Origin of the sequence: Micromonospora sp. C31 (assembly GCF_018070575.1) — a bacterium.
In the GTDB taxonomy this organism is placed as follows: Bacteria; Actinomycetota; Actinomycetes; order Mycobacteriales; family Micromonosporaceae; genus Micromonospora.
Genome location: NZ_JAGPXN010000011.1, coordinates 115,343 through 171,654 on the forward strand (window position 1 = coordinate 115,343; position 56,312 = coordinate 171,654).

General features: G+C 72.8%; 54 protein-coding genes and 3 tRNA genes (2 of these 57 running past the window's edge). 22 read left to right on the forward strand and 35 right to left on the reverse strand.

Annotated features, from left to right (window positions below; all coding sequences use genetic code 11):
* The 5 genes from KBX06_RS16605 to KBX06_RS16625 all read right to left on the reverse strand — a co-directional run.
* Positions 1–711 carry the 5' portion of a TauD/TfdA family dioxygenase gene (locus KBX06_RS16605; RefSeq protein ID WP_210835772.1) on the reverse strand. Its footprint begins 165 nt before the window's first position, so the window shows 711 of its 876 coding nt (coding positions 1–711); the start codon lies at positions 709–711; the stop codon falls past the left edge of the window.
* A gap of 105 nt (positions 712–816) precedes the next feature.
* On the reverse strand, positions 817–1,665 hold the full coding sequence (locus KBX06_RS16610) for an alpha/beta fold hydrolase (protein WP_210835773.1): 849 nt from the start codon (positions 1,663–1,665) through the stop codon (positions 817–819).
* Between the two features lie 54 nt (positions 1,666–1,719).
* On the reverse strand, positions 1,720–4,269 hold the full coding sequence (locus tag KBX06_RS16615; RefSeq protein ID WP_210835774.1) for a heavy metal translocating P-type ATPase: 2,550 nt from the start codon (positions 4,267–4,269) through the stop codon (positions 1,720–1,722).
* A complete protein-coding gene (locus KBX06_RS16620; RefSeq protein WP_374225649.1) occupies positions 4,256–5,269 on the reverse strand; it encodes a hypothetical protein in 1,014 nt (337 codons plus the stop codon). The genes KBX06_RS16615 and KBX06_RS16620 overlap by 14 nt, the downstream gene beginning before the upstream one ends.
* 2 nt (positions 5,270–5,271) lie before the next feature.
* Positions 5,272–6,312 carry a beta-ketoacyl-ACP synthase 3 gene (locus KBX06_RS16625; RefSeq protein WP_307854656.1) on the reverse strand — a complete coding sequence of 347 codons (1,041 nt, stop codon included), beginning with the start codon at positions 6,310–6,312 and terminating at the stop codon, positions 5,272–5,274.
* A gap of 682 nt (positions 6,313–6,994) precedes the next feature.
* Here KBX06_RS16625 and KBX06_RS16630 point away from each other — a divergent pair.
* Positions 6,995–8,104: a histidine kinase gene (locus tag KBX06_RS16630; protein ID WP_210835779.1), complete on the forward strand. Its 1,110-nt coding sequence runs from the start codon at positions 6,995–6,997 to the stop codon at positions 8,102–8,104.
* A gap of 16 nt (positions 8,105–8,120) precedes the next feature.
* On the opposite strand, the gene idi is transcribed toward KBX06_RS16630, so the two are convergent.
* The 4 genes from idi to KBX06_RS16650 all read right to left on the reverse strand — a co-directional run bounded on the left by idi (position 8,121) and on the right by KBX06_RS16650 (position 12,556).
* Complete coding sequence (gene idi / locus KBX06_RS16635) at positions 8,121–8,705, reverse strand: isopentenyl-diphosphate Delta-isomerase (RefSeq protein WP_210835780.1); 585 nt, start codon at positions 8,703–8,705, stop codon at positions 8,121–8,123.
* Between the two features lie 57 nt (positions 8,706–8,762).
* A complete protein-coding gene (locus tag KBX06_RS16640) occupies positions 8,763–11,489 on the reverse strand; it encodes a LuxR family transcriptional regulator (RefSeq protein WP_210835781.1) in 2,727 nt (908 codons plus the stop codon).
* Between the two features lie 85 nt (positions 11,490–11,574).
* The gene (locus tag KBX06_RS16645; RefSeq protein WP_210836015.1) at positions 11,575–12,324 is read right to left on the reverse strand and encodes a thioesterase II family protein; all 750 of its coding nucleotides are present in this window, start codon (positions 12,322–12,324) and stop codon (positions 11,575–11,577) included.
* 58 nt (positions 12,325–12,382) lie between these two features.
* The gene (locus KBX06_RS16650; protein WP_210835782.1) at positions 12,383–12,556 is read right to left on the reverse strand and encodes a hypothetical protein; all 174 of its coding nucleotides are present in this window, start codon (positions 12,554–12,556) and stop codon (positions 12,383–12,385) included.
* A gap of 571 nt (positions 12,557–13,127) precedes the next feature.
* On the opposite strand from KBX06_RS16650, the gene KBX06_RS16655 reads away from it, so the two are divergent.
* Entirely contained in the window at positions 13,128–13,907 is a 780-nt protein-coding gene (locus tag KBX06_RS16655) for an AfsR/SARP family transcriptional regulator (RefSeq protein WP_210835783.1), read from the forward strand.
* A gap of 145 nt (positions 13,908–14,052) precedes the next feature.
* On the opposite strand, the gene KBX06_RS16660 is transcribed toward KBX06_RS16655, so the two are convergent.
* The gene (locus KBX06_RS16660) at positions 14,053–15,285 is read right to left on the reverse strand and encodes a cytochrome P450 (protein WP_210835785.1); all 1,233 of its coding nucleotides are present in this window, start codon (positions 15,283–15,285) and stop codon (positions 14,053–14,055) included.
* A gap of 239 nt (positions 15,286–15,524) precedes the next feature.
* Between KBX06_RS16660 and KBX06_RS16665 the strand changes: the two genes are divergently transcribed.
* Both KBX06_RS16665 and KBX06_RS16670 read left to right on the forward strand, forming a co-directional pair.
* Positions 15,525–16,388, forward strand: a complete 864-nt coding sequence (locus tag KBX06_RS16665) for a 3-hydroxybutyryl-CoA dehydrogenase (RefSeq protein WP_210835787.1) — start codon at positions 15,525–15,527, stop codon at positions 16,386–16,388.
* A gap of 104 nt (positions 16,389–16,492) precedes the next feature.
* Positions 16,493–16,981 (forward strand): pyridoxamine 5'-phosphate oxidase family protein, encoded by a 489-nt coding sequence (locus KBX06_RS16670; protein WP_210835789.1) that lies wholly within the window; start codon positions 16,493–16,495, stop codon positions 16,979–16,981.
* A gap of 28 nt (positions 16,982–17,009) precedes the next feature.
* On the opposite strand, the gene KBX06_RS16675 is transcribed toward KBX06_RS16670, so the two are convergent.
* From KBX06_RS16675 to KBX06_RS28485, 7 genes are all read right to left on the reverse strand, one after another.
* Positions 17,010–17,642: a hypothetical protein gene (locus KBX06_RS16675; protein ID WP_210835790.1), complete on the reverse strand. Its 633-nt coding sequence runs from the start codon at positions 17,640–17,642 to the stop codon at positions 17,010–17,012.
* A 3-nt stretch (positions 17,643–17,645) separates the two neighbouring features.
* On the reverse strand, positions 17,646–19,367 hold the full coding sequence (locus tag KBX06_RS16680) for an acyl-CoA dehydrogenase family protein (RefSeq protein ID WP_210835792.1): 1,722 nt from the start codon (positions 19,365–19,367) through the stop codon (positions 17,646–17,648).
* A gap of 96 nt (positions 19,368–19,463) precedes the next feature.
* A complete protein-coding gene (locus KBX06_RS16685) occupies positions 19,464–20,513 on the reverse strand; it encodes a methyltransferase (protein ID WP_210835794.1) in 1,050 nt (349 codons plus the stop codon).
* Positions 20,510–21,253, reverse strand: a complete 744-nt coding sequence (locus KBX06_RS16690; protein ID WP_210835796.1) for an N-acetyltransferase — start codon at positions 21,251–21,253, stop codon at positions 20,510–20,512. Before KBX06_RS16690 ends, KBX06_RS16685 begins: the two co-directional genes overlap by 4 nt.
* A gap of 18 nt (positions 21,254–21,271) precedes the next feature.
* Positions 21,272–22,030 (reverse strand): leucyl/phenylalanyl-tRNA--protein transferase, encoded by a 759-nt coding sequence (locus KBX06_RS16695; protein ID WP_210835799.1) that lies wholly within the window; start codon positions 22,028–22,030, stop codon positions 21,272–21,274.
* Entirely contained in the window at positions 22,030–25,044 is a 3,015-nt protein-coding gene (locus KBX06_RS16700; protein WP_247686071.1) for an amino acid adenylation domain-containing protein, read from the reverse strand. The genes KBX06_RS16695 and KBX06_RS16700 overlap by 1 nt, the downstream gene beginning before the upstream one ends.
* A gap of 243 nt (positions 25,045–25,287) precedes the next feature.
* Positions 25,288–26,154, reverse strand: coding sequence for a helix-turn-helix transcriptional regulator (locus tag KBX06_RS28485; RefSeq protein WP_307854657.1), 867 nt, complete (start codon positions 26,152–26,154; stop codon positions 25,288–25,290).
* Positions 26,155–26,319: 165 nt separating this feature from the next.
* On the opposite strand from KBX06_RS28485, the gene KBX06_RS16710 reads away from it, so the two are divergent.
* Complete coding sequence (locus KBX06_RS16710) at positions 26,320–27,261, forward strand: isopenicillin N synthase family oxygenase (RefSeq protein WP_210835802.1); 942 nt, start codon at positions 26,320–26,322, stop codon at positions 27,259–27,261.
* A gap of 127 nt (positions 27,262–27,388) precedes the next feature.
* Here the strand turns inward: KBX06_RS16710 and KBX06_RS16715 are convergent, their stop codons facing one another.
* A complete protein-coding gene (locus tag KBX06_RS16715) occupies positions 27,389–27,970 on the reverse strand; it encodes a TetR/AcrR family transcriptional regulator (protein WP_210835805.1) in 582 nt (193 codons plus the stop codon).
* Between the two features lie 105 nt (positions 27,971–28,075).
* On the opposite strand from KBX06_RS16715, the gene KBX06_RS16720 reads away from it, so the two are divergent.
* A complete protein-coding gene (locus tag KBX06_RS16720; RefSeq protein ID WP_210835807.1) occupies positions 28,076–29,455 on the forward strand; it encodes an MFS transporter in 1,380 nt (459 codons plus the stop codon).
* 145 nt (positions 29,456–29,600) lie between these two features.
* Positions 29,601–29,705: a hypothetical protein gene (locus tag KBX06_RS28720; RefSeq protein ID WP_210836018.1), complete on the forward strand. Its 105-nt coding sequence runs from the start codon at positions 29,601–29,603 to the stop codon at positions 29,703–29,705.
* A 231-nt stretch (positions 29,706–29,936) separates the two neighbouring features.
* Here the strand turns inward: KBX06_RS28720 and KBX06_RS16730 are convergent, their stop codons facing one another.
* Positions 29,937–30,167, reverse strand: coding sequence for a hypothetical protein (locus KBX06_RS16730; RefSeq protein ID WP_210835809.1), 231 nt, complete (start codon positions 30,165–30,167; stop codon positions 29,937–29,939).
* 12 nt (positions 30,168–30,179) lie between these two features.
* Positions 30,180–30,956, reverse strand: coding sequence for a hypothetical protein (locus KBX06_RS16735; RefSeq protein ID WP_210835811.1), 777 nt, complete (start codon positions 30,954–30,956; stop codon positions 30,180–30,182).
* Positions 30,957–31,159: 203 nt separating this feature from the next.
* Between KBX06_RS16735 and KBX06_RS16740 the strand changes: the two genes are divergently transcribed.
* Entirely contained in the window at positions 31,160–31,657 is a 498-nt protein-coding gene (locus KBX06_RS16740; protein WP_307854658.1) for an NUDIX hydrolase, read from the forward strand.
* A 122-nt stretch (positions 31,658–31,779) separates the two neighbouring features.
* Here the strand turns inward: KBX06_RS16740 and KBX06_RS16745 are convergent, their stop codons facing one another.
* The 6 genes from KBX06_RS16745 to KBX06_RS16770 all read right to left on the reverse strand — a co-directional run bounded on the left by KBX06_RS16745 (position 31,780) and on the right by KBX06_RS16770 (position 35,050).
* Positions 31,780–32,232, reverse strand: coding sequence for a SitI3 family protein (locus KBX06_RS16745; RefSeq protein ID WP_210835815.1), 453 nt, complete (start codon positions 32,230–32,232; stop codon positions 31,780–31,782).
* A gap of 10 nt (positions 32,233–32,242) precedes the next feature.
* Entirely contained in the window at positions 32,243–32,641 is a 399-nt protein-coding gene (locus tag KBX06_RS16750) for a hypothetical protein (RefSeq protein ID WP_307854662.1), read from the reverse strand.
* A gap of 158 nt (positions 32,642–32,799) precedes the next feature.
* Positions 32,800–33,327: a DUF6244 family protein gene (locus KBX06_RS16755; protein ID WP_210835816.1), complete on the reverse strand. Its 528-nt coding sequence runs from the start codon at positions 33,325–33,327 to the stop codon at positions 32,800–32,802.
* Positions 33,328–33,425: 98 nt separating this feature from the next.
* Positions 33,426–33,980 carry a class IV adenylate cyclase gene (gene cyaB / locus KBX06_RS16760; RefSeq protein ID WP_210835818.1) on the reverse strand — a complete coding sequence of 185 codons (555 nt, stop codon included), beginning with the start codon at positions 33,978–33,980 and terminating at the stop codon, positions 33,426–33,428.
* Positions 33,981–33,993: 13 nt separating this feature from the next.
* Positions 33,994–34,893 (reverse strand): aldo/keto reductase, encoded by a 900-nt coding sequence (locus KBX06_RS16765; protein ID WP_210835820.1) that lies wholly within the window; start codon positions 34,891–34,893, stop codon positions 33,994–33,996.
* 81 nt (positions 34,894–34,974) lie between these two features.
* Positions 34,975–35,050 (reverse strand) — tRNA-Lys (locus KBX06_RS16770).
* Between the two features lie 187 nt (positions 35,051–35,237).
* On the opposite strand from KBX06_RS16770, the gene KBX06_RS16775 reads away from it, so the two are divergent.
* Together KBX06_RS16775 and KBX06_RS16780 are read left to right on the forward strand one after the other, a co-directional pair.
* Entirely contained in the window at positions 35,238–36,521 is a 1,284-nt protein-coding gene (locus KBX06_RS16775) for an Ig-like domain-containing protein (RefSeq protein ID WP_210835823.1), read from the forward strand.
* 292 nt (positions 36,522–36,813) lie between these two features.
* Complete coding sequence (locus tag KBX06_RS16780; protein WP_210835825.1) at positions 36,814–38,109, forward strand: Ig-like domain-containing protein; 1,296 nt, start codon at positions 36,814–36,816, stop codon at positions 38,107–38,109.
* 50 nt (positions 38,110–38,159) lie between these two features.
* On the opposite strand, the gene KBX06_RS16785 is transcribed toward KBX06_RS16780, so the two are convergent.
* Together KBX06_RS16785 and orn are read right to left on the reverse strand one after the other, a co-directional pair.
* Positions 38,160–38,232, reverse strand: a tRNA-His gene (locus KBX06_RS16785).
* A gap of 112 nt (positions 38,233–38,344) precedes the next feature.
* Complete coding sequence (orn, locus tag KBX06_RS16790) at positions 38,345–38,935, reverse strand: oligoribonuclease (protein WP_210835827.1); 591 nt, start codon at positions 38,933–38,935, stop codon at positions 38,345–38,347.
* Positions 38,936–39,011: 76 nt separating this feature from the next.
* Between orn and KBX06_RS16795 the strand changes: the two genes are divergently transcribed.
* Positions 39,012–40,280, forward strand: a complete 1,269-nt coding sequence (locus KBX06_RS16795) for a glycosyltransferase family 87 protein (RefSeq protein WP_210835829.1) — start codon at positions 39,012–39,014, stop codon at positions 40,278–40,280.
* Positions 40,281–40,307: 27 nt separating this feature from the next.
* On the opposite strand, the gene KBX06_RS28725 is transcribed toward KBX06_RS16795, so the two are convergent.
* The 4 genes from KBX06_RS28725 to KBX06_RS16815 form a co-directional block, all read right to left on the reverse strand.
* Positions 40,308–41,369 carry a hypothetical protein gene (locus tag KBX06_RS28725; RefSeq protein ID WP_374225647.1) on the reverse strand — a complete coding sequence of 354 codons (1,062 nt, stop codon included), beginning with the start codon at positions 41,367–41,369 and terminating at the stop codon, positions 40,308–40,310.
* 172 nt (positions 41,370–41,541) lie between these two features.
* Entirely contained in the window at positions 41,542–42,273 is a 732-nt protein-coding gene (locus KBX06_RS16805; RefSeq protein WP_210835832.1) for a YcnI family protein, read from the reverse strand.
* Between the two features lie 16 nt (positions 42,274–42,289).
* Positions 42,290–43,954, reverse strand: coding sequence for a copper resistance protein CopC (locus KBX06_RS16810; protein WP_210836022.1), 1,665 nt, complete (start codon positions 43,952–43,954; stop codon positions 42,290–42,292).
* Between the two features lie 75 nt (positions 43,955–44,029).
* Entirely contained in the window at positions 44,030–44,674 is a 645-nt protein-coding gene (locus KBX06_RS16815; protein WP_210835834.1) for a zf-HC2 domain-containing protein, read from the reverse strand.
* Between the two features lie 107 nt (positions 44,675–44,781).
* Between KBX06_RS16815 and KBX06_RS16820 the strand changes: the two genes are divergently transcribed.
* The 7 genes from KBX06_RS16820 to KBX06_RS16850 all read left to right on the forward strand — a co-directional run bounded on the left by KBX06_RS16820 (position 44,782) and on the right by KBX06_RS16850 (position 49,055).
* The gene (locus KBX06_RS16820; RefSeq protein WP_210835836.1) at positions 44,782–45,372 is read left to right on the forward strand and encodes a sigma-70 family RNA polymerase sigma factor; all 591 of its coding nucleotides are present in this window, start codon (positions 44,782–44,784) and stop codon (positions 45,370–45,372) included.
* Between the two features lie 31 nt (positions 45,373–45,403).
* Complete coding sequence (locus KBX06_RS16825) at positions 45,404–45,928, forward strand: MauE/DoxX family redox-associated membrane protein (protein WP_210835838.1); 525 nt, start codon at positions 45,404–45,406, stop codon at positions 45,926–45,928.
* On the forward strand, positions 45,921–46,637 hold the full coding sequence (locus KBX06_RS16830) for a thioredoxin domain-containing protein (RefSeq protein WP_210835839.1): 717 nt from the start codon (positions 45,921–45,923) through the stop codon (positions 46,635–46,637). The genes KBX06_RS16825 and KBX06_RS16830 overlap by 8 nt, the downstream gene beginning before the upstream one ends.
* Positions 46,634–47,791, forward strand: a complete 1,158-nt coding sequence (locus tag KBX06_RS16835) for a hypothetical protein (protein WP_307854659.1) — start codon at positions 46,634–46,636, stop codon at positions 47,789–47,791. Before KBX06_RS16830 ends, KBX06_RS16835 begins: the two co-directional genes overlap by 4 nt.
* A complete protein-coding gene (gene bcp, locus KBX06_RS16840; protein ID WP_210835840.1) occupies positions 47,788–48,264 on the forward strand; it encodes a thioredoxin-dependent thiol peroxidase in 477 nt (158 codons plus the stop codon). The genes KBX06_RS16835 and bcp overlap by 4 nt, the downstream gene beginning before the upstream one ends.
* Positions 48,265–48,364: 100 nt before the next feature.
* Positions 48,365–48,447 (forward strand) — tRNA-Leu (locus KBX06_RS16845).
* A 68-nt stretch (positions 48,448–48,515) separates the two neighbouring features.
* Positions 48,516–49,055, forward strand: coding sequence for a GNAT family N-acetyltransferase (locus KBX06_RS16850; RefSeq protein WP_210835841.1), 540 nt, complete (start codon positions 48,516–48,518; stop codon positions 49,053–49,055).
* 12 nt (positions 49,056–49,067) lie between these two features.
* Here KBX06_RS16850 and KBX06_RS16855 read toward each other — a convergent pair whose 3' ends face one another.
* The 3 genes from KBX06_RS16855 to KBX06_RS28490 form a co-directional block, all read right to left on the reverse strand.
* A complete protein-coding gene (locus KBX06_RS16855; RefSeq protein ID WP_210835842.1) occupies positions 49,068–50,066 on the reverse strand; it encodes an expansin EXLX1 family cellulose-binding protein in 999 nt (332 codons plus the stop codon).
* Between the two features lie 62 nt (positions 50,067–50,128).
* Entirely contained in the window at positions 50,129–50,947 is an 819-nt protein-coding gene (locus tag KBX06_RS16860) for an MOSC domain-containing protein (protein ID WP_210835843.1), read from the reverse strand.
* Positions 50,948–51,040: 93 nt separating this feature from the next.
* Positions 51,041–51,874, reverse strand: coding sequence for a class I SAM-dependent methyltransferase (locus KBX06_RS28490; RefSeq protein ID WP_210835846.1), 834 nt, complete (start codon positions 51,872–51,874; stop codon positions 51,041–51,043).
* A 128-nt stretch (positions 51,875–52,002) separates the two neighbouring features.
* Here KBX06_RS28490 and KBX06_RS16870 point away from each other — a divergent pair, with 128 nt between their 5' ends.
* From KBX06_RS16870 to KBX06_RS16885, 4 genes are all read left to right on the forward strand, one after another.
* A complete protein-coding gene (locus KBX06_RS16870) occupies positions 52,003–52,854 on the forward strand; it encodes a MurR/RpiR family transcriptional regulator (RefSeq protein ID WP_210835848.1) in 852 nt (283 codons plus the stop codon).
* Between the two features lie 16 nt (positions 52,855–52,870).
* The gene (hutU, locus tag KBX06_RS16875) at positions 52,871–54,550 is read left to right on the forward strand and encodes a urocanate hydratase (protein ID WP_210835850.1); all 1,680 of its coding nucleotides are present in this window, start codon (positions 52,871–52,873) and stop codon (positions 54,548–54,550) included.
* An 11-nt stretch (positions 54,551–54,561) separates the two neighbouring features.
* Positions 54,562–55,782 carry an allantoate amidohydrolase gene (locus KBX06_RS16880; protein WP_210835852.1) on the forward strand — a complete coding sequence of 407 codons (1,221 nt, stop codon included), beginning with the start codon at positions 54,562–54,564 and terminating at the stop codon, positions 55,780–55,782.
* 352 nt (positions 55,783–56,134) lie between these two features.
* Positions 56,135–56,312, forward strand: partial view of a formimidoylglutamate deiminase gene (locus tag KBX06_RS16885; RefSeq protein ID WP_210835854.1) — the 5' portion only. It continues 1,181 nt past the right edge of the window; only the first 178 of its 1,359 coding nucleotides appear in the window; the start codon lies at positions 56,135–56,137; the stop codon falls past the right edge of the window.

Sequence of the window (56,312 nt, forward strand, 5' to 3'; positions counted from 1 at the left end):
GTCGAGCTGGCCGGTGGCCGTGAGCAGCTCGGTCAGCAGTTCCGGCCGGTCGTTGCCGTCCGCGTCCTGCACCGACAGCGTGAAGCCCTCGCTGAGGTACAGCAGGGTCTCGTCCGTGTGCGGGTGCGGGAACGCGAGCGGGCTCGTCACCGGCGGGGTCTTCGCGTTGACCTCGTCGATGATCTCCGAGATCGGCCGGTAGACGTCGGTGGGCCGGATCTTGAAGTACCGCAGCACGCTGTGCGTCGCCGTGGTGTCCTTCACCGCCAGCTTCAGCTCCTCGGAGAGCTGCTCGTAGGCCGTCGCCAGGTTGATGAAGTAGGTGCCACGGTTCTTCGACGGCACGACCTGCGGGTAGATCATGGTGATGTCGAACGGACGCGGCATGAACTGGTAGTCCGAGTGCCAGAACTTGCCGGTCTTCGGCACCCCGACCTGGCGGCCGTCCTCCTCCTTGACGTTGGAGGAGACGAACACCTCCTTGACCTCGGGGTGGTGGTAGACCGGCTCGTAGTACTCGGCGACCCGACCGAGCCGCTCGCCGAGCGCCAGGAACTGTCGCGGCGACAGGTCCTGGTTCTTCAGCACCACGATCTTGTTGGTGTAGATGGCCTTCTTGAGTTCGACGATGTCCTGCGCCGGGGCGGTCTCCGCGTCGAAACCCTCCACGGTCACGCCGAACTTCTTCCCAGCCTGCGGGGTGATTTTCATTCGCACTCCTCTGAGCGGTGGCGCCGCGAATCCGACACCTCAGTAGTCGCGTCCGATCGGACAACAGTTCCCGCCCCGACAGGTGCCCGGGGCCGAATTTCCAGGTCAGTTACCGGGCAGTGGGTTCACATTTCCGCGGGCTCCTCTGCGAATGTCGGCCTGCCGTTCCCACAGCAACTGGGCATGGCAGGCGTGGATGACGGCCGCCGCGCCCTCCGGGTCGTCGCGGACGACGAAGTGGCCGCTGCCGGGGATGACGAAGTGCTGTGCCCTCGGGAGCACCTGCCGGGCCCGGACCGCGTCGCGCATCGGCACGACGCGGTCCTGGTCGGCCCAGACGAGGTTCACCGGAGTCGTGTCGTCGATCTCGGTGGCCCGGAACGAGTAACGGCCCGCGTACCGGCACAGGGTGGACACGTCGTTGGTGATCATCGACGTCACGTCGGCGGCGACCACCTCCGCCCGCAGGGCGACGGGCCGCGCCGACACGTTGCCCATGACGAACCTGCGGACGCAGCCCCTGGCGAGCAGCCGCCCACGCGCCCGGGGCCCCACCGCGGCGGTGATCCGGAGGATCGCGTGGGTCCGCACCACGCACAGGTAGGCGTGGCAGGCCGCCCGGAACCCGATGCTGCACAGGGCGGTCACCGCCGCGACGGGCACCCGCCGCGCCAGTTCGAGCGCGATCACCCCGCCGAGCGAGTGCCCGACCACGTGCGGCCGCCGCAGCCCCAGCACGGCGATCCGCTCCGCCACGTACTCGGCGAGCCGCGGCACGACGTCATGGCCGTACGCGAGCCCCGGCACGCCGCCATGACCGGGCAGGTCGATCGCGAGGGTCCGGGCGAACCCCGGGATGCGTTCGACGACGGCGTCCCAGCTCGCCCGGCCGAGACCGGCCGCGTGCAGCAGAAGGAGCTGGGGGTCCTCCGCGAGCCGGCTCGGCTCGACCATGGTGCGGCTCCGTTTCTTTCCGTGCGGACGTGGCCGTCCCGGCACATGGACGCGTCAGGAGGCGGCGACCATCGCCCCGCGCGACGCCTCGGTCGTGTCGGCCCGCTCCGGCAGTTCGGCGCCCGCTAGTGCCTTGAACCGCCGCAGACGCAGGCTGTTCGACACCACGAACACCGAGCTGCCGGCCATGATCAGGCCCGCCAGCATCGGATTGAGCAGCCCGCTCGCCGCGAGCGGGATGGCCGCGACGTTGTAGGCGAAGGCCCAGAACAGGTTGCCCTTGATCGTGGCCAGGGTGCGGCGCGACAGCCGGATGGCGTCCGCGACCACCCGCAGGTCACCGCGGACGACCGTCAGGTCGCCCGACTCGATCGCCACGTCGCTGCCGGTGCCCATCGCGATGCCCAGGTCGGCCTGCGCGAGCGCGGCGGCGTCGTTGACACCGTCGCCGACCATCGCGACGACCTTGCCGTCGGCCTGCAGCCGCTTGACCAGGTCGACCTTCCCGGCGGGAAGCACGTCGGCCACCACGTCGTCGATCCCCACCTCCGCCGCGATCGCCGCCGCGACCGCGCCGTTGTCGCCGGTCAGCAGGATCGGATGCAGACCCAGCCGTTTGAACTGCGCCACCGCCGCCCTGCTGGTGGGCTTGACCCGGTCGGACACGACGAGGACGCCGCGCAGGGCGCCGTCCCACCCGACCATCACCGAGGTACGGCCCGCCGCGTCGGCCGTCGCCTTGGCGGCGGCGAGCTCCGGGGGCAGGTCGGCGGCCCACGAACCGAGCAGGGAGGCCCGGCCGACGATCACCTCGTGCCCGTCCACCGTGCCGCGCACGCCGACCCCGGTCTCGCTGTTGAAGTCCGCGACCGCGGGCAGTTCGCCGCAGCGGTCCCGCGCCCCCGCCACCACGGCACGGGCGATGGGGTGCTCCGACGCGCTCTCCAGCGCGCCCGCGAGCCGCAGCAGCTGCGCGTCGGTCACCCCGTCGACGGGTACGACGTCCACGACCGACATCTCGCCGGTGGTGACCGTGCCGGTCTTGTCGAGCACGACCGTGTCGACGGTCCTCGTCGATTCCAGCACCTGCGGACCCTTGATGAGGATGCCGAGCTGCGCACCCCGGCCGGTGCCGACCAGCAGCGCGGTCGGCGTCGCCAGCCCCAGGGCGCACGGGCAGGCGATGATCAGGACGGCCACCGCCGCGGTGAACGCGGCCGCCGCCGGTTGGCCCGAGCCGAGCCAGTAGCCCAGCGTGGCGAGCGACAGCGCGATCACCCCGGGCACGAACACCGCCGACACCTGGTCCGCGAGCCGCTGCACGTCGGCCTTGCCGGTCTGCGCGTCCTCGACGAGCTTGGCCATCTGCGCGAGCTGCGTCTCGCCGCCCACCTTCGTGGCGCGTACGACGAGTCTCCCGCCGGCGTTCACCGTGGCGCCGACGACCTCGTCGCCGGGCCCCACCTCGACGGGTACGGACTCGCCGGTGAGCATGCTCGCGTCGACCGCGGAGGAGCCCTCCTCCACGACGCCGTCGGTCGCCACCTTCTCCCCCGGCCGCACGAGGAACCGGTCGCCGACCGCGAGCGCCGAGATCGGCACCAGCACCTCGACGCCGTCGCGCAGCACCGTCACGTCCTTGGCGCCCAGCGACAGCAGTGCACGCAGCGCGGCGCCGGAGCGGCGCTTGGCGCGCGCCTCGAAGTACCGGCCGCAGAGGATGAACAGCGTCACGCCTGCGGCGACCTCCAGGTACATGTTGCCCTCGCCGGGCGTGCGTTCCAGCGTGACGCGGAACGGGTGGCGCATGCCGGGCTCGCCGGCGGTGCCGAGGAACAGCGTGTACAGCGACCACACGAACGCGGCGATGGTGCCCACCGAGACCAGCGTGTCCATCGAGGCGGCGGCGTGCCGGAGGTTGGCGAAGGCGGCCCGGTGGAAGGGCCACGCCCCCCACACCACGACCGGCGCGGCCAGCGTCAGGCAGGCCCACTGCCAGTACTCGAACTGGAGCTGGGAGAACATCGACATCGCGATGACCGGCACGGCCAGTACGGCGACGACCCAGAGTCGGTGCCGGGCGGCCCGCAGCTCCTGGTCGTGCTCGGCCGCCTCCGCGGCCGCCGGGTCCGGGGCGTCCGCCGCCGGGGCCGAGGGTGGCTGCACCGGCCGGGCCGTGAAGCCGATCTCCTCGACGGCGGCGATCACCCGTGCCTGCGTGATCCCGGAGGTGACCAGCACCTTCGCCTTCTCGGTGGCGTAGTTGACCGTCGCCTCCACCCCGTCGATCGCGTTGAGCTGCTTCTCGATGCGCGCCGCACAGGCCGCGCACGTCATGCCGCCGATCAGCAGTTCCAGGTGGTTCTCAGCCCTGGCCGTGCGCGGCTGCACCAGCCGGGCCGTGAAGCCGATCTCCTCGACGGCGGCGATCACCGCCGCCTGCGAGACCTGCGGCGCGGCCAGCACCTTCGCCTTCTCGGTGGCGTAGTTGACCGTCGCCTCCACCCCGTCGATCGCGTTGAGCCGCTTCTCGATGCGCGCCGCACACGCCGCGCACGTCATGCCGCCGATCAGCAGTTCCAGTCGGTTCTCAGCCGTGGCCATGCGGGGTGCCCCCCTCCGTGCTACCGCCGGACGTGTCGGCGGGGACAGCGGCGCCGCCGTTGCGTACGGCCTCCTCGTTGCGTGCCTTGGCCGCCGCGAAGGCCTCTTCGGTCAGGCCGTGCGGCGGCGGGTTCGGCCCGTTCACGCGCAGGGTGAACGCCGCCGTGCGTACGACGCCCTGGTGCTGGAAGTCCAGGAACAGCCGGTAGTCGCCGAAGCTGGGCGCGGTGGCGTGGAACAGGATGTCCGGCCCGGGGGCGGTCTGCCCGTCGCCCGGCGTGCCGTCCGGATGCACGTGCAGGTACGCCATGTCGCCGTCGCGCAGCGCGACCAGGTGGCCGAAGGCGCCGAGGTACGGCTCCAGGTCGGTGACCGGCTTGCCGCCCTTCGCGACGCTGAGGGTCAGCTTGCCACTCTTGCCGGGCGTCAGCTCGCCGCCGAGCGTCACGGTGTAACCGTCCACCGTCGCGGTGGTCGAGGGCGCGGGCAACGCCTCCGGCCGGAAGTCGCCCGACACGGACACGTCCGCCCCGAGCGTCTCGCCGTGGATGCCCCACAGCGGCATGTAGTCGGCGAAGATCCGGTACTCGCCCGCCGCCGCGAAGGTCAGCGGCACCCGCCACACCCCGTCGGAACCGAGGTTCGGGTGGACGTGCTGGAAGTTCGTCAGGTCGCGCCGCGCCACGATGAGGTGCATCAGCTTCTCGTGCTGCGGCTTGTACTTCATCAGCGGCGTACCGTCGTGTTGCAGGATCTGGAAGGCGAAGGTCTGCTTCGTGCCCGCCCGGACGTTGTCCGTGACCACCTTCAGGTTCATGCTCTCGTGTGTGATGGCCAGGCCGTACGAGGACTCCTCGGCAGCGGCGGCCGGCTTGGCGGCGGGTGCGGCCGCCGGTGCCGCCGTTGGCGGGGGCCCCACCACCCGGCCGACGGTGTAGGCGCTGCCCAGCACCAACACCAGGGCCAGTGCGAACGCACCGAGTTTCGTCACTATCTTCATGATCATCCGTCCTGAGTCGACGCGATTGGCGTGGAGGCCGCCCCGCTCCACCGCAGCAGGCACGCCCCGAACGACATGCCGCCGCCGAACGACAGCAGGAGGACGAGGTCGCCGTCGGAGAGCCGTCCGGCCCGGTTGGCGTGGTCGAGGGTGAGCGGCACCGAGGCGCTGCCGGTGTTCGCGTACTCCTCCACGGTGCGGTGGGTGTACGCGGCGGTCAGCCCGCACGCGCGTACCACCTCGTCCAGCAGCAGGCCGTTGGGCTGGTGGGGCACGACGTGCGCGATGTCCGCCGGTTCGACGCCCACCCTGGCCAGCAGCTTGTCCACGAACGGCGGGACCTCCTGCAGCACCAGCTCACTGACGCCCCGGCCCTGCATCCGGAAGAAATGACCGCCGTCGGCCAACGTCGCCGCCGACGCCGGCAGCCTGCTGCCGCCCGCCGGCACCCGGATCAGGTCGCTGGCGTCGCCCATGGTCGCCAGCTCGTACTCGACGACGCCGCGCCCGGCGGGCACCGCACCGACGACCGCCGCGCCGGCACCGTCGCCCATCAGCACGGCCGTGCGCCGGTCCTCGAAGTCCAGGATGCGGGAGTACACGTCGGCGCCGACCACCAGCGCGTGGGTGCCCGGCCGGTCGGCGACCAGCGACCGCGCCAACACCAGGGCGTGCACGAATCCCGCGCACACCGCGTTGACGTCGAAGCAGGCGGCCCCGTACGCGCCGAGACGTTCCTGCACCAGACAGGCCGTCGGCGGCTGGGGATGGTCCGGGGTCGACGTCGACACGATGAGGTAGTCGACGCGCTCGACACCGAGGCCCGCGTCCCGCAGCGCGCGGGCCGCGGCGTGCACGGCGAGGTCCGAGGTCGCCTCCTCCGCCGCCGCGAAACGACGCGAACGAATGGCGGTCTTGCGCACGATCCATTCCGGGCTCGCTCCCGGTACGCGACGTGCGATTTCCTCGTTCGACAATGCTCGCGTGGGCACCCAGGATCCGGTGCCCAGAATTCCGACGGGTGAGGACACAACTGCCTCCACAGAGAAAAGGCGTTCCTTGCCTGCAAATTAGCCGAGCAGCCGCATCGATCGCAATCACGGAAGCCACCACCCCACACCCCCGGTCGGGCAAATTACCGAGCGATGGCGGAAACAATTTCGCGGCGATGGAACGCACAATTTCCCGAGCCTGCGCCCGCCCGCCGGCACACGGTTCACCCGTGCAGTTCCTCCCGGGCCGGACGTGACACCGCACGGATGGGATTGGTCGGCGGGCACCGCCATGCTGGCGCAACGACCGATCGCGCGGCGAGGCCCGTGGCACGGCCGGCGCCTGCGGGCGGGGCGGACCGGCCGACGTCGGCGCCCTTCCTCGTCGGGCAGGACCAGGACCGGACGGAGAGCATCCGATGACAGCGCACACCGTCGAGACGAGCCGCCCCTCGGGTCGGCCCGGGAAAGGGTGCCGGCCCGCCGCGACGATGCGTGGGAAGCAGCGGATGCCCAGACGCAGAGTGACGGCTACGATTCTCAGCGTGTGGGGTGAGATCTCGAGGACGTCCCTGCCGGCCGCGCCGTCGGGTCCGACGGTGCAGGGCGCACCGGGGCCGCACGCCGCGGGCCACGTCCGCTGGAAGTCCCGCCGTTGATGGCCACCCGGGAGCAGCCCACCGGACTGACGCGGTGCACCGCCTCGCCGGCGCACGCCCCGTCGACCCCGGGCATGCGTCAGACGCGGCTGTGCACCCTGGTGAGCGCCGCGAGCGGGGTCGCCGCGTGCGTGCTGCTCGCGACCCTGCAACTGCTTCGCGGGCCCGATCCGCGGTGGATCGTGCTCGGCGCCGCCGGGTGCCTGCTCCTGGCCGTGACGCTGGCCCGCGTGCTGTACCGGACGGTCACCCCCGGAACGGCCCCGACGACCGCCGGCCGGCCGCTCGCCGCTCCCGTCGTGGCCGCCGTGCTGTCCGTGCCGCTCGTCGGGCCGGGGGGCGACACCCCGGGCCTGGCCTGGTCCTTCGTGGGCGCCGCGCTCGTCGGCGTCGCGCCGCTGCTGCTGCCGGTCCGGTACGCGGTGACCCCCATGGCCGCGACGGTACTGGTGTCGGCGGCGACCGCCTGGTGGCTCGGCGGTCCCGTGCGGGACGCGGTGACCGTCACGGTGGTGCTCGGGCTGTCGGTGGCGGTGTGGAACGTGCTGCACCTCTGGTTCTGGACGTTCCTGGGGCAGGCGCGGGAGGGGCGCGACGCCGTGGCCCGCCTGGCCGCGGCCGAGGAGCGGCTGCGGTTCGCCCGGGAGGTCTACGAACTGCTCGGCAACCACCTGGCGGCGATCGCCTTCAAGGCCGAGCTGGCGTCGCGGCTGGCCCCGGTCGACGGGGCGCGGACCAGGAACGAGGTTGCCGAGATCCGGGCGCTCGCGGCGGCCGCGCTGGCGCGGATGCGCGAGGCCGTGCACGGCTACCACGTCGTCGACCTGCGCGAGCAGGTGCTCTCGGTGGCCCGGGTGCTGCGGGCCGCCGACGTGCGGTGCACCGTGACGCAACCGAGGAAGGACCTGCCCCCCGCGCTCACCGGGCCGCTGGTGTCCGTGCTGCGCGACGTGGGCGCCCACGTACTGCGCGACGGCGAGGCGCGGTGGTGCACCATCGAGGTGGCCCGCGAGGCGGACGGAGCACGGTTGACCGTCGTCAGCGACGGGGCTGACGGTGTGGACACCGACGGCGCCGTGTTGCCGGGACTCGCCGACCGGCTGCGGGATTCGGGTGGCGCGCTGCGCACCTGGCGGGAGAACGGGACGTTGACCGTGGAGGCCACCATCCGGGTGGAGGCGTGACCGGGCAGTGCCGCGGTCAGCGGGCCGCCCGCAGGGCCCCGCCGGGCAGGAGACACTCGTCGGCCGTCGGCCAGCGCGTCGGATCGTCGCCCAACGTGACGAGCTCGGCGACCTGCAGGCGGCACCACGGCGACAGGGAGATGTCCCCCGTGTTCACCGCGTAGACGAAGTCCGCCCAGTCGGCCCACTCGAAGTCGGCGATGGCGGCCGGGTCCGGGGTCGGACACTCGTCGGTCACCACCCGGAACACCGGTGCGACGGCGTTCTCCGCCACCCCGTTGTCCATCACCGCCCGGTAGCGGAAAGCGGGCAGCACCAGCTCGGGCCGGGGCGCCGCCAGACCGAGCTCGGCGCGGACGGTGCGCGTCACCGCCGCGGACACCGCCTCCCCCGGTGCGGGATGCCCGTAGCAGGAGTTCGTCCAGATCCCCGGCCAGGTCCGCGTCCGGTCGCTGCGCAGCGTCAGGAGCAGCTTCGCGTCGCTGGTGAAGACGTAGCAGGAGAAGGCCAGGTGCAGGGGCGTACGCAGGTGGTGGACCGTCGCGCCCTCGGTGGTGCCCACCGGCTGCCCCTGTTCGTCGAGTAGCACGACCTGCGGCATGGTCTTGGTGTCCCTTCCCGTACGGGATTCAGCTCGCCGGCGCGGCGGCGACCGCGATCATGATTCCCCAGCCGGTTCCGCCGGGGCGACCGAACGCCGGCGCCGCCTGCCACGCGTGCCCTTCGGCGGATCGATGTGCACCAACTCCGTACGCGTGCTGATCTTCAGCTTCCGGTAGGCCCGCGTCAGGTGCTGCTCGACGGTGCTGACGGTGATGAACAGTCTGTCGCCGATCTCCCGGTTGGTGTGCCCGCGGGCGGCCAGGTTCACCACGCGACGCTCGGCGTCGGTCAGCGTGGCGAGCCCTTCCTTCGCGCCGGCCACCTGAGGATCGAGGGTGTCGTGGGTCGGCTTGAGCTTGCGTCGCAGCAGCTCGGCGTGGCAGCCCTCGGCGAGTTGGAGGGCGTGGGCGCTCATCATCTTGGCGCGCCCGAACTCGCCGAGCGCGTGCCCGGTCTGGCTCAGGTCCGCGAAGACGTGCGCGAGTTCGTGCCGGTCCCCGCTGGTGTGCAGCAGGTCCATCGCCTCGCGCAGCAGCGCCTGGCGTTGCTTCGGCGCGTACGCCGCGGCCAGCGCCCGCAGCCCCATCCCCTTGGCGCGCGGGGCGTCCCCGCCGGGCAGCGCGAGGTGCTCGGTGACCAGCTTGCGGGCCCGGTCCGGCCGGCCCATCCGCACGTGCAGCCGGGCGAGGTCGACCCGCCACGGCAACGCGCAGGGGTCGTCGACGCCCCAGGTCACGGCGAGCTGGCCGGTGGTCTGGAAATCCGCGAGCGCGGCGTGCCGCCGGTCCACGGCGTCGTAGTAGACACCTCGGGCCCGCAGGTACTGCGGCCAGAACAGGCTCTGGCGCATCGCCGCCGGCGTCGGCTCGCGAAGGGCCGCCTCGGCCAGTGGCAGCTGTCCGGTCATCGTGCGGGCGAGCACCAGGTGCGCGAGCGGCGAGCCGACGGCGACGCCCCAGGCGGCGGGCGGCATGGTGGCCAGCGCGTCGCGGGCGTGCCGCTCGGCGACGCCGAGGTCGCCCCGGCACAGGGCGATGGCGGCCCGCACGTCCGCCAGGACGGCCCGCCAGCTCACGATCTCGTTCGACTCCGCCTCCTCGGCCAGCTTCTCGCACCAGTCGGCGGCGCGGTCGAGGTGGTCGGCGTGGACCAGCACCCGCAGCGCGTGCCACACCGACACGAGGAGGGAGTCGCCCGCGCGGGCGCGTTGCAGCACCTCCTCGGCACGGTCGACCGCGCCGCCCGGGCCGTCGTGGCCGGCTGCGGCGGGATCACCGCCGTGCGGACGGCAGTACCGCAGCCACCGCCGGGTGGCCAGGTAGTCGGCGCCGAGGTCGGGGTCCGGATGCGCGGCGAGGTCACCCACGCCGGCGAGCGCCTCCTCCGCGTCGACGTGCCTGCCGTGCCAGGCGAGCGACCGGGCGAGCAGAAGCGTGTCGGCCTCGTCGAGGAGGCCGGCACGGCCCGCCTCCAGCAGCGACGACAGGTGGCGCGGAACCGCCTCGGGGTCGGCGCGCCAGTGCGCCCGCACGAGGGCCGCCTCCGCGACGGCCCGTACGCGCCCGTCCCGGGTGGACCTCAGGGCCAGGTCCAGGCAGTCCACCGCGTACCGCACGGCGCCGCCGGTGACGGCTTCCCCCGCCGCCGCGACCAGCACCGGTGCGGCCCAGGGCTCGGCCGGTTCACCGATGCCCACCAGGTGCGCGGCCACCTCGGCGGCGGAGGCGCCGTCCTCGTGCAGCAGTCGCGCGGCCCGTGACCGCAGTGCCGACTGGGTCGGCGGCGGGCAGTCCTCCAGCACGGCGGCCCGGACCGCCGGGTGGTGGTAGGCGTGTCCCTGGGTGAGGCCCGCCTCGGCGAGGGCGCCGAGCACCTGCCGCACGGCCGCCGCGCTCAGGCCCACCAGCCCGGCGACGAGCCCGACGGACACGGACGGGCCGACGATCGCGAGGACCCGGGCGACGTCGAGCAGCCGGGGGTCACTGCGGTGCAGGCACGCGAGCGCGGCCTGCACGAACGATTCGCCCACCATCGGCGCGGCGTCCCCACCACCCCCGGCGAGCGAGTCGTCGGCCAACGCGTGTACGAGCATCGGGTTGCCGCCGCTGATGAGGTGCGCCGACGCGGCGAGCTGCCGGGCGGCGTCCGGGCGGATCCGCTCGGCGAGCAGGCGCCCCACCCCGTCGCGCGACAGCGGCAGCAGTCGTAGGTGACGGCAGTGGGGTTGCCGCGTGAGCTCCGCCCGGAACGCGGCTGCCGCGGGCCGCGCGCCGACGCATCCGCTGACCACGAGCAGCATCCGCGCGAAACGGATCCGCCGTTGCAGGTACAGCAGCGCCTGCAACGACAGGGGGTCCGCGAACTGGACGTCGTCGACGACGACCACCAACGTCCGGTCGGCGGCGACGTCCAGGAGGACCTGACAGACGTCGTCGAGCAGGTGCGCCTCCCCCTGTCGCAGGGTGGGCGTACCCGACTCGCCCGAGGGACCCTCGTCGCGCCGGAGCAGTGGCAGGTGGTCGGCCGTACCGGTCTGGGCCCGGAGGCTGTGGAACAGCTGTCCGACGACCCCCAGGCGGATGCCGCTCTCGGCGACCGAGCAGGCGGCCGTCAGCACGAGCGCGCCGTCGCCGGCGGCCGCCTCGGCGGCGGCGTTCACCAGTCTGGTCTTGCCGCTGGCGACACCGCCGTCGACCAGGGCCACCCGGCCCTGACCGGCGGCGGCCGTCGCGTACGTCTCGGCGAGGTCGGACAGCAGGTGTTCTCTCTCGATCAGTGCCATGTGGGACACCTCCGACACTCCTGAGGCTCGGTCGACCGGCGACTCACCCCGGCGCTACGGCGTGGACGAAGTCGGCGCCGCCGCGCTATGCCGGGCTGAGTGCCCGGGTGTGCGCCCGGATCCGGCGCAGCACCTCGGGCATCTTGTCGTTGAGGTAGAAGTGACCGCCCGGATGGACGACCAGCTCGAACTCCGCGCTGGTGTGGTCCTGCCACGCCCGCACCTCGTCGAGCGTCACCCGGGGGTCGCAGTCGCCGACGAGGGCGACGATCGGACAGTCCAGACGCGGCCCTGGCCGATACCGGTAGGTCTCGGCGGCCGTGTAGTCGCAGCGGATGGCCGGCAGCACCATCCGTACCACGTCCTCGTCGTCGAGCAGCGCGTCGTCGGTGCCCGCCAGCGCGCGTACGTCGGCGATCAGGCCGGCGTCGTCCCGCAGGTGGATCCGCTCGTCCTTGCGCCGGTGCGGTGCCCTCCTGCCGGAGGCGAACAGCGCGGTCGGGACGATGCCCTCCTGCCCGAGCCGCCGCGCGACCTCGAACCCGATCGTCGCGCCGAGGCTGTGACCGAACAGGGTGACCGGCCGGTCGAGCAGGGGCAGCAGCGCCGCCACCAGCCGGTCCGCGATCTCGTGGGCCGAGGTGAGGCCCGGCTCCCGCCAGCGGTCCTGGCGGCCGGGGTACTGGACGGCGAGCACGTCGACCTCGGGTGCGAGCGCCTTGGCCGCACCGAGGAAGTAGCTCGCCGAGCCGCCGGCGTGCGGCAGGCAGAGCAGTCTGGTCGCCGCCTCGTCGGCGGGGTGGAACCGTCGTACCCACAGCTCGGTGTCTGTCATCTCGTCCACCCCGCGAATCCCCTCGTGGTCGTCGGTGCCGGTCTGCGCCGGGACGCCGTCAGTGGCCGGCGTCCACCCGGGCCTCGCTCCAGCTGATGGTGGTGGGCCGGACCGCCGCCAGGTCGCTGGTGGTCCAGCTGTCCACGACGTCGATCCGGATGTCGCCGTCCGCCGGGGCGTCGGCACCGTCGAAGAAGAAGGCGTTGAGCATCTCGACTGCATTGACCGACATGGGGGGTCCCCTCTCGCGCTGCACGGCCTCGTTGGTGAGGAACGCCACCTAAACCTCCTGGATGGGTGCGTGTTTCAACAAGGTCTGCACTCATCGTCTCGGTGAAGGTTCATCACAGCGCAATCGTGAACTGCTCATACCCGGGCCCCGCGGCAGGCTCGTCGGCTTTTGTCAATACCCGAACTGCCGGTATCGCGTCACTGGGTTTCGATGCCGCGGTTTTCCCTGGCCGGACGGCCGCGAGAAGCATCGGTGCGGCAACGGGTACGCCTGGCAGGGCGGTGGGCCGGGGCGGGCCGGGGAAACGCACTCCCGCCCGGAGCAGGAACAACCGCCGGGAATTGACGGGCGCCGCTCCCCGCCCGATGGTGCACAGGTCACCTGAGGGGAGTGACCGTCTCATGCCCCACCTCGGGCCCACGATGCCTGACCAGCGCCTGGGCACTTCCGCGGCGATAGCCGGCACATGCGCCCACGCCTCCTGCGGGGTGCCCTAGGGGTGCCCCGCCAATGACCACCGGTGGGAAACTCCAAATCCCACAGACACGCCGCCACCCACCCGGAGCAAACCATGCGATTCTCCGTACTCGGCAGCACCGAAGTCACCGACGACGACACCCCACTCGAACTCGGCGGAATCCGCCAACGCGCAATCCTCGGATACCTCCTGCTGAACGCCAACAAGGTCGTCGCCACCAGCCAGCTCCTGCACGCCATCTGGGAGGGCAACCCGCCCCCCACCGCGCGAAAGATGGTGCAGAACGCCGTCTCCGCCATCCGCCGCACCCTCGCCGCCAACACCGACCCCACCACCACCCCCACCCTGCACACCCACCCACCGGGCTACCAGCTGCGCGTCGACACCGAAACCATCGACCTCCACCGCTTCCGCAGGCTCGTACGCGAGGGACGTCACGCCACCACCAACGGCAACCCCACCCACGCGGCCGACCTCCTGCACCAGGGACTCGCCCTCTGGCGCGGACGCGCCCTCGCCGACCTCGTCGAAACCGGCATCACCTGGTCGGAGATCACCGCCATCGAAGACGAACGGCTCTCCGCGATCGAAGACCGACTCGAAGCGGAACTCGCCTGCGGTCGGCACCGCGAGATCACCCCCGAACTCGAGATCCTCACCGCCACCGAACCGCTACGCGAACGCCTCTGCCACCAGTTCATGCTCGCCCTCTACCGCAGCGGACGCCAGGTCGACGCCCTGCGCGTCTACCGACGCACCCGCGAGGCACTCATCGACGGCCTCGGCCTCGAACCCGGCCGCAGCCTCCAGGAACTCCAGCACCGCATCCTCGAACACGACACCAAGATCCAAGTACCGGCGCTGGTGGGGTGAGCGGTAGCCGCGCGAGGGTCGCCGCCACGGCTGCGACGCGGGCACCTCACCGGCCCTCGGCTCCCGCGCCGCCGCCACGGCCGCCGGACCCCGCCCACACCGCCGCCCCGGCCCCGGTACCGGGGCCGGGGCGGCGCGTCGTCGCCTACCTGTGCCGCAGCAGTACCGGCAGCGACGCCACGTCGTTCGCCATGAACGAGCGCAGCGGCTGGATCTCCTCCGGCGGCACGGCCAGCGCGAGGCGCGGGAAGCGGGCGAACAGCGCCGGCACCGCCACGGCCGCCTCCAGCCGCGCCAGCCGGGCGCCGGGACAGAAGTGCGGGCCCGCCCCGAACGCGAGGTGCTCCTTGTTCTCCCGGTCGATGTCGAACACCTCCGGGTCGCGGTGCACCGCCGGGTCGCGGCCGTGCGCCAGGTAGCTGATGAGGATGGCGTCGCCCGCCCGGATGACGACTCCCTCGCCGAGGTCGATGTCCTCCTTCGCCCAGCGCATCGGCAGCGCCGCCACCGGGCAGTGCGCCCGCAGCGCCTCCTCGATCGCGTCCGGCCAGCGGGCCGGGTCAGCCAGCAGGGTCGCCAGCTGGTCCGGGTTGGCGAGCAGCTCGCGGACCGTGTGGTCGATCAGCGTCACGGTCGTCTGGCTGCCGCCACCGATGAGCAGCAGCAGCATGTCGACCAGCTCCTGCTCGCTGAGCGGCTCCTCGCCCTCCACCCGGGCCGCCATCAGGAAGCTCGTCAGGTCGTCGGACGGCTCGCGGCGCTTGAGGTCGATCAGCGTACGCATGGCGACGTTCATGTCGACGTAGACCGCGGCCGACTCCTCCTCCGGGACGTTGTCGGTGTTGAGCACCACCCGCAGGATGCGCAACACCTCGGGTCGCAGGTCGTCGGGCACCCCGAAGAGGTCGCAGATCATCCTGGTCGGCAACTGCTGGGAGTACGTGGTGTGCAGGTCGACCGGCTCGTCCGGCGCACGGGTGGCCAGGTCGTCGAGCAGCCGCCCGGCGATCAGCTCCAGGTGCGGGCGCATCGCGTCGATCCGCTTCGGCGTCAGCGCCGGTGCCACGAGCTGGCGCAGACGCTGGTGCTCGCGGCCCTCCGCCGTGGACATGGACTCGACGTCCACCCACGGCGACAGCCACTTGATCTCGCCGGGGGTGTAGCTCGGCACGTTCTTCTTGACGTTGCGGGAGACCCCGGGGTGGGTCAGCAGGCGCCGGACCACGTCGCCGCGGGTGATCGACCAGGCCAACATGCCTTCCGGCAGCTCGACGGCCACCGCGGGACCGGCCGCGCGGAACTCGTCGATCTGCGCGTACAGGCACTTGCCGCCGCGGCTGTCGATCTGGGTGGTGGGGGCAGCGCTGAAGTCGACCATAGTGCGCCTCCTACGATGGTGAGTTAACGCAGAAAAAGGTAACTGTCGATCGGGAACTGCCGGGTAACGGCTTTCTCACACCCGTCACGAATCCGGCTGGACAAAGGCGCAGGTCATTGCGTGGGGCCAGCGGGCCAACCTATCGTCCTTCCACGACACTTGTCAGGGAGCGGCGATCCCGCCCTACTCACCGATTTCCGCGGCAACCCATTTGTTAACGCGTGTGCGGAGGCAGAAACATGGACAGGATTCGCCGGATCGGCGTCGTCGGGTGCGGGGTCATGGGCGCCGGGATCGCCGAGACGTGCGCGAGGGCCGGGTTGGACGTGCTCGTCGCGGTGTCGCGACCGTCGTCCCTCGCGCCGGGCCGGGCGCGGTTGGCCGCGTCGCTGGACCGCGCCGTGGGCCGGGGCAGGCTGAGCGAGGCGGACCGGGACGCGACACTGGCCCGGGTGGCCTTCACCGCCGACCTGACCGACTTCGCCGACCGGCAGTTGGTGATCGAGGCCGCGTCGGAGCAGGAGTCGGTCAAGCTCGACGTGTTCGCCACGCTCGACAAGGTCGTCGAGGACGAGGACGCGATCCTCGGCTCCAACACGTCCTCCCTGCCGATCGTGAAGCTCGGCGGCGTCACCGCCAGACCCGAGCAGGTGGTCGGCATCCACTTCTTCAACCCCGCGCCGGTGCTCCCGCTCGTGGAGGTCGTCGGCTCGGTGCGTACCGACGCGCGGACCATCGAGACGGTCGACGCGTTCGTCACCGACGTGCTCGGCAAGCAGGTCGTCCGCGCCAAGGACCGCGCCGGCTTCGTGGTGAACGCGCTGCTGATCCCGTACCTGCTCTCCGCCGTGCGGATGGTGGAGTCCGGCATGGCGACGGTGACCGACATCGACAAGGCCATGACACTCGGCTGCGCCCACCCCATGGGCCCGCTGCGCCTCGTCGACCTGATCGGGCTCGACATCGTGGCCGCCATCAGCGAGTCGCTGTACCGGGAGTTCCGGGAGCCGCACTACTCCCCGCCGCCGCTGCTCGCCCGCATGGTGGCCGGCGGCATGCTCGGCAAGAAGTGCGGCCGGGGTTTCTACGAGTACGGGCGATGAACACCTACCAGCGGCTGACCGGCCTGCCGGCGTCGCACGTACGCCTGGCCGGGCGGAGGATCGCACACATCGCCGGACCGTCTCTCGCGGAGGTGGGCTGAACCATGGACCTCGTCGACCGGCTGCACCGCGTCCTCACCGACGCGAAGTACCTCTCCCTGTCCACCGTGTCCCCCGACCGCCGGCCGTGGACGGCGGTGCTGCAGTACGCGTGGCTGCCCGACCCGCTGCGCCTGCTGTTCGGCTCCGCGACACAGTCGCGGCACAGCCGGCACGTGGCGGCCCGCCCGACGGTGAGCGGCGCACTCTTCGTCACCGGCGACGGCGCGCTCACCGAGGTCGACGGGGCCCAGTTCACCGGCACCTGCCGGGAGTTGACCGCCGACGAGACGCACGCGCACCACGCCACGTTCTACGACGCCCTGCTGCCGGACGAGGCGAGCAGGGCGGAGTACACGTTGCCCGTGTCGGCCCTGCTGCCGCCGGCGGAGCACCGCATCTACCAGGTCTCGGTGGACCGCGTGTGGCTCGTCGACACCAGCACCTGGCTGGAGGACCGGATCGACCGCCGGATCGAGGTGGACCTGCCCTGAGCGGGGCGGGTCCACCTCGATCCCGGCCTCACCCGGCCATCGTCGCCCAGAACACCGCCTCGTAGGCGTGCACCATCCGCGCCGCGCGCAGGGCCGCCACCGGGTCGTCGCCGGCCGAGAGGCCGTTCGACACCACCCCGGCCGCCTGCTCCAGCACCTCGTCCGGCGTCTCGGCGAAGTAGCGGAAGTGGGCGACCGCCTGGTCGGAGAAGCCGTACCGGGCCTGGAGGGCGTCGGCCACCCGGGCGTAGAAGCCGCCCGACTCCTCGACGTTGACCAGCAGGGCCAGCGGGATCGCCGAGCGCGGCCCGAAGACGGCGGTCCGGACGATGAACGAGGGGTACGCCTGGGCCAGCGCTCGCGGCTCGTACGCCCGCAGCTCCTTCTCGCCCACTCCCACCGCGGCGGCGAAGTCCGGCAGCAGCCCCAGCGCCTCCTCCTCGGCGCCCGCCATGGCCAGGAACAGCGGCTCGGGGAAGCGGGCCGCCAGGAACGCGAAGCTGCTCCGGTCGCTGGACACCAGGTGGTGCAGCTCGCCGGCCAGGGCGGCCAACCGGTCGACCGGCACCTCACCGCGTTCCAGCTGCTCCAGGAACCGGTTGGGGGCCATCTCCAGCGACCGCCGGCCCTGCGCCACCAGTTCTGCCACGTGTTCGTCCACTGGTCACCTCCGAATAGTGCGGTGCAGGTTGGGGCGCGTCGCCGGTCCCGGTGCGGGCTCGACGATCCACGGCCCCTCGATGGACGCGTCGAGCACGCCCTCTTCCAGCCAGGTGAAGCCGCCGCCCAGCACCCGCCGGGCGAGCGCGGCGTCGTCGCCGTCGGTGTTGGCCCACAGCCGCCGGCGCAACTCCGCCACCCGCTGCCGGGACTGCCGGCAGAACGCGTCGGCCAGCTCGGGCGCGGTGCCGCCGAGCGCCCTGGCGTACACGCAGGCGGCGGTCATCGCGTACAGCTCGGCGGCCACGTCCACGACCCGGCCGAGGAACAGCTGCCGCTCGGCGACCGCCTCGCCCCACTGCTGCCGGCCGTCGGCGAGGTGCCGGGGCAGCTCGGCACTCGTCGCGTCGACGAACGACAGGTGCCCGGCCAGGTCGCCGAAGCCGGACGGCGGCGTGAACGGCGCGGACCGGTCGGCCGGCGCCTCCTCGGCGGCCAGCGCGTCGGTGGCGACGAACACCCGCAGCGCCTCGCTGGAGCCGTCGAAGATGCGACCGATGCGCAGGTCCCGGAAGAGCTGCTCGACGGGGACGCCGCGCTCGCCGCGCGCGGCGGCCGACTCCGCGGTCTCGTACCCGCGACCGCCCCGGATCTGCATGAGCTCGTCGGCGATCCGCCACGCCTGCTCGGCGGCGAACAGCTTCGCGAGCTCGGCCTCCGTGTGCGTGTCCAGCAGGCCGGCGTCGGCGTGCCGGCCGGACACCTCGACCATGGCCTCCAGGGCGAAGGCGGTCGCCGCGATGTAGGCGATCTTGCCCGCCACCGCCTCGTGCTCGCCGATGGGCCGGTCCCACTGGACGCGGACGCCCGACCACTCGCGGGCGATCTTCAGGCTCCACTTGGCGGCGGCGGCGCAGACGGCGGGCATCGACAGCCGGCCGGTGTCCTGGGCGGCGAGGGCCACCTGGAGTCCCTGCCCCTCCGGCCCGATCCGGCGGCTCGCCGGCACCACGACCCGGTGCAGCCGGACGACGCCGTTCTCCAGGCCGCGCAGGCCCAGGAAGGAGCTGCGGTGCTCCACCGTGACCCCCGGCGCGTCGGCCTCGACCACGAACGCGGACATGCCTCCCGGGCCGCTCTCCGACGGCGGGACCAGGGCCATCACCACGATCAGGTGGGCGATGGTGCCGTTGGTCGTCCACAGCTTCACCCCGTCGAGCAGGTAGCCGTCGTCCGTGGGGGTGGCGGTGGTCCGCATCCGGAAGGGGTCGTTGCCGATGTCCGGCTCGGTGAGGGCGAAGGCGGAGATCTCGCGTACGCACCTCGGCAGCAGCTCGCGCTTCTGGGCGTCGGTGCCGAACAGTCGCAGCGGCTGGATGAGACCGATCGCCTGGTGCGCGCCGAGCAGCTCGCCGAGCGAGGAGTGCGCGGTGCTGACGATCATCAACGCGCGGTGGTAGCAGACCCCCGACAGGCCGAGCCCGCCGTACTCCCGGGGGAGCTTGATGGCGAACGCGCCGAGGTCACGCAGGCCGTCGACCACCTCGTCGGGGATCCGGTCGTCGCGCTCGATGAGCCGGCCGTCCACCTTGTCCGTGCAGAACGCGCGCAGCCGCGCGAGGAACGCCTCGGCGTCGGCGTCGATCCCGGCGTCGGGCAGCGGGTCGAGCAGGTCGGTCCGCAGCCTGCCGCGCAGGAGTTCGTCACCGAAACTCGGTCTGGACATCGTTGCCTCCCCGTCGGCGGGTGGTCTGGTGCGGGACGCGCACGGGCCACGTCCGCCCCGCCGGGGCGGTGCGGACGTGGCCCGTCGTCGAGCCGGTCAGTTCGCCGGCACGGCCTTGATCAGCGAGAGGGGGCCCGCGGCGCCGTGGCCGCACCACTCGACGGTGAAGCCGGTCTCGGCGAGCAGCGCCCGGAACTCGCTCTCGGTCCGCTCCCGGCCGCCGGCGGTCACCAGCATGTTGATGTCCGTGTAGAACATCACCGGGTTGTCGGTGTTCGCGGTGTCCGGCAGCACGGATCCGACGATCAGCAGCGTCGCGCCGGCGGGCAGGTTCGCACGTACCGTGGCCAGCAGCTTCCGGGCGTTCTCGTCGTCCCAGTCCTGGAAGACGCTCTTGATGATGTAGAGGTCGCCGCCGCCCGGCACGGACGAGAAGAAGTCGCCCGCGACGATCTCGCAGCGCTCGGAGACCCCGGCGGCGGCGAGCACGCCGGCGGCCTCGGCCACGCCCGCGGCGCTGTCGAAGCACACCCCCCGCAGGTGCGGGTGGGTGCCGAGGATCGCGGCGAGCAGCGTCCCGTCGCCGCCGCCGACGTCCACGACGGTACCCACGCCGGAGTAGTCGTACCCGTCGGCGACGAGCTGGGCGGACGCCCTGGACTCCTGTCCCATCGCCACGTTGAACAGCGCCGACAGCTCGGGATTCTCGGCGAGGTGCACGTAGGCGTTCCTGCCGTGCACGTGGTCGAAGGCGCACTCACCGGTCTCGACGGAGTGCCGCACCTGCTGCCAGGACGAGAACAGCGTGGGGTTGGTGAAGAACCGGGTGAACGCCCACAACGAGTTCGGCGAGTCGGTGCGCAACTGCTCGCCCACCTCGGTCAGCCGGAACTCGCCCGGCGTCGGCTCGGCCAGTACGCCCACGGCCACGAGGGTCCGCAGCAGCCGGTGCAGCGACGGCGCGTGGGTGCCCGTCGCCCCGGCGAGCTGCGCGCTCGTGACGCGGCCGTCGTGGATGTGGTCGGCGAGCTTCAGCTCGGCGGCGAGCGCGAGCGACTGCGAGGCCATGTACCCGCCGATGATCTCGATCAGCGCGGCACGGTTGCGGATCCTGGTGGCCATGGTGGCCGGAACGGTGCTGGTCATCGATCATGCCTTTCCGCGAGAGGGTGTCGAACCCACACGTTGGGCTCGACGTAGACGGCGTGGTCGTGGTCGACGTTCACCGCGACCGGGGTCAGGGCACCCGGCACGACGACCGGACCGCTGGTGTCGAACGGCAGGCCGGTCCAGGCACGCCACTGCGCGAGGCTGCCGGAGATCGTCATGGAGGCCGGGCAGACCTGGAGGACCCGACCGCCCGCCCGGACGTGGACGCGCAGCCACGGGTCGACCGGCAGCCCGTCGTCGCGGGTCCGGGCGGCGTACCCCGTCATCGGCTCGTGTGGCTCGGCGTGCTTGCCGCTGGGTCGGACCGGCCCCACGACGTCGCGGTAGCCGTGCCGGCGCGCGTTGTCCTTGACCGCCGCCAGGACCCGCCCCGACATGTTGCGGGCCTGCATGCCCGGCACCACGGCTATCTCCAACGCGCACAGCGCGGTGAGCTCGCGGCCGGCGACGGTGTCGAGCATGCTCATCCCCAGCACCGCGTCCCAGCCGGTGTCGGGCAGGCTCGCCGGGTCGCCGTCCCAGGCGAACGGCACGCTGGCCGCGCGGGCGATCACCCGGTCGTCGCCGTCGAGCACGACGAGCTGGTGCTCCGGGTACCGGTCGAGGGCCCAGCCGACCACCTTCGGTTCGGGCGGGATGTACTCGGGCCAGGAGGCCTCCATGTGGAGCATCCCGTCGAGCAGGTCCGGTCGCTCGGCGAGCGTCAGCACGCGCATGCGGGTCACCTCCGTCGGTCAGGCGGCCAGGCTGCGCGCGGGCAGCGGGTCCGCGGGCATGGCGCAGTCGTCGTCGGCGTGCTTGCGCAGCAGCGCCAGGTACTCCGAGCGGGGCACCGCGACCGCGCCGATCAGCTTCGCGTGGTCGCCGTCGTGCTGGACGTCGACCGCCACGCCGCCGCTGTCCGCGACGCGCCGCACCAGGCACGCCACCGCGACCTTCGCGGCGCCGCTGCGCAGGGCGAACTGGGAGTCGGCGCTGAACACGCCGCCGACCCGTACGCCGAAGGTGCCGCCGACCAGTTCGTCGCCCTCCCACACCTCGACGCTGTGTGCGTACCCGGCCGCGTGCAACTGGCGCAGCGTCGACACGAGCGGGTCGGTCAGCCACCGGGGCTCGCGGCCCACCCGGCAGTGCTGCACCACCCGGTCGAAGCAGGCGTCCAGCGTCGTCGTCCACTCGACCTTGTTGCGCAGTTGCCGCCGCAGGCTGCGCTGGATGCGGGCCCGGTCGACGTGGATGAGCGGGCGCGGGTCGGGCGAGCACCAGGCGACGGCGTACGGGTCGGCGCTGCCGGCGAGGACCGCGATCCGGCCGGCGGCGACGTCCGCCTCGTAGGTGAACTCGCTGACGATCTTCCGTTCCTCGGTGTCGGCCGGGAACGGGAACAGCCCGTGCCGGTACGCGTCCAGCAGCGTCGGCGCGGACAGGTCGTCGCCGAACGCGACCGGCCCGTCGGCGGGGGCGTCGGTGAGGTCGAGCGTCTCCCAGCCCATCACGCGGCCCGCAGGAACTCGGTGCGGGTCAGGTAGCCGATGTAGCGGTCGAGCATCTCCGCGTCCACCGTGGGGATCTCGATGCCGCTGCCGCTCAGCGCCCGCTCCACGTTCGTGCGGGAGAAGACCGGGAACGTCGTCTCCAGGTACATCTCGGCGACGCTCATCTGGCCGGTCGCGCAGCGGTCGATGAACAGCGGCGCGAAGGGGGTCATCGGGTGGTCGGGCTGTTCGACCGCGACCCGCACCATCTCGTCGAGCCACTCGGCCCACGGCACCTCGCGGATGTCGTGCCCGTGCGCCCGCAGGCGCTCGACCAGCACCGAGATGTTCACCTTCCCCGGGTTGGTGAGGTGGTAGACCTCGCCGGTGGGCCGCGACGCCCTGGCGATGTGCGCGACCGCGGCGGCGAAGACGTCGACCGGCGTGTAGTCCAGCGGCAGCTCCGCCACCGGGGCGGTGCCGGTGTCCACGACGAACTTCTTCATCGCGCACATCTCGGTGGCGATGTTCCACGCGCCGTCGACCCGGTCGCCGGAGATGTCGGCGGCCCGGTAGACCGCCACCGGCAGCCCCTGCTCCGCCGCGCGGTGCAGCAGCGCCTCGGCCACCCACTTGCTCTCCACGTACCCGACGGAGAGGTGGTCGGCGTACGCCAGCGGGGTGTCCTCGTCGACGTGCCGGACGCCGGCGGTGCCGAAGCCCGCGACGACCGCCATGGTCGACGTGTAGTGGATCGGGACGTTGCGGTGCCGGGCGGCCATCCGGATGATCTCGCGGGTGCCGTCGACGTTCGCCGGCCGCATGTGCGAGTACGGGTAGATGAAGTTGACGGTCCCGCCGGGGTGGTGGATGACGTCGACCGTGCGCGCCAGCTCGTCGAAGGCCGCCTCGGACAGGCCGAGCCCGGGTGTGGCGAGGTCGCCGGGGACGGCGACGATCCGGCCCGCCGCCCGGTGCCCGGCGAGGTCCTCGCCGAAGTAGTGCCGCGCGTTGGCGTGGATGCGGGCCAGGCCCTGTTCCGGGCCGTCGGCGCGCACCAGGCAGTGCACCACGGCGTCCGTGGTGTCCAGCAGCTCCCGCAGCAGGTAGATGCCCAGGAAGCCGGTGGCTCCGGTGAGGAACACGTGCCGGGGGTCCTGCCAGCGAGGCTCGTCGGACACGTCGCGCCGGATCTCCACGTCCAGCTGCGTCTCGGCGGCGAAGTCGACCCGCTTGCGGGTGTCGTCGCCGGCGAGCGTGCCGGCCCGCGCCTCGCGCACCGCCCGCGCCAGGCCGCGCGGCGTCGCGTCCTCCAGCAGCAGCCGGATCAGCGGTCGCACCTGGGTGATGAGCACGCCGAAGGAGCCGCGGATCTTCGCGAGCAGTTCGGCGGCGAGGATCGAGTTGCCGCCCTGCGCGAAGAAGTTGTCGTCCGGCAGCACCCGGGGCACGCCGAGCACCTGCCCCCACAGCCGGGCCACCCCGCGCTCCACCAGGTCGACGGGGGTGTCGTCCACGCTCTGGACCGCGACCGCCGTCGCCCGGGGCGCGGGCAGCGCGGCCAGGTCGACCTTGCCGTTCGGCTTCAGCGGCAGCTCGTCGACGGCGACGAACGCCGTCGGCACCATGTAGTCGGGCAGGTAGCGCCCGACGAACGCGCGCAGCTCCGCGACGTCCAGCGGTCGCGGCCCGGTGTGGTAGGCGACCAGGCGCCGCTGGCCGTCGTGCTCGTACGTGGTGACGGCGACCGTGTCCACGCCGTCGTGCGCCGCCAGCGTCGTCTCGATCTCGCCGGGCTCCACCCGGAAGCCACGGATCTTGACCTGCCGGTCGATGCGCCCGACCACCTCGAGGTTGCCCTCGGCGGTCCAGGCGCCCAGGTCACCGGTGCGGTACATCCGCGCGCCGGGCTCGGGGGCGAACGGGTCCGCCCGGAAACGGCCGGCGTCGTCCTCGGTCAGGTAGCCGCGCGCCACGCCGCGACCGCCGATGTGGATCTCACCGCGCTCGCCGGGAGCGACCGGCCGGTCGTCGGTGTCGAGGACGTACACGGTGGTGCCGGGCAGCGGCCTGCCGACCGGGGCCGCGCCCCGGGCCGGCAGCACGTCGGCGGTCAGCTCCATCAGGCAGGAGGTGATGGTGGTCTCCGTCAGCCCGTAGGCGTTGATCAGTCGTACCCCGGGCATCAGCGCGAGCGCCGTGCGGCAGTCCTCCGCGTTGACCGCCTCGCCGCCCACGATGACCATCCGGACCGGCAGGTCACCGGCCTCGGGGCCGGCCTCGGCGAGGAAGCGGCGCCAGTACGCGGGGGTCAGGTCCATCACGGTGACGCCGTGGTGCCGCAGCCGCTCCGGCAACTCGCTGGGCGCCCAGCTCAGCTCGGGCAGCACGAGCGTCGCGCCGCCGAGCAGCGCGACCGTGATCTGCTCGATGGAGGTGTCGAAGGAGAGCGCGCCGAACTGCAACACCCGGTCGTCGGGGGTGACGCCGTAGCGGCCGGCCAGTTCCCCGCACAGGTAGCTCAGCGAGTCGTGGTTCACCACGACGCCCTTGGGCGTACCCGTGGAGCCCGACGTGTAGATGACGTAGGCGGCGTCCCCGCCGCCCACCGCCACGGCCGGGGCGGTGGCGACGCCGTGCGCGACGGTCGTGGTGAGCGCCGTGACCGGCAGGCCGGCGAAGCGCGCCACGTCCCGCTCGGCGGTGATGACGGTGGTGCAGTCGGTCTCCTTCACGAACGCCTCGACCCGGCTGTCCGGCAGCCCCGGGTCCACCGGCAGGTAGGCCGCGCCCGCCTTCCAGGTGGCGAGCAGGCCGACGACGGCGTCGATGCAGCGTTCCAGGTGGACCATGACCACGGAGTCCGCGCCGACGCCCTGGTCGACGAGGTGGCGGGCCAGGCCGTTCGCCCGGCGCTCCAGGTCTGCGTAGCTGATGCGCGCGTCACCCTGCACGACCGCGATCCGGTCGGGCTGCGACGCCGCGCGAACGGCGACAAGTTCATGGACACGCGGTTGCGTACGGATGTTCATGTTTTCCCTCGGGTGTGAGCACGGTCGTACCCGTGGATTTAACTGCCGCTGACCCAACGAATTCGATACGGGCGACACTACTGCCTGAGGGCGGTTCCCCCGACTACCAGAATGAGCACGGAACCGAATCGGCACTACTCATCAGGGTAGTCATTCCGGCATGGTCGACCCTTCGCCGAATTCAGCTCGAACGGCGCCGGAAAACGCGATGTCGCGGTGGTGCCCGGAAGGTCCGGACCGCCCCTACGCCGCGGAGGAGACCGGCACGTGGCGGACGAGTTCCGCCCGCGAGGAGATGCCCAACCGGCGGAACAGGCCGCGCAGGTGGTAGTTGACGGTGTGCGGCGACAGCCGTACCCGGGTCGCGATCTGCCGGTTGGTCATGCCCTCGGCGACCAGCCGCGCGATGGCCCGCTCGACGCCGCTGAACGAGTCCCACGCGCCGCCGGCCTCCGGCCGGCGCTCCCTGACGGCGGGCGCGGTGCGCAGCCCGATCCTCCGTCGCAGGTCGGCCGGGGCCACCGGCTCCGCCGGCGGGTCGGCGGCGCGGGGCGCGCCGGTGCCGGCCCGTCGCCGGCGCAGGCGCTCGCGGTCGGCGCGCAACGCCTGCCGCACGGCGGGCGGCAGGGCGTCGAGCACCGCCCACCACACCAGCTCGTGGCGGAAGGCGAGGTCGTCGCCCGCCCAGTCGAGCAGCCCGGCGTCGAGCAGCGCGTCCAGGTCCGGCAGCATCTGGGCGGTGTTGCGCCCGGTCATCGTCGCCAGCTCCGTCAGTTGGCAGGAGCGGCCGAGCACGGCGGCCACCCGCAGCAGTTGCCAGGAGCCGGTCGGCGCCCCGCGCAGCGTGGCCCGGACCACCTCCTGGACCCGCTTCGGCGTCCGCGCCCGCCCGGGCCCGTCGGTGACGCCCTCGGCGCGGATCCCTTCGAGCACGGCGGTCAGCAGCAGCCGGTTCCCCGCCGCCGCGGCGACGAGCGCGCCCACGGCCGGCTGCACCATGACCCCCGACGTGCCGGCGACGAGCCGACCCGCGGCTTCCCCGGGCAGCGGACGGCCCGCCTCGGCGAGCGCCCCGACCATCTGCGACACCTGCTCGTCCTCGTACGCCACAACACAATCGTGCACGTGAATGTCTGCCGGTCTCAACGTTGCCTTACCGCCAGATGCGTCGAACAATTACCCGCACATGGGGGAAGCGTGGTCGCGACGACTTCCGGCCGGTGACCGGGGATTGCTTCGATCAATGTATTGACGTCGCGAGAGAGGCGGGCAGCTGTGGAACCCGTTGTGGTCCAGGATTTCGTACCGGCGATCGACCTGTCGGGCCGCGCCACCGCCGAGGGGCGCGCGGCCATCGCGGCAGCCATCGGCAAGGCGTGCGAGAGTTCGGGGTTCTTCACCGTCGTGGGGCACGGCGTGCCTGACGACCTGGTGAACCGCATGTACACCACCACGAAGGGCTTCTTCACCCGAGCGGAGGAGGAGAAGGACCGGAGTGCCAACCGCGGCTCCGGAGTGTCGGGGCTGCGCCGCCCCGGCGGCCCGTACGAGGCGTTCGCCGCGCACGTGACGGGCGACCTGAGCGACGAGGAGCGCGCGAGGCTCGGCACGCACCCGGCCACCTGGAAGGCGGCGAACATCTGGCCGGACGACGACTTCAAGGCGGTCTGGCACGAGTACATCGCCGCCATGACCGAACTGTCGGCGGACATCATGCGGCTGTTCGCGCTGGCGCTCGGGCTGCCGGAGGACTTCTTCGACAGCAAGTTCGACGAGCACGTGTCGTTGATCATCGCCAACTACTACTACCCGGCGCCCGAGGACGGCGTGCTGCGGCGGGAGATGCACACCGACTGGGGCAGCCTCACGGTGCTCTACGTGGAGGACGAGCTGGGCGGGCTCCAGGTGCGGCGCGACGAGGACGACTGGCTGGACGTGCCCGCCATCCCCGGCAGCTTCGTGGTCAACATCGGCGACCTGATGGCGTTCTGGACCGGCGGCCGGTGGGCGTCGACCGTACACCGGGTGGTCAACCCGGAGGGGACCGATGCGCCCTCACGCGTCTCCATCCCCTTCTTCTACCTGCCCAACCACGACACCACCATCGAGCCGATGCGCCCGCTGGCGCAGGAGAGCGCCGAGGCCGGGCTCGACCGGGTGACCGTCGGCGAGTGGTTCTCGCACAAGATGCAGTCGACGTACCAGGCGTCCGCGTAGCCGTACCCACCACCGGCCGGACCGCCCGCGCTCCGGCCGGTGGCGGGCCGGGTCGCCGGTGGGCCCGGGCCGTCGCCGACCCGCGCCACGCGGTCGGCACACCCGCCGGGCGTACGCGTTCGCGCTGTCAGTCGACGCGGTAGGCGGCGAGGACCGTCTCGGAGATCAGGCGCGGGGCGTCCGCCCGGTCCACCTGCCCGCTGGCCACGTCGACGGCGGCGCCCTTCATGATGTGGTGCAGGACGCTGGTCAGCCAGCTGGCCGGCAGGTCTACCCGGAACACCCCTTCGTCCTGGCCCCGGCGGATCAGCTGGTCGACACGCCGCGCCGGCTCGGCGTGCAACTCGTGCACGCGTTCGGGCGGCAGCGACGCCTGCGCCGCCTCCAGGACGGCGCTCGACTGGGCGATCAGCAGCCAGCTCGACCGGATCAGGACGCGCAGCGCGTCCCGCGGGTCGCCGGTCAGGTCGAGGCCCGCCAGGAGTTCCTCCCCCTCGGCCAGCACCCGGGTCAGCGCGGCCTCGACCAGGGCGTCCCGGGACGGGAAGTGACCGTAGAGGGTCACCCGGCCCACCCTCGCCGCCTGCGCGATCTCGCTGACGCTGGCGTCGGGGTCACGGCTCAGGCAGCTCACCGCCGCCTCCAGGATCCTCTCGACGTTGTGCTGGGCGTCGGCCCGGCGGGTCGGCTTGGCGAGTGGGCGTGTCATGGAACTTCCCCTAACTCGAACAGGCATGCATGAGTTAACGTGTCTCCGTAACTTGAACACTACCGTTCAAATTGGCGGAGGAGCCTGGCAGCCATGGCGGAACCTGTGACCGCAACCGAAACCACCACACCCGCGAGCCCGCACCCGCAGCGTTGGCGGATCCTGGGCCTCGTCGGCATCGCCCAGCTGATGCTCATCCTGGACGTCACCGTCGTCGCGATCGCCCTGCCGCACATGGGCGCGGACCTGGGGCTGGAGCGGGAGGCCCTCACCTGGGTCGTCAGCGGATACACCCTCGCCTTCGGCGGCCTGCTACTGCTCGGTGGCCGCGCCGCCGACCTGTTCGGCGCCCGACGCCTCGTCCTCGTGGGGCTCCTGCTGTTCAGCGCCGCGTCCCTGACGGCCGGGCTGGCGACCAGCGGCCCCATGCTGCTGGGCGGTCGCGTCGGGCAGGGTGTCGCCGCGGCGATCCTCTCCCCCGCCGCCCTGTCCCTGATCGTCACGATCTTCGACGGCGACGAGCGCAACAAGGCGCTCGGCATCTGGTCGGCGCTCGGCGGCGGCGGCGCCGCCCTGGGCGTGCTCCTCGGCGGTCTGCTCACCGCCGGGCCGGGCTGGCCCTGGGTGTTCTTCATCAACGTGCCGGTCGGGATCATCCTGCTGCTGGCCCTCCGGATGCAGCTTCCGCCCCAGGCGCCCACCGGCGCGACGGCCCGACTCGACGTGCCCGGCGCGGTGCTGGTGACAGCCGCCACCGGTGCGCTGATCTACGCCCTGATCCGGGCCGGCGACGTCGGCTGGGGCAACCCGACGATCCTGCTGCTGCTGGTCGCCGCCGTGCTCCTCTACGCCGCGTTCGTCGTCCGCCAACGCCTCGCCGCGAGCCCACTGATGGACCTGCGGCTGCTGCTCCGCCGGCCGGTGGCGGTCGGGGCGCTGCTGATCCTCGTCGCGACCGCGCTGATGATCAGCGTCTTCTTCCTGGGCACGTTCTACCTCCAGGACCACCAGGGCTACGGCGCCCTGCGCACCGGGCTGCTCTTCCTGCCCGTGGCGATCACGACCATGTTCGGCGCGAACGCCGCCGGCCGTGCCATCGGCCGGATCGGGGCGCGTACCCTCGGCGTCCTGGGGCTGCTGGTCGCGGCGGCCGGCATGGCGGTCCCCGCCGTCGTCGACGGGACCCTGGCCCTCGTCGTCGGGGTGGCCGTCGCCGCCGCCGGCACGGGCGTCCTCTTCGTCGTGGCCTCCGCCGTCGCGCTCGGTCAGGTCGCACCGCACGAGGCCGGTCTCGCGTCCGGCATCGTCAGCACCTTCCACGAGTTCGGCGCCTCGCTGGGCGCCGCCGTGGTGTCCAGCATGGCCGCGGTCAGCATCGCGGGCACCAGCACCGCCGGCTTCTCCCGAGGCTTCGCCACCGGCGCCGTCATCGCCGTCGTCGCCGCCGTCGTGGCCTTCGTCCTCACCCCCCGGCCGGCCCGCTGACCCCGGACCGGTGGTCGGCGGGGGCCCGCCCGCCGACCACCGGTTCGGACACCTCACGCCCTCCCGCGTGCGCCGGCCGTAGGCCTGGGCGGCCACGCGCCCGCCGGTCCGGCGCCGAACCAGGAGCCGGCCCGCGCGCGACAGCATCGGCACCAGCGACTCCGCGCTGTCCAAGCAACTCACCGCACTGGAGCAGGCCGGCTACGCGAAGATCCGCAGGGACCGCAGCATCCGGCGCCAGGCCTCCTGAAACAGGCGGGGTCACCGGAAGGGGCTCAGGGCCGGTCGCGATGGCCGGCCCTGAGGGTGTCACTGCTGGTGCGCCGCCAGGGACTCGAACCCCCAAGCCGCGGATCGGGAGGACCGCGAGAGCGCTCCACCTGCGGCGGCATGCGCTCGAACGGCCCAGGGCGTCGCCAGACCCGCTCGCCCGGCCCGAACATCCGGAGCGCCTCGGCGACCGGCGACCGATGGACCCGGTTCAGACGATCTCCGGACCGTCCGACAGACGACCGTCCGGAGCGGCGTCCCGCAGCAACCGGTCGGCTTCCGCGTGGTACTCCGCTCGTGCCTTCCGCCGGCGCATGCTCGCCTCGTACCAGCGGGTGAGCAGATCATGTGGAAGAGCCACAAGATCCGAGCCGCGATCGAGGCACCACCCGACAACACGAACCACCGTGTACACCAGGGCGATGATCTGTATTTGGTCCACCAGATTCGCCCCTCAGAAGTCAGGGATCCAGGGGGAATCCAGGGACAACTCCGGAAGGCTCCCCCTGATCAGCTTCACGACCCCCTTCGAGAGTTTCTCCCCGTTGTCCTCACACGCCTCGTTGTAGTCCCGACGGCAACCCTCGATCTCGTCATACGCCTGCTTCGAATAGAACTGCGCCAGCGCCATGCAATCGCTGACGAATGCGTCCAGATCGAAGTTTGACGGTATCCCGAATCCGATCGATTCACAGAAGTTTGCGTACTCACCCCGATAGTGGGCCATGAGCTGACCGGTGCTCTGCCGGCCGAAATGATGCGCCAATCGAGCCCGAGAAAGCGGAGACGCGGCGCCTTCAAGTACGGCGGCCAACTCCGTGGAGCGCACTCGGACCCGGAGGTTCCGGTACGTCGCCAGCGCGACGACCTCACCCAGGCTGACCTCCCCGGCCCGCAGGCTCACCACGTGCCGGCCCAGCAGACGCAACGTCAGCGCCACCGCCGCCTCGGCCTTGCCCTGCCAACGGGCGTACGCGGCCAGGCACTCGTGAAACGTCTGAATCGTCTGGAACAGACTGACAAATCTGGCCTGCCTGATCGGGGACCGCCCACTGAGCACGGCTCGATGGTGACATTCTTTCAGGACGGCGGCGCGACTCGGCAGGCCACGTCGCCTGATCAGGCAGGCAATACCCGCATCGAGGAGTTCCCGATAGTCGGGATGGTCGACACGCTCCGGATGGCCTGGATCGAAATCTCGGAACGACACCGAAAGAGAAGGAATCACCATGGACAACACGTTAAGAGAGGAGGTTGCGCTCGTCCAGACTCGACTCATGGTCACCGATGAAGGCGCAAGGCAACCGGAAGGTAACTTGAGAATCTCCTCTCAAGCCCGTTACCGACACGGCGGCAGGTCGTTGAAGTCGATTCTGCAGGACGTCACTTCAGGAACGGGCGATGCGCCGAGGGCGAGCCCGTAGGGTCGGTCGCGTGGCCGAGACGCAGACCAAAGCGGACCTGTCCTACATCGCCAGCGTGACGCGGGTCCGCGCGGCGGCCGGCGTGATCCTCCGCGACCAGGCCGGCCGGGTGCTGCTGGTGCACCCGGCCTACAAGGACGTGTGGGAAGTTCCCGGCGGAACCGTGGAGCCGGACGAGTCCCCGGCAGACGCCTGCACCCGCGAGATCCGGGAAGAGCTGGGCCTGCCGATACCCGCAGGAGCACTGCTGTGCGTCGACTGGGTACCGGCGAACCCGCCATGGGACGGCGGACTCATGTTCGTCTTCGACGGCGGGGCGCTGACGGCGGACCAGATCGCGGCTACGCGACTGTGCCCGGACGAGTTGGACGGCCTCGCATTCGTCGAGCCGGAACGTCTGGGCGAGGTGTTGATCCCCCGACTGGCTCGGCGGGTCACCGCGGCGATCGCCGCTATCGGCCATGGCGGTGTCTACCTCGAGGATGGAGTCGCGACCTCGAACAGTTAGTCGTCAACACGGAACCTCGACCGCAGCCCGGTACCGGGAGATGGTGGTCGCCCCCTGCACGTGGACTCGGAGATGTCTCCTCACGCCAGGGGCGTCATCGCCAACGACCGCCTCCGAACCACTCACCGGCCAACAAGATCCTCCCCGCCGTGCACACCCCACCAACTCGGTGCATGCCTGCGCAGCGTTCCCGAGAAGCGGGTCAGCAGCAGCCAGTCGGCGTCGAGGATCAGTGCGGCGTCCTCCGACCGCTCGCCCAGCACCCGGGCCACGGACGCCAGCATCTCCCGCGTCGCCCGGTCGGAGGATTCGTCCTTCCCCAGCCGGAAGCCGATGGTGACGTACCGCTCCGGTTCCCACTCCCACATCGAGCCGTCACCATCTTCGGCCTCGAAGTAGCCGTGGGATCCGGCGTGGATGCTCACCGTGTAACCACATCGATCGCTGAGGTCCGCACTCAACACCCGGGGCCTGCCATCTGCCGCCGACTCCTCGGCACCGTCCGGGGCGACGACGCCGGCCAGCACATCGAGCGGAACGTCGCCGGCCAGCGTCAAGCGGTACTCGGTCGCCATGGATAGCCCTTCAGTCTCGTCGCAGGATCTGGATTATCGCCCCGCTGCGCGTCACCGCCACCAACTCCTTCAACCCTGCGATCGGCCAGTCGTCGAACTGCTTCTGCAACGACGCGAGATCGCCACGCCAGTCGTGGAGGTTGACCACCACCCGTTGGGTCTGCTCGCTGGCGATCTTGTCGGATACCCCACTCCACACGCCTCGCACGCTCTTCGCCGGCGTCGGGGAGTAGCAGTCGAAGACGTGTCCCTCGATCAGGTAGTCGGGATCCTTGGCCGGTTTTCCGGAATCACCGGTACCGAGACGGGCGTCAGCGACCTCCTGCCTGGTCGGGTTCTGATGGAGCCGGTACCCCTCCGCAGCGACCGTATCGGCGCACTGGTTCTCCAGTTCCAGGGAGCGCCGCACTCGTTCGTCCTCCTTCGGAGGAATCCGGGTTCGCCGGCCGGTAGGCGAGCCTTCGAACTCGCCGGTGGGCTTGCGCGTCCACGGCGTCGTCACGCCCCTGCCGGGGGACGGTGTGAGATCCGAGGCAGGGCTGGTCGGTACGGCACCGCCAGCCCCGCTCAGTTTCCCGAAGACCCCAGCTGTCGTGCCTCAGCGATCGCCGCATCAACCGCCTGGCGGGTCGTGGCGGTGCGCTGGACCAGCAGGACAAGCACCTGCTTGATGCTCTCCAGAGCCTGCAGCAGCGGCCCTGGCTGCCCACCCTGCAGAACCCCGACGACAAGCTGCTGCGCCTCACCGACCTGGGTGATGGTCGCGGCCGTCTGGTCACGGATACCGTCGACCGCACTCTGCACCGGAGTCAGCCCGGCGATCGTCTCACCCGGGCTGGCCTGCTCCGGGACACCGGCGGCGACCTTCGTGGCATCACCGACAGCACCAGCTAGACCACCCAGTCCACCCCGGATGGTGGCGACGGCTCCGCGAACCCGCGCCACACCGGCAGCGACCGCAGCGAACCCGGCACCCGCCGCGCGCAGCCCGATCTCTTGCGCCTGCTGATCAGCAGCCGCAGCCAGGGCCTGCGCGCGCTCGACCCCGGCGGACAGCGTACGTAGCTCCGTAGTGATCTTCTCGACGTGCGACACGCTGCCGGATCCCTCCACCTGGCCACGAGAGCTCTCAGGAGGGTTGAACCTACCGGCACGACACCGACGCCACCAGACGTCGTAGAGCAAGTACGCGATCAGTGGTCGCGGTCGAGAAGCATGTGCGGGTACCCCTTGTTGATCTGCTCGCCGAGCTCGATGCCGAGGGCGACGATGAACGCGTCGAGGCGTTGGATGGCGTCGCTCACGTCCTCGGCGTCGCCCTTGAACTCGAACTCGACGAAGTCACCCGCGTCCACGACGTGGTCGAGGACGATCTCGACGTCCGGCAGAGTCCAGGCCTGGCGGGTCTTGTCGACCGTCACCAAGGGCTGAAAATCGAGGGATTCCAGCAGGAGGCGGATGGCCTCGGCGTCCGCGACGGCGGTTTCGTACTCGTCGGCGTGGGTCTTGACCACGGCGTCGACGGGGTGCCAGCGCTTGAAGTTGATCGACGCTCCGTGGTCTTCCGTACGAAGACGCAGCCAGTCGGAGATCACGTCGGAGGCGAGAAAGTCGCGGTGCGGGGCGTTGTAGTAGGCGTCGACCTGCCGGGTGGCCTCGGCGGCTTTGGCGCCGAGTTCGACGAGTCTGGCCCTGAGCGCCTCGGCGTCGGACAGGCGGTACTTCTTCTCGACCTCGATGTAGCGCACGGTGTTGTTCCTATCAGTCGGTGTACGGGTTGCCGTGCAGCACGGCGCGGATCTGCGTGATGTCGTCGGCCAGGAGGGGATGGTCGAGTGCCGCGATGATGGCGTCGATCTGGTTGGCGTTGCGGAAGCCGGCGAGGATCGCGGCGTCGGGTGCGTGGTGTAGGGCGTACTGCACGCAGAGGCGGACCATGGCGCTGGTGCTGTGTCCGTAACGGTCGCGCAGGGGCGCGAGTCGGGCGTCGACTCGGTGGCGGTGGTCCGGTGTGAAGGCCGGGTCGGTGCTGCGGTGGTCGGCGGCGCTGTACTGCCGCTGGTCGGGGCCGGATCCGCTCTGGAGCAGAAGGCCCTTCCCGAAGACCTGCTTGATCAGAATCCCGACGCCGTTGCGTCGGGCGAAGCGGAAGATGTCGGTCTCGTGGTCGCCGTACAGCCGGCTGATCAGGTTGTAGCGGGCGGTGACAACGTCAGGGCGCACCCGGTCGAAGAGATACAGCCAGCGGCGCGTCTCGGCCCCCTCGGGTCCGTCTGCGGTAGCCCACTCCTCGGCGAATTGGTGCGGTGCCCGCATGCCGACCGCGCGGATGACTCCCTGGGACCGCCATTTACTCATGAGGTCGACCGCGTCGGGCAGGTACCGGTCGTCGGGGCCGAAGTCGCTGCTGTGCAGGAAGTAGATGTCGAGGTAGTCGGTGCCGAGGTTGTCCAGGGTGGTGGCGAGTTGCGCGCGCATCTGTGCAGGGTGGTAGGCGTGACGGGCGGTGCCGGCGAAGTAGCCGACCTTGCTGGAGATCGCCAGGTCCTGCCCATCGACCGAATCAAACGGGGAGACAAGTCGGTGACCTGGCCTCGGGCGTCCACGAGGACCCGACCGCGTCCCAACCGACGCCGAACAGGTCCAACGGCTCCCGAGCACCCACTGGGAGAGCGCCCGCCAACCACGTACACGAAAAAGGCTCCGGCCGGGTGGAAACCACCAGGCCAGAGCCTTTATTGCTGGTGCGCCGCCAGGGACTCGAACCCCGAACCCGCGGATTAAGAGTCCGCTGCTCTGCCAGTTGAGCTAGCGGCGCTCGCTGGCAACGGGGAGAACATTAGCACGCCCTCCGAGGGGGGTTCCAATCCGATCCCCGGCTCCCCCCTTCGGCCAAGCTTAACGGTCAAACTCCCCCAAAAAGGCTGAGCTGACAACGACAGGGGGCGGACAAGGGGCGCCGATGCGGCACGATGTGCGCCAGGTACGCGAGAACAGAGGTGGGGATGGGCATGTTCGCGCGGGCCGGGGCGATGGTGGGCGCCCTCGGCCTGGTGGCGTCGCTGGCTCTGACGGGCTGCGACACGGAGCAGAAGAAGCAGGCGGAGTTCGTCGGCGGCACCGCGCCGACCGCGTCCGCCGCACCGGGTGCGCCTGATGCGCCGGGTACGCCGGCGGAGCCGGGCACCCCGGCGGCGCCGAGCGGGCCGCCGTTGCCGGTGAGCCCGGCCGACGGGGAGAAGAACAGGCCGGTCAGCTCCGAGATCAGCGCCGAGGTGCCCGGGGGCGGGAAGGTGGCCAGCGTCACGCTGACCGCCGACGGCAGCCGGGTCGAGGGGCGCCTGCGCGCCGACGGCTCGTCCTGGGTGCCGTCGAAGCCGCTGAAGTACGGCACCCGTTACACGGCCACGGTCACCGCCACGGGCGCCGACGGGGTGACCAGCCAGGGCACGAGCACCTTCACGACGATGGCGAAGCCCAAGTCGATGATCAGCTCCGGTCTCTACCTCTTCGACGACAAGACCTACGGCGTGGCGATGCCGGTGGTGACCGAGTTCCACCCGGGGATCCCGAAGAAGGACCGGGCGGCGGTGCAGCGGCGCATGTTCGTGCAGACCGATCCGCCGCAGCCGGGAGCCTGGCACTGGGTGGAGAACGGCACCCAGGCCTACTACCGGGCGCCGGAGTACTGGCAGCCCGGCACCACGCTCACCGTCCGGATCGCGCTGGCCGGCATCCCGCTGAGCAACGGCCGCTACGGCAACGTCGACCGGTCGGCGACCGCCAAGATCGGCCGGGCCTTCGAGATGAAGGTGGACAACGCCACCAAGAAGATGACGGTGTACGAGGACGGCCAGGTGGTGCGCACCCTGCCGGTGAGCCTGGGCAAGAAGAAGACCCCCTCCTCCAGCGGCACGATGGTCGTGATGGAGAAGAAGGAGTCGACGGTCTTCGACACCCGTGACGATCCGGATCCGGCGAACCGCTACGTCACTGAGATCGACTTCGCGCAGCGGCTGACCTGGGGCGGCGAGTACATCCACGCGGCGCCCTGGTCGGAGCACGTGCAGGGCCGGCAGAACGTCTCGCACGGCTGCGTCAACATCTCCATGGCGAACGCCCGCTGGCTGTTCGGAAAGACCAGGGTGGGCGACCCGATCACCATCAAGGGCACCGAACGCAGGCTGGCGCCGGGCAACGGCTGGACGGCGTGGAGCCTGAGCTGGTCCGAGTTCGTCAAGGGCAGCGCCGTGCCGGTGCCCGAGGCCGGGGAGGGCTCGGCCTTCTGAGCGACGCCCCACCGTCGATCCGGCGACCGGCCCGCGCCCGCGGGTCGGTCGCCGTCTTCGTGGGCCCGCCGCGACCCGGCCCCGGGGCCGGCGCCGCCAGCCGAGCCCGCTTCCGGGCGCGGGCGCGGCCACCGAAGGTCGGGGACGCGAGCCGGTCTCGGGAAAGCCCGGATGCTATCAACATCCGGACATCCCGTACGGCGTGTTCCGGTTCACCTTCCGGAACGGGTACCTGTCCTGACGCGTCAGTGAGGGACGATGGGCAACTGGGGACCACAACTGTGAGGAAATCATGCGAGCTGTCCACAACCAGCTGATCCGGCGCGGAGACGACCGGCGGGACGGCCGGCGCCGCGGGTTCGCGGCGGCCGTGCTCGCCGTGACGCTCGCGCTGGCCGCCGGCTGCACCGACGGTGGCGGGGGCAAGTCTTCGGGCTGGCAGGACGGTGCCGACCAGCCCGCCGCGCCGAAGGCGGCGGCCACCATCGTCGAGCCCAAGGCCGACGCGAAGGACGTACCGGCGTCGACCGGCATCACCTTCACGGCCACGGAGGCCGAGGAGACCAGCGTCGAGCTGAAGGACTCCGCCGGCGCGGCCGTCGAGGGCGAGCTGGCGGCCGACGGGAAGAGCTGGCTGCCGACCGCCGCGCTGAAGTACGCCGAGACGTACACCGCGACGGTGACCGCGACCGGCGACGACGGCCGGCCGGCCACGGCGACCAGCACCTTCACCACCATGGCGAAGCCCGGCAACCAGGTCCGGATCAGCAGCTTCCTCGGTGACGACCAGGTCGTCGGCATCGGGATGCCGCTGATCGTCAAGTTCAGCCGGGCCGTGCCGCCGGACTACCGCGACGACGTGCAGAGCCGGATGACGGTCACCTCCTCACCGGCACAGGAGGGCATCTGGCACTGGGTCAGCCCGACCGAGATCCGCTACCGCCCGAAGGAGTTCTGGCGGGCCGGCAGCGAGGTCACCTACCGGGTCCAGGCCGGCGGCCTGCCGCTGGGCGACGGCTGGTACGGCCGGGCGGACCTCAGCGTCGGCATCAGGATCGGCCCGGCGGTGGTCATGACGGTGGACAACAGGACCAAGCGGATGACGGTCACGAGGAACGGCTCTGTGATCAAGACCATCCCGGTCAGTCTCGGCAAGAAGAGCACCCCGTCCTCCAGCGGCACGATGGTGGTCATCGAGAAGCTGCGCAAGACGGTCTTCGACACCTTCGAGGAGCTGGGCCCCGAGGAGGGCTACCGCACCAAGATCGACTATGCCCAGCGGCTGACCTGGGGCGGCGAGTTCATCCACGCCGCGCCCTGGTCGGAGGGGCAGCAGGGCCGGGTCAACGTCTCGCACGGCTGCGTCAACGTCTCGATGGCCAACGGCGCCTGGCTGTTCGCCAACACCCGCGTCGGGGACCCGATCACCGTCAAGGGCACCGAGCGCAGGCTCCAGAACGGCAACGGCTGGACCGACTGGAACATGAGCTGGGAGCAGTACGTCGAGGGCAGCGCCCTGCCGTACGAGCCGCCGAGCGACGCCGCCCCGGAGGCGAGCGGCGAGCCCACGGTCACCCCGACCAGCTGAGCCCGGAACGCCGAAGGCCCCCTCCGCGAGGAGGGGGCCTTCGGTCACCGGGTGACTGATGGGAATTGAACCCACGACAACCGGGACCACAACCCGGTGCTCTGCCAACTGAGCTACAGCCACCATGCCGTTCACACCCGATGGATCCGCGCCCGGTCGATCGCCCCGGGCGGGGTGCGGACCAATGATAGCCCCACCCCCGCCCGCCGCGTCCAGCGGGTTCCGCCGGGCCGGATCAGAGCTCGGCGGCGATCGCCTTGGCGGTCTCCACGTCCGGCCCGGGCAGGGGCACGAAGAGGGTCCGCCGGTAGTACTCCAGCTCTCGGATGCTCTCCCGGATGTCGGCCAGGGCCCGGTGCGCGAGCCCCTTCTGCGGCTGGCCGAAGTACACCCGGGGGTACCAGCGGCGGCACAGCTCCTTGATCGACGAGACGTCGATCATCCGGTAGTGCAGGTGCGCGTCGAGGCGCGGCATGTCCCGGGTGATGAAGCCCCGGTCGGTGGCGATCGAGTTGCCGCACAGCGGGGCGGTGCGCGGGTCCTTGACGTGGCTGGCGACGTAGTCCAGGACCATGTCCTCGGCCTCGGCGAGAGTCACCGTCGAGCGCCGGACCTCCTCGGTCAGCCCCGACTTGGCGTGCATCGTCGCCACGATCTCCGGCATCGCCTCCAGCGCCGCCTCGTCGGCGTGGATCACCACGTCGACGCCGTTCCCGAGCACGTTGAGGTCGGGATCGGTGACGAGCGCGGCGACCTCGATCAGCTTGTCGCTGCCGAGGTCCAACCCGGTCATCTCACAGTCGATCCAGACGAGAAGATCAGCCACCGGGACAGCCTACGCGCAGCCCGTCCGGCCGCGCGCCCGCGCACCGGCGCGCGAGGTGACCGCTAGGGTTTCCTGCGTGCCAGCCGAACCCGCAGCACCGCCCGCCGTCGCCGACGACGACCCCGGTGGCCGTACGGTCCGTCGGCTCGTCGCCGTGTTGGCGCTGGCCGCCGTGCTGCCGGCGCTCTACCTGCCCGGGCTGGTGCACGACTTCTTCGACCTGAAGATCTACATGCGGGCGATGGACTGGTGGTCGGCCGGGCACCCGCTCTACGACTACGCGCAGCCGGACCGGGTGCAGGGCGAGCTCTACTTCACCTACCCGCCGTTCAGCGCCCTGCTGCTGCGTCCGTTCGCGCTGCTGCCGTTGGGTGCCACCGTGGCGATCTTCACGGTCCTGACGGTGGTGGCGGTGGTGGTCACCACCCGGTGGCTGCTCGCGCCGGTGATCGCCCGGCACGGCCTGCCCCGTGTGTTCAGCCTCACCGTGGCCGTCCTGCTGGTGCTGGCCGTCGAGAGCACCCGCGAGACGATCACCTTCGGTCAGATCAACATGCTGCTGGTCGTGCTGATCCTGGCGGACCTGCTCTTCGCCGTACCCCGGGCGGGCCGGTGGGCCGGCGTGGGCATCGGCCTGGCGACGGCGCTCAAGCTCTTCCCGGGCATCTTCATCGTCTACCTGCTGGTCACCCGCCGGTGGCGGGCGGCAGCGGTGGCGAGCATGACGGCGGCCGTGGCGACCCTGCTCGCCGGGGCGCTCGCACCGCGCGACTCGTGGCGGTTCTGGACCGACGAGCTGTGGGCGACCGACCGGGTCGGCCGCACCGACTACACCGGCAACCAGTCGCTGTTCGGCCTGCTCAGCCGCATCACCGCGCCCGAGAAGCCCAACCAGCTGATCTGGCTGCTGTTGGTCGCCGTCGTCGCGGGGTACGGCCTGTGGCGCGCGGCGCGGGCCGCCCGCGAGGGGGACGCGATCGCCGGCCTCGCCCTCACCGGGCTGGTCGGCGCGCTGATCAGCCCCATCACCTGGACCCACCACATCTACTGGTTCATCCCGGCGGTCGTGGTCCTGGTGGACGCGGCGCTGAGCGCCGACCCCGCGACCGGCGAGGGCGTCCGCCGGCGGCGTCGGCTGGCGGCACTCGCCGTCGGCACCTCCACCCTCATCGTGTACGGGGTGGTGACCTTCCACGACTGGGGGATCGCCCCGGTGCGCACGGACTCGCCGGGTGAGTTCCTGGTGCGCAACACGTACGTGCTGCTGAGCCTGCTGCTGCTGGTGACCCTGCCGGTGCGCCGCAGGTGCGAAAAGTCGCATCAATTGGACAGTCTTCCCAAGTAGCGCCCTTCATCGCTAATCTGGTCGCAACTACCTCGGACGTCTCTCGGGTAGCACCGATCCCCCGGTGGGAACGGCCCTCCGCGTCGGCAGCGCGGAGGGCCGTTCGTCGTCCGGGACGACCGGGTCGGCCGTCTCCGCAGGGGCGACGGGCGGCCAGGCCAGCGTGAGGTTCACCTCGGGCGGCCGGAGCGCCGGGTCGTCGCCGGCGAGATCGGCGAGCGTCGCGGGGCGGCGGGCGGGCACCGGCCCGATCGCCGGTCGGGCCCCCGGCGCGGCGGCGCCGACCGAGGCGAGCTGACGCCCGGCGACGTGGGACCGGTCGCTGTCCCTGGTCGGCTGCGCGCCGAGACCGCTCAGCGAGGTCACCCCGAGGCGGCCGGCGAGCACCGGCACCTGGTCGGGCTCGACCACGAAGACCACCTCGCGGGGGCGCACCGGGCGCAGCAGGAGCAGGGCCAGCACCACCGCCAGCAGCCCGCCGGCCAGCAGCCCGGCAGTCGCCGGGGCGGTCCAGCCGGCGCGCAGCCCCGCGCGCAGTTCCAGGGTCAGGTCGGCCCGCCCGTCGGGGCGCATCACCACCAGGCTCAGCCGCCGGTCGGCCAGCTCCGCCGGGGTCCACTCCAGCCCGCCGATCCCCTCGCGTACCCAGAAGGGCCGCCCGATCGGCGCGGGAGCGGCGGCGGGCGACACAGCGGCGGACGGCGCGGGTCCGGCGGGCTCCAGCCGGACCGGCAGCGGCCCCCGGGCCAACGCCACCCGGCGCAACTCGGCGTGCGGGACCGGGTCGAGCCAACGCCGCACCTCGTCGGCGGGGGCCAGCCCGACGAAGGCCGGGCCGTCGGCGGTGCGGGCGTCCAGCCGGAGCCGGGCCTGCCCGGCGCGGGCGAACGGCGCCTCGGCCCGAAGCAGCTCGTCGACGTCCCGGACGACCACCGCGTGGCCCGGGGTCTGCACGGTCTCGAACCGGGCGCTGAAGGCGCCGCCGGGATCGGCCTGCCGGGCGAGCAGCGCGAGCGCCCCGCCGGCGAGCAGCGCCATGATCCCGACCGTCAGCAGCAGCATGGCGGCGAGCACCCGCACGAACCGCATTCGCCTCGTCCCCCTCCGTAGCCGGATACCCGGCCGACCTTACCGATGCGGGACGGCTGATCAGCGGATATCGGCGGCACGGGCCCGGAAGGCGGCCGGCCGGAAGGCGGCCGGCCGGAAGGCGGCCGGCCCGCCGGATGGTCCGACGGGCCGGCGGGCGGTACCGGGTGCGTCACTGCGAGGACGTCGGCGCCCGCCGCGTACGCGAGAAGGCGAGCCCGCCGAGCAACAGGCCGCCCACGCCGGCGACCAGACCGGCGATCGCGAGCCCGGTGGCCACGCCGTCGCTCGTGGCGTCGTCATCGTCGTCGTCGGCCTGCGGGGCGGCGGCGCCGGTGGGGGCGGTCGACGGTGCGGCCGCTGTCAGGGCGAGCACCGGGGCGGGGCTCTCCGGCTCCTCGCCGCCGGGGAGCGGCTCCTCGATCCACCGCTGCACGTTGCCGTCGGAGTAGGTCTGCAACGCCTTGAAGACCATCGTCTCGACCTGCGGCAGCGGCCCCATCGAGACCGGGAACTCCTGGAACTGGCCGGGCTCGACCCCCGCATCCCCGGTGGCCGTCCAGGTGAGCCTGGAGACGACCTCGCTGAGCTGGCTGCCGTGCACCTCGACCGGCGGGTCCACCTTGCGCTTCTGCACCGTCACCGTCCAGCCGGGCACCGGCATGGTCGACACGGAGCCGACCGGCGCGTTCTCCGGCAGCACCACCTCCAGCTTCGTGGTGGAGGCCGTGTCGCTCTCGTTCGGCACCCGGAAGGCGAACCGGCCGTAGCCGCCCTGGGAGGCCTCCTGCGGGTTGACCGTGACGTGAGCCGAGGCGGGCGCCGCGAAGCCGAGGACGGCGGTGGCGACGGCGCCGAGCGCCAGGGCGGCGACGGCGCTTGCGGTACGCCGGTGACGGATCATGGTGCGAGCCTTCCTGTTACCTGATCGGCACGGTGGCGGTCACCGTGGCCTGGTCGATGTCCGAGGTGCGGACGGTGATGCGCAACTGCCACTCCCCCGCCGCGGGGAAGGTGATCTCGCCGGTGGCGTGGTTGTCGGTCAGCGGCAGCAACGGGACCTGGATCGGCTCGATCCCCGCCGCCGGCAGGGCGACCGTGGCCCGCCACTCCACCACCGGCTGGGGCCGGTTGTCCTTCGTGTACGCGTAGAAGTGCACGGTGTTGTTGCCCCGCTCGGCCGGGTCCAGCTCGACCTGGAGCGAGTAGTTGGGGCTGGAGAGCGTCGTGGAGAAGAAGCCGCCCGTCGAGTTGGTCACGTCGGCGCCGGCGGTACGGGCGGGGGTGGTCTGCACCAGGACGGCGGACAGGCCGAGGACCACCGCCGTGATCGCCAGTTCCGCCCACACCGCCCGCCGCATCGACGTCGGCCGGCCGGCCGCGGTGCGCCGCCGCACCAACTGCCGGGAGTACGCGGCCACCGCGATCACCAGCACGAAGAGCCCGATCTTGCCCAGCACCAGCCGCCCGTAGGTGGTGTCGACCAGCGCGCGGGGGGTGGCCACCTCGATCAGCGCCTGCACCGTGCCGGCGAGCAGCAGTGCCGAGACGGCCAGCGCCGCCCAGCGCGACCAGATCGGCAGGATCGCGCCCAACTCCCGCTCGTCGGCCCGGGGCAGCAGGAAGACGGCGAGCATCACGAGCCCGCCCATCCAGACCGCCATGCCGCCCAGGTGGACGGCGTCGACGACCACGGAGACCGCCGGGGCGGGCGAGGCCGCCGGATGCCCGGCCAGTGGCCAGGTCACCAGCGCCGCCGTCGCGAGCACGCCCAGGATGACCAGGTCGCTCCGCTCGACCGGCCCCGCCGTCAGGGGCCGGAGCAGGAACGCCGCCGCGGCCAACAGACCCAGCCGGACCAGGTGCGCGGCGCCGAAGGAGCTGCCCAGCACGTCGCTGAGCCCCTCGCCCGTCACGTCGGACACGCCGCCGCCGGCGGTGTAGGGCACCTGGAGCAGGAGGTTCGCCACCGTGGCGACCGCCAGCAGGCCGAGCCCCGCCCAGGCCAGGCGGGCCGGGCCCCGCCGGGGCAGCCGCCGGGGCCAGAGCGCGGCGAGCACCAGTGCCGAGCCGACGAGCAGCAGCAGGCCGGCGTAGCCGGCGTACTTGGCGACCTTGACCGCGTTGGAGACGACCGGATCGGCCCGACTGTCGTCCCCGCTGTCGACCGGGGGCGTCGAGGGTGCGCCGACCGAGTAGGTGAACGCGCCCGAGACGGGGTGGCTGTCGGCGGAGATCACCCGGTAGCTGACCAGGTAGGTGCCGCGTGCCCCGGCGGCGTCGACCGGGACGGTGACCACGGTGCCCTGGAAGGTCGGTTCGCCGCGGTCGGCGCGGGAGCCGTCCGGTGCGATCACCCGGATCTTGCCGGGCACCCTGCGCACGGACTCGCTGAACGTGAGCACGACCTCCGACGGCGCGTCCGACACCACGGCCGAGGCGATCGGGCTGCTGCTGACCAGCACCGCGTGGGCGCTGGCGGGACCGGCGGGGGCGATCAGCAGGGCGACGGCGGTGACCAGCAGGGCGACGGTGGCGATCAGCCGGGCGATTCGGCGGCGGTTGGCGACACTCATGCCGGCAATGCTCTCCAATCCGACCGGTCCGGCGCGACTCCCGCCATGCCCGGCACCGGGCCGGCCGGAACCGTCGGCGCGGCGTCAGCCATGACGGGCCAGGAGTACGGCCGACGGCCGGCGGCCCGGCTCGTCGCTGACCCGACCCAGCGCCCACAGCAGCCCCGCCTGCACCACGGCGGCCAGATGACCGAGCTCGTGCACCAGGGCGGTCGTCGAGTTCGCGATGTCCACCGCGCTGGTGCCGGCCAGGCAGACCGCCAGCACCAGCGCCACCGGCACGAACGCGCGGGCCCGCTCGGGCCGCCAGGCGGCCAGCGCGAAGCCGACGGCCAGCGCCACGTCGAAGGAGGCCATCTCGCGGCTGGTGTGCGGATCGACGGTCACGCCCAGCCCGGCGAGCAGCACCGGCAGGGCGATCGACAGCTGGGCGACCGCGGCCACCGCGACGGCCACCCGCAGCACCTGCCGGCGGGCCGCCCGCGCCGCCGCCCGGGTGCGTCCCGCCGAGAGTGGATCGGCGGCGACCGCCGCCAGCACCGACGCGGTCAGGTCCGGCACCGCCACCGCCCGCACCCGCACCAGCCGGGTCACCTGCTCGGCCCTGGCCAGCCAGGCCCGGCAGCCGGGGCAGCTCTGCGCGTGCGCGTCCAGCACCGCCGGCGCCGCCAGCGGGTCCTCGCCGTCCAGCCGCGCCGACAGCGCCGCGCGTACGTCGTCGCATGTCATGTGGGGGTAGTCGCGTGGCGTACGCGAATAGTTCCCGAGGTGGCGCAGGCCATGGAAGGGCCGAAGGACCCTCCCGGGCCCGGCGCCGCGGCGTAACCTGGACTGTCGTGATCCCCGCCCCGCGCGAGACCCCCGCCGCCAGCCCGACCGGTGACGCGGGTGCCGCCGCACGGGAGTCGGCGACCGAGTGGGCCCTCGCCGCCCGCGACGGGGACCCCGTCGCCCAGGCCGCGTTCGTCCGGCTGACCCAGGCCGAGGTGTGGCGCTTCACCGCCGCGCTGGTCGATCCCGACACCGCCGACGACCTGACCCAGGAGACCTATCTTCGGGCGTTCCGGGCGCTGCCGGCGTTCGCGGGCCGCTCCAGCGCGCGCACCTGGCTGCTGGGTATCGCCCGCCGGGCCTGCGCCGACCACCTGCGCACGGTCGTCCGTCGCCGCCGGCTCGGCGAGCGGCTCGCCGCCGACGCCTGGACCGACCGGCCGCACCCGGACCCGGCCGGCCAGTTCGGCGCCGCCGACCTGGTGCGCCGGCTGCCCGCAGAGCGACGCGCGGCGTTCGTGCTCACCCAACTGCTCGGCCTGTCGTACGCCGAGGCCGCCGCGGTGGAGGGGGTGCCGGTGGGCACCATCCGCTCCCGGGTGGCCCGGGCCCGCAACGACCTCGTCGAGGCGGTCGGCGACGCCCTCGCCGGATGACCGGGAACTTCCCCCGGGGACGGGACGACCAATGATCGTGACCGCACCGCACAGCCGGGTCGCCCGCTGGCCCGCCATCCGTCCCTGGCTCGGGGTCGCCGTCCGGCTGGGCCTGGCCACCGTGTGGCTGGTCGCCGGCGGCAGCAAGGTCGGTGACCTGGCCGCCTCCGGCCGCGCCGTCAACGCGTACCAGGTCATGCCGTACGACCTCGCCACGGTGATCGGCGCGGCGCTGCCCTTCGTCGAGCTGGCGCTGGGCCTGCTGCTGCTCCTCGGCCTGGCCACCCGGCTCTCCGCCGGTGTCTCGGCGGCGCTGCTGGTGGTCTTCGTCGCCGGCATCGTCTCGGCCTGGAGCCGGGGGCTCGCCATCGACTGCGGCTGCTTCGGCGCCGGCGGGGAGCTCGCCGCGGGCCAGACCCCGAGCTACCTCCCGGAGATCCTCCGGGACCTGGGCTTCCTGGCACTGGCCGGGTTCCTGCTGATCTGGCCCCGCACCCCCGTCTCGGTGGACGGGTGGCTGGCGGGGGACGCATCCGTGGAGGACGACGATGAGTAGTCGCAAGGGGCAGAAGGACGCCGCCCGGGTGGTCCGCGAGCAGCTGGCCCGGGAGCGGCGACGCAAGCGGACGCTCTGGGTCTCCGTGGCCGCCGTGGCGGTGCTGGTCGTCGCCGGCCTCATCGGCTGGAGCGTCTACTCCAGCCAGCGCTCCGACGACTTCACCGCGCCGACCGGCTCGAACGAGGCCGGCACCGGGGTCGTCGCCGGCTCGGGCCCGGTCACCGTCGACGTCTACGAGGACTTCCTCTGCCCGGCCTGCAAGCAGTTCAAGCAGGCCAGCAGCCCGGCCATCGACCAGCTCGTCAGCGAGGGCAAGATCCGGGTCGTCTACCACCCGGTGGCCTACCTGAACCGCTACTCCAGCACCCAGTACTCGACCCGGTCCTCGGCGGCCTCCGGCTGCGCGGCGGAGGGCGGCCGGTACCGGGAGTACGCCAGGGCGCTGTTCGACCGGCAGCCGCCGCAGGGCGGCGCGGGCCTGAGCGACGAGGAACTGGTCGACATCGCGGCGGGCGTCGGCCTCGACCGGGACGGCTTCGCCTCCTGCCTGCGGGAGGGCACCTTCAAGCCGTGGACCGAGCACGTGACGGAGGAGGCCAGCAAGGCCAACATCGCCAGCACCCCGACGATCCTGGTCGACGGCGAGGAGATCGCCGACCGCAGCCCGGAGGGGATCAGGGCGGCGGTGCAGGCGGCCGGCAGGTGATCCGTGACCTGGTGACCCGCGCCGGGCTGGTGCTCGCCGGCGCGCTGGCCGCGACGGTCGCGTTCGCCGGGCCGGCCGCCGCGCACGGAGCGGACGCCCCCGACGGCACCAACTACCGCACCGAGGTGAGCGCCGTCGCACCGACCCGTGCCGGCCTGAGCGTACGGGTGATCGAGGCGGGCGCGCGGCTGGAGCTGACCAACACCGGCGGCAGCCCCGTCGAGGTGCTCGGCTACTCCGGTGAGCCCTACCTGCGGGTCGGGCCCGACGGCGTGTACGAGAACACCCGGTCCCCCGCGACGTACCTGAACCGGACCATCGCCGGGGACACGCGGCTGCCGGCCGAGGCGGACCCCGCCGCCGCGCCGGACTGGCGGCGGGTCGACGACTCCGCCACGGTGCGCTGGCACGACCAGCGGGTGCTCTGGCGGGAGTCGGCGCCGCCGCCGCAGGTGCGTGCCGCCCCCGACCGGGAGCACCGGGTGCGGGAGTGGACGGTGCCGCTGCGCGCCGGCACCGAGGCGGGGCAGATCCGCGGCACCCTCGACTGGGTGCCGCCGCCGGACGCGTACGTCTGGTGGGTGGTCACCACGGTCGGGCTGCTGGCCGTGGGGGCGCTCGGGCTGTTGCCGGCCCGCTCCGGGCCGGGCACGCGGGCGCTGGCCGGGCTCGGCGGGCTGCTGGTGCTCGGCGGGGTGGCGGCGGTGGTGTTCACCGTGGGCCGCGAGCTGGACGCCGGCGCGCGGGGCGTGGGCGGGGTGCTGGTCGGTCTGCTGGGTGGTCAGGTCTGGGCGCTGCTGACCGGGCTCGGCGCCGTCGCCGCGGGGGTCTTCGCGCTGGCCCGCCGGCCGGCCGCCGACTTCGCGCTGGCGCTGGCCGGGTCCTGCCTGGCGCTCTTCGCCGGGGTGGCCAACGCCGCCGTCTTCGCCCGCGCCGTCGCCCCGGTGCCCTGGCCGGCGGCGACGGCCCGGACCCTGGTCGCCCTGATCCTCGTCGCGGGTGCCGGCGCCACCGCGGCCGGCGCCCTCCGCCTGCACGCCGCCCGCCCCTCTCCCCACCCCTCGTCCCCACCGCCCGCTCCGCCCTCGTCCGCTGACGGTCAGGCGGCGTGCCGCCCGGGGCCGGCCGGGGACGGCGGTAGGGTCGTGCCATGACCGCGCCCGACCGCCTCTCCCCCGGTGACCCCGCGCCGGAGTTCAGCCTCCCCACCGACACCGGCGGCACCCTCTCGCTGGCCGACCTGCGCGGCCGCGGGGTCGTCCTGTACGCCTACCCGGCGGCGATGACGCCCGGCTGCACCAAGCAGGCCTGCGACTTCCGCGACTCGCTCGCCTCGCTCCGGGCCGCCGGCTACGAGGTCGTCGGGATCTCGCCCGACAAGCCGGAGAAGCTGGCGAAGTTCCGCGAGCGCGACGCCATCACCTTCCCGCTGGTCGCCGACACCGACCGGGCCGTGCTGACCGCCTACGGGGCGTACGGCGAGAAGCAGTCGTACGGCAGGACGGTGACCGGCGTGATCCGCTCGACCTTCGTGATCGACCCTGACGGCAAGATCGAGCGCGCGCTCTACAACGTCCGGGCCACCGGTCACGTCGCCAAGCTGCGCCGGGACCTCGGGCTGGACTGAGGTTCGCGGCCCGGACGGGGCGCCGGCCGGGCACCCGGGGGTCGACGCCGTGGCCGGGCCCACCACGGGTGCGGCGCGACACTCTAGACTCAGCGGGTCGGCGGGAGTGGCGTAACGGCAGCCGCGGTAGGTTTAGGTCCTATTGTCCGAAAGGACGTGGGGGTTCGAATCCCCCCTCCCGCACCGAGGCACCCTGTCGCGCACATCACGATCGCGGGGCGGCGCGGGGCACGCGCGGTCAGGATTACCGGGTGAACCTGCGCTTCGTCCTCGATCCCGAGCTGACCCCCGAGTTGCGGGAACGGATCGTCGCCCTCTGGGTCGACGTCACCAACGCCGGCGGCGCGGTCGGTTTCGTGCCACCGGTCACCGCCGCCGACGTCCGGCCCACGGCGGAGCCCACCTTCGCCGGCATCGCCGAGGGGCCGGACCGCCTCCTCGTGGGCTACGCGGGCGAGCGGCCCGTCGCCGCACTGATCTTCTGCGACAACCGGTTCGACCTGAAGGCGCACTGGTGCGTGCTGAAGCGGGTGATGGTCCACCCGGACACCCAGGGCCACGGTTACGGCGCCGCGCTGATGCGCGAGGCCGAGCGCCTCGGCCGCACGATGGGCTGGGAGGCGCTGCACGTGACCGTCCGGGACGGGCTGGGGCTGGACCGGTTCTACCGGCGCCTCGGGTACCGGGAGATCGGCCGGCTGCCCGGCGCGCTGCGGGTCGCCGCCGGCGACGACCGCGACGAGATCCTCATGTGGCGGGATCTCACCGCCCCGCCGGTGACCGCGCGCTGACCGGAGGCCGTCTCAGCCCGCGCAGCCGCGGGCCGACGCCGAACTCCCGGCGGGCGGCGCGACCGCCGCGTCCGGCAGGGGCCGGGCCTCCGTCAGGGGCCGGGCGGACGACGGGACCGCCGACGGGACCGGCCCGGCGGTACGGGTCGGGCCGGGCCGGGCCGAGGGCGACCGCGTGGGCGACGGTGGGCGCTTCGCGGCGACCCCGCCCCGGCCGTACATCCGGACCGTGCCGCGCTGGACCTGCCCCGGCGCCAGCCGGACGCCGTCGGCGGTGACCCGGTGCCCGCGGGTGTCGGTGACCCGGATCTCGTACGGGCCGGGCCCGGCGCCGGACGCGACGAGCCAGTAGTTGTAGTCCTCCCGCGCCGCCGGGCGCCAGCCGTCGGCGCCGGCCTGCCGCACCTCGACGGCGCGCAGCGGGTTGCCGTGGCCGGCGACCTGGACGGCCAACCACCACCGCGAAGAGCCCTCCTTGACCCGGAACGTGAGCGGACCGGACAGCGGAGGGTCGACCACCGCGCGGTAGCTGACCCGCACGATGCCCTGCACGGGGTCGGCGATCCGGGCGAACGCCTCCCGGGAGAGGTCGAGGTGCCCGTCCGCGCACTCCGGGCACTGGTCCATGACGAGCACCCGCACGGTGCCCCTCGGCCCGGTCACGTCGAGGTACCCGCCGCAGGCCGCGCCGGCCGCGTACTCGCCGGGGCCCAACGCCACGTAGAGCCGGTTGGCGGGCGCGGCCGGGTAGGAGCAGTTTCCGCCGGCGCCCTTCGAGTCGTAGAAGGTGGCCCTGCCCTCGTGGGGAACGCCGGCGGCGGGCGGCGCGGCGAGGGCGGGCGGCGCGGCACAGGCGGGGGCCGCCCCGGAACGTAGGGCCAGGCTGAGGCCGAGCACCGCCGCGAGCGCCGCGACACCACCGGCCGCCAGCCAGCGGCGGGCCCGGGAACGCGGAGCGCGGCGTCGGCCGGGGGCACGCACGTCGGCCGGGGGAGCGGTACCGTCGGTCACGTCGGTCGATGCTGCCGTACCGGCGCCGCCACGGACAAGCCGGTCGCCCGTGGCTCCGCCGCTCAGTCCTGCACCGACAGCTCGTCGCCGACCGCGATGGTGCCCGTCGCCGCCGGAACGAGGTGCAGGCCGAAGAGGAGCTTCTGCCGGACGTTGCGGTGGCGGCCCAGGGTGCGCAGCGGCTCCTTGCCGCGTACGCCCGTCTCCTGGTCGGTGGTCGTGACCACGCAGCGTTCGCACGGCCCGGCGGCGCGGAAGCGGAGGCCGCCGACGCGCAGCGGGCGGCCGACCCAGTCGTCCTCGGCCCAGGCCGCCGTGCCCTCCACCACCAGGTTGGGGCGGAACCGCGCCATCGGCACGGGCTCCTCGCCGGCCTCGGCGAGCCAGGAGTTGAGCGCGTCCAGCGAGGCGGCGGTGGCCAGCAGCAGCGGATAGGCGTCGGCGAAGCTGACCCGGTCGCCGGTGTCGTGCTCCCGGTCCCCCGACGGGATGTGCCGGGTCGGGCCGGCGAGCCAGACCAGCCGGGCCGCGCGCCCCAGGAACCCGCTGATCCAGGCGTCGGCCGCCGCTCCGGCGGCGAGCGCCGGCACCGGCAACTTCCGGTTGCGGAAGGTCCGCACCGCGAGCGGCTCGCCGCCGGCCGGCTCGGGCACGTCCAGGTCGTCGTGCCCCTGCGCGCGCAGCAGCAGACCGCCGTCGCGCGGCGTGGCGCGCAGGGCGACCAGGCGGGTGGTCTCCCGCTGGGTGACGCCGACACCGGCGGCGTCGACGACCATCCAGCGCCGGTCGCCGGCCAGGCCCCACGGCTCGACGCCCGCGAGGTCGTGGTCGAGCCGCCGACAACCTTTGACGGGGTACGTGTGGATGGCGCTCAACCGCATGCGACCACCCTGCCACGGCTCACGGCCGACCGGTGTCCCGTCGGGTGCCCGGCGTGCGGCGCCCGGACGCGCGCGCCGAGCCGGAGGGGCGTCTCACCAGGCCACGCCGATGCCGTCTCCCGGGTACCAGTGGTTGGCGGGGGTCTCCCGGTAGGCGAGGAACCGCCGATCGGTGCGCTCGGCGTGCTCGGCGAGCACGTTGGTGGCGGTGACGTTGTCGGTGAGCAGGATCGCGCCCGGGGCCAGCCGGCCCTCGACCGCCTCGAACTCGCGCTTCTCGTGGGCCCGGCTGTGGTCGCTGTCGTGCAGGAAGAGGTCGACCGGCCGGTCCAGCGCGCCGATGGAGGCGATGGAGTCGCCGATGACCAGGTCGACCACTTCGGACCAGGGCGCGGTACGGGCGAGGTAGCCGGCCTCGGGGTTGATGTCCAGCGAGGTGACCCGGCCGGGGTGCCCGTCGGCGGCGTTGCGCAGCAGCGCGGCGGCGAGCACGCAACTGCCGAGCCCCTTGTCGACGCCGGTCTCGACCACGTGCGTCGGCTTCGTGGCGCGCACGATGGCGTACCAGCCGATGCGGCGGGCGTAGCGGACCTTCCGGTCGGCCAGGCCGCGGCGGGCGGCGCCGGCGGTGGCGGACTCGATGTGCCGGCGCAGCACGTCGTCCGACTCGATCTCGGCGAAGTACGCGCGGACCTGCTTGACGGGCACCTCGCAGACCACGCTGACGAACCAGGCGAGGTGGTGCCGGCTCAGCTTGGTCAGCTCGTACGTGTAGTTGTGGTGCTCCCGTGAGGTGACCAGCCAGCGGGCGGAGGTGCGCAGCACCTTGGCGTCGTGGCGGGCGACGCGGGCCAGGCGCTTGGGAAAGGCCGCGACGGGGGCGAGGGGGGTGCGGGCGATGGCCCGTCGGAGCTTCGTTGCGTCCACGCAAGGGTTCTACCAGCCGCGGGCGGGCAGGTGTAGTGCAACTTCGTCCGGGTGGGATGCCACGGTCGACGTCGCCGGGTTCAGACGAGGGTGTTGCTTGTGAAAGTTTTCATGCATAAGGTCACGGAATGAATGAGGGAACTGTCGTGGCACCCACCGAGCAGGTGCTCGACCTGTTCCAGGGGGTCCGGCTCACCCCCACCCAGCGCCGGATCGCGCACTGCCTCGTGCAGCACGCGTCGGCCGCCGCGTACCTGTCGGCGGCCGAGGTCGCCGAGCTGGCGGGGGTCAGCCAGCCGTCGGTCACCCGGTTCGCGGTCGCGCTCGGCCACGACGGCTACCCCGCGCTGCGCCGCCGGCTCCGCGAGCTGACCGCCGGCACCCCGGGCGGCGTCACGGACGCCGGCAACGAACTCCAGCAGGCGGTACGCGCCGAGATCGGCAACCTCGACCGCCTCGCCGGGCAGCTCGCCGACCGGGACCGGATCGCCGAGACGGGCAGGCTGCTGGCCGCCAGCCGCCCGCTGCCGGTGCTCGGCCTGCGCGCCGCCGCCCCGCTCGCCGCCTACTTCGCCTACTTCGCCGCCAAGGTGCACCCCGACGTTCGGGTGCTCGACGACGGCGGCAGCCTGCTCACCGACCGCCTCGAGCAGGCCGCCGAGGCCGGGGCGGGCGCCCTGCTCGCCTTCGTCCTGCCCCGCTACCCCCGGGAGACCCTGGACGCGCTGCGCGAGGCCCGGGCCGCCGGCCTCACCGTGGTGGCCATCACCGACTCGCCGGTCAGCCCGGCCACCGAGCACGCCGACGTGGTGCTGCCCGCCGCGGTCGGCGCCCGGCTCGTCTTCGACCTGCACACCGCGCCGATGACCCTGGCCATGGTGCTGCTCCAGGCCATCTGCGACGCCGCCCCGACCGACACCCAACGCCGGTTGGAGGCCTTCGAGGCCTCCGCCGCCCGCCGCCAGTTGTTCCTCGGATGACCCGGAGGAGAACGAGATGACCCAGCCCGTCCGCGCCGCACGCGGCACCGAACGCACCGCCCGCGGGTGGCCCCAGGAGGCCGCGCTGCGGATGCTGATGAACAACCTCGACCCGGAGGTGGCCGAGCGCCCCGAGGACCTGGTGGTCTACGGCGGCACCGGAAGGGCCGCGCGGGACTGGCCGTCGTACCACGCGCTGGTGCGCACCCTCACGGACCTGCGCGACGACGAGACCATGCTGGTGCAGTCGGGCCGGCCGGTGGGCGTCGTGCGTACCCACGAGTGGGCGCCCCGGGTGCTGCTGGCCAACTCGAACCTGGTGGGCGACTGGGCCACCTGGCCCGAGTTCCGCCGCCTCGAACAGCTCGGCCTCACCATGTACGGGCAGATGACCGCCGGCTCGTGGATCTACATCGGCACCCAGGGCATCCTCCAGGGCACCTACGAGACGTTCGCCGCCGTCGCCGCGAAACTCGCCGGCGCCCGTGGCGACGGGCAGGAAATGAGCGGGGGCACCCTGGCGGGCACGCTGACGCTGACCGCCGGCTGCGGCGGCATGGGCGGGGCGCAGCCCCTCGCGGTCACCATGAACGGCGGCGTCTGCCTGATCGTCGACGTGGACCGCAGCCGGCTGGACCGGCGGGTGCACGACCGCTACCTCGACGAGGTCGCCGACTCCCTGGACGACGCCGTCGAGCGGGTGCTGGCCGCGAAGCGGGACCGGCGGGCGCTGAGCGTCGGCGTGGTCGGCAACGCCGCCACGGTCTTCCCGGAGCTGCTGCGCCGGGGCGTCGACATCGACGTCGTCACCGACCAGACCAGCGCGCACGACCCGCTGTCGTACCTGCCGGAGGGGGTGGAGCCGGCCGACGCGCGGGACTACGCACAGGCGAAGCCGGCCGAGTTCACCGACCGGGCACGGGCGTCGATGGCGAAGCACGTCGAGGCGATGGTCGGGTTCCTCGACGCCGGCGCGGAGGTCTTCGACTACGGCAACTCGATCCGGGGCGAGGCGAAGCTCGGCGGGTACGAGCGGGCCTTCGACTTCCCCGGCTTCGTGCCCGCGTACATCCGGCCGTTGTTCTGCGAGGGCAAGGGCCCGTTCCGGTGGGCGGCGCTCTCCGGCGACCCGGCCGACATCGCGGCCACCGACCGGGCGATCCTGGACCTGTTCCCGGAGAACGAGTCCCTCGCCCGGTGGATCCGGATGGCCGGCGAGCGGGTCGCCTTCCAGGGCCTGCCGGCGCGGATCTGCTGGCTCGGTTACGGCGAGCGCGACAAGGCGGGCGTGCGGTTCAACGAGATGGTCGCCTCCGGCGAGCTCTCCGCGCCCGTGGTGATCGGCCGGGACCACCTGGACTGCGGCAGCGTGGCCAGCCCTTACCGGGAGACCGAGGCGATGGCCGACGGCTCCGACGCCGTGGCCGACTGGCCGCTGCTCAACGCGCTGGTCAACGCCGCCAGCGGGGCGTCCTGGGTGTCGATCCACCACGGCGGCGGGGTCGGCATCGGCCGCTCCATCCACGCCGGGCAGGTCTGCGTGGCCGACGGCACCGCGCTGGCCGGGCAGAAGATCGAGCGGGTGCTCACCAACGACCCGGCGATGGGCGTCATCCGGCACGTCGACGCCGGCTACGACGCCGCCCGCGAGGTCGCCAGCCGCACCGGCGTCCGCACCCCCATGGCCGAGGCGTGAGGAAGGGCCCCTTGTTAACGGATTCGGTAGAGGAAGGGTCCCTTCCTAACAGGTTCCGGGCGCTGTGGGACGAGATCGCGCCGGTCGGGCGGGACGAGGGCAGCGGCGGCTACCTGCGCTACGCGCTGACCGAGCCGGAGCTACGGCTGCGGGAGTGGTTCCGCGGGCAGGCCGACCGCCGGGGCATGCCGGTCACCGAGGACGGCAACGGCAACCTGTTCGCCCGGTGGGGCGAGCCGACCGCCGGCGACGCGGTGCTGACCGGCAGCCACTTCGACTCGGTGCCGCACGGCGGGGCGTACGACGGGCCGCTCGGCATCGTCAGCGCGTTCCTGGCCGTCGACGAGCTGCGCGCGGCGGGCGTCGCACCGGCCCGCCCCGTCGTGGTCGGCGCGTTCGTCGAGGAGGAGGGCGCGCGGTTCGGCGTACCGTGCCTGGGTTCGCGGCTGCTCGCCGGGGAGATCACGGTGGACCGCGCGGCCGGGTTGCGCGACGCCGGCGGGGTGAGCTTCGCCGAGGCGCTGGGGGCCCGGCCGGCGGGCGCCCGCCCCGAGCTGCTCGGCGGTTTCGCCGCCTTCGTCGAGCTGCACGTCGAGCAGGGCCGCGCGATGGTCGACGCCGACGCGCCCGTCGGGGTGGCCAGCGCGATCTGGCCGCACGGCCGTTGGCGCTTCGAGTTCACCGGCGAGGGCAACCACGCCGGCACGACCCGGATGGCCGACCGCCGCGACCCCATGCTGACGTACGCCTTCACGGTGCTGGCGGCCAACAAGGAGGCGCGGCTGCGCGGCGCCCACGCCACCGTGGGCCGGGTGGCGGTGGAGCCGAACGCCACCAACGCGATCCCGTCGAAGGTGACCGGCTGGCTGGACGCCCGGGCCGCCGAGCCGCAGACGCTGACGGGTCTGGTCGACGCGGTGCGCGCGAAGGCCGCCGAGCGGGCCCGCCGCGACGGTACGGAGGTGGCGCTGACGGAGGAGTCGGCCACCCCGCTGGTCGCCTTCGACGGCGGGCTGGCGGAGCGGCTCGCGGCCCTGCTCGACGCGCCGGTGCTGCCCACCGGGGCCGGGCACGACGCCGGGGTGCTCGCGGCGCACCTGCCCACGGCGATGCTCTTCGTGCGCAACCCGACGGGGGTGTCGCACGCCCCGGCGGAGTCGGCCAGCGACGCCGACTGCGCCGCCGGGGTGACCGCCCTGGCCCGGGTGCTGGAGGAGCTGACATGCCGCTGAACGTCCTGCCGGTGGTGCCGGGGCCCACGGCCCGCACTGCCACGCGGCACCGCGATCCGGGCGCTCGGCATCGTCGGCCGCCCCGAGCTGCTCCGGTCGCTGTCGAGCTGCCCGCGCAGACGGGGCAGGCGGCACGTGGCACCCGGACGACGCCGTCGTGCCGGCCCCCGCGAGGCGCGTCGGCGCACGCTGTCGAGCTGCCCGCGTACCCGGGGCGGTGGGCGGGACGGGTCGACTCGTTGGGCACGGTGACGTTGCCGACGGAGCGGGGCCACTGTGGCGCGCGGCGCCCGCCCGGGCAGTCGGATCCGGCGGTCCCATGGACGGGGCAGCTCGACAGGGGGCAGACCAGATGACCGGGACCCGCTGGCTGGCCGAGTACGCCTGGCTGCCCGACCGCACCGAGCCGACCGCCGACGTGCTGATCGAGACCACCGACGGCCGGATCACCGCCGTCACGCCGCTGGTCGCCGGCGGTGACCGCCCCGCCGGCGTGGAGGTGCTCGGCGACGCGGTCCGACTGCCCGGGC

What these genes read in the sequence shown, in the direction of transcription:
- KBX06_RS16610 (WP_210835773.1), bottom strand. Translation starts at nt 1,665, where the DNA reads ATGGTCGAGCCGAGCCGGCTCGCGGAGGACCCCCAGCTCCTTCTGCTG.
- KBX06_RS16615 (WP_210835774.1), bottom strand. Translation starts at nt 4,269, where the DNA reads ATGGCCACGGCTGAGAACCGACTGGAACTGCTGATCGGCGGCATGACG.
- KBX06_RS16620 (WP_374225649.1), bottom strand. Translation starts at nt 5,269, where the DNA reads ATGAAGATAGTGACGAAACTCGGTGCGTTCGCACTGGCCCTGGTGTTG.
- KBX06_RS16630 (WP_210835779.1), top strand. Translation starts at nt 6,995, where the DNA reads ATGCGTCAGACGCGGCTGTGCACCCTGGTGAGCGCCGCGAGCGGGGTC.
- idi (WP_210835780.1), bottom strand. Translation starts at nt 8,705, where the DNA reads ATGCCGCAGGTCGTGCTACTCGACGAACAGGGGCAGCCGGTGGGCACC.
- KBX06_RS16640 (WP_210835781.1), bottom strand. Translation starts at nt 11,489, where the DNA reads ATGGCACTGATCGAGAGAGAACACCTGCTGTCCGACCTCGCCGAGACG.
- KBX06_RS16645 (WP_210836015.1), bottom strand. Translation starts at nt 12,324, where the DNA reads ATGACAGACACCGAGCTGTGGGTACGACGGTTCCACCCCGCCGACGAG.
- KBX06_RS16650 (WP_210835782.1), bottom strand. Translation starts at nt 12,556, where the DNA reads ATGTCGGTCAATGCAGTCGAGATGCTCAACGCCTTCTTCTTCGACGGT.
- KBX06_RS16655 (WP_210835783.1), top strand. Translation starts at nt 13,128, where the DNA reads ATGCGATTCTCCGTACTCGGCAGCACCGAAGTCACCGACGACGACACC.
- KBX06_RS16660 (WP_210835785.1), bottom strand. Translation starts at nt 15,285, where the DNA reads ATGGTCGACTTCAGCGCTGCCCCCACCACCCAGATCGACAGCCGCGGC.
- KBX06_RS16665 (WP_210835787.1), top strand. Translation starts at nt 15,525, where the DNA reads ATGGACAGGATTCGCCGGATCGGCGTCGTCGGGTGCGGGGTCATGGGC.
- KBX06_RS16670 (WP_210835789.1), top strand. Translation starts at nt 16,493, where the DNA reads ATGGACCTCGTCGACCGGCTGCACCGCGTCCTCACCGACGCGAAGTAC.
- KBX06_RS16680 (WP_210835792.1), bottom strand. Translation starts at nt 19,367, where the DNA reads ATGTCCAGACCGAGTTTCGGTGACGAACTCCTGCGCGGCAGGCTGCGG.
- KBX06_RS16685 (WP_210835794.1), bottom strand. Translation starts at nt 20,513, where the DNA reads ATGACCAGCACCGTTCCGGCCACCATGGCCACCAGGATCCGCAACCGT.
- KBX06_RS16690 (WP_210835796.1), bottom strand. Translation starts at nt 21,253, where the DNA reads ATGCGCGTGCTGACGCTCGCCGAGCGACCGGACCTGCTCGACGGGATG.
- KBX06_RS16695 (WP_210835799.1), bottom strand. Translation starts at nt 22,030, where the DNA reads ATGGGCTGGGAGACGCTCGACCTCACCGACGCCCCCGCCGACGGGCCG.
- KBX06_RS16700 (WP_247686071.1), bottom strand. Translation starts at nt 25,044, where the DNA reads ATGAACATCCGTACGCAACCGCGTGTCCATGAACTTGTCGCCGTTCGC.
- KBX06_RS16715 (WP_210835805.1), bottom strand. Translation starts at nt 27,970, where the DNA reads ATGACACGCCCACTCGCCAAGCCGACCCGCCGGGCCGACGCCCAGCAC.
- KBX06_RS16735 (WP_210835811.1), bottom strand. Translation starts at nt 30,956, where the DNA reads ATGGTGATTCCTTCTCTTTCGGTGTCGTTCCGAGATTTCGATCCAGGC.
- KBX06_RS16745 (WP_210835815.1), bottom strand. Translation starts at nt 32,232, where the DNA reads ATGGCGACCGAGTACCGCTTGACGCTGGCCGGCGACGTTCCGCTCGAT.
- KBX06_RS16775 (WP_210835823.1), top strand. Translation starts at nt 35,238, where the DNA reads ATGGGCATGTTCGCGCGGGCCGGGGCGATGGTGGGCGCCCTCGGCCTG.
- KBX06_RS16780 (WP_210835825.1), top strand. Translation starts at nt 36,814, where the DNA reads ATGCGAGCTGTCCACAACCAGCTGATCCGGCGCGGAGACGACCGGCGG.
- KBX06_RS28725 (WP_374225647.1), bottom strand. Translation starts at nt 41,369, where the DNA reads ATGCGGTTCGTGCGGGTGCTCGCCGCCATGCTGCTGCTGACGGTCGGG.
- KBX06_RS16805 (WP_210835832.1), bottom strand. Translation starts at nt 42,273, where the DNA reads ATGATCCGTCACCGGCGTACCGCAAGCGCCGTCGCCGCCCTGGCGCTC.
- KBX06_RS16815 (WP_210835834.1), bottom strand. Translation starts at nt 44,674, where the DNA reads ATGACATGCGACGACGTACGCGCGGCGCTGTCGGCGCGGCTGGACGGC.
- KBX06_RS16825 (WP_210835838.1), top strand. Translation starts at nt 45,404, where the DNA reads ATGATCGTGACCGCACCGCACAGCCGGGTCGCCCGCTGGCCCGCCATC.
- KBX06_RS16830 (WP_210835839.1), top strand. Translation starts at nt 45,921, where the DNA reads ATGAGTAGTCGCAAGGGGCAGAAGGACGCCGCCCGGGTGGTCCGCGAG.
- bcp (WP_210835840.1), top strand. Translation starts at nt 47,788, where the DNA reads ATGACCGCGCCCGACCGCCTCTCCCCCGGTGACCCCGCGCCGGAGTTC.
- KBX06_RS16860 (WP_210835843.1), bottom strand. Translation starts at nt 50,947, where the DNA reads ATGCGGTTGAGCGCCATCCACACGTACCCCGTCAAAGGTTGTCGGCGG.
- KBX06_RS16870 (WP_210835848.1), top strand. Translation starts at nt 52,003, where the DNA reads ATGAATGAGGGAACTGTCGTGGCACCCACCGAGCAGGTGCTCGACCTG.
- hutU (WP_210835850.1), top strand. Translation starts at nt 52,871, where the DNA reads ATGACCCAGCCCGTCCGCGCCGCACGCGGCACCGAACGCACCGCCCGC.